This window comes from Bacteroides sp. AF34-31BH (genome assembly GCF_003602795.1).
Lineage (GTDB): Bacteria > Bacteroidota > Bacteroidia > Bacteroidales > Bacteroidaceae > Bacteroides > Bacteroides uniformis.
On record NZ_QTLV01000018.1, the window covers coordinates 1 to 57,671 of the forward strand.

Below are 57,671 nucleotides of genomic sequence, written 5' to 3' on the forward strand. Positions count from 1 at the left end.
TGGGGCACTTTTTAAATGTTGTTCCGGGTCCCTTTTCAAGTGTTAGCTACAGATTTGAACACACACGAACCCTCCACCCGATAAAGATCTTGAATTTCTCGGGTGATTTTCGGGCGTATAAGTTTTCCTCGTTCAGGCTTCTTACACCTCCGATACATAAATGTACTTCCTCGCCGTTCATCATTCTGCTCATGGAACGGATATGAAAACAGAAAGCCATACGTTGATAATAGATGGTCTCGTCCTCCGGTCTAAGCTCTTCTTTCCTTTTTGTCAATGCTCCCGGAACCCTGCCCAGGATTTTATGTGATACTCTGATTTCCGTGTTACCAAAGTTCTCTCCGGTAAAATATACTTTCGCGGCATCCTCTACCTGGTGGATAAATTTCTGGTGGCTGATTGTAAGCTGGTTATCCCCAAAACTAGGGACAATACAGTTCCTTTCAAGTTCTTCAAGTGTAATACCCGAAGTGTTACTCTCAATAAAATTAGGATGCTCTTTCTGTTCTTCTTCAGATACGATTACAGCATCTTCGATATTAACTGCATCCATCATTCTTGTTACCATTCCGATTGTTCTTGGAATGACAGTAAGTTCATTAGTCATTGTTTCCATACTCTTGTTATTTTTTAGTCGGTTAATAAAATGCGATGAAAAAACAAAAAGCCAAGAGGTGTCATTTCTTTGCTTTTATGAATATACCTCTTAGCTTCTTTATTCCTTTGAGTATTGAAGTTGCTACCTCCAATACGGTTATTATTACGTCCGCTTTCTTGTCATAATCCATTCATCAGACGTACTATCAGTTTTCAGTCGCAGCATCAACGGCCTTGACTTCACCCGTGGCAATCTTCTTTTTTCCGAATTTGCCACAATACTTTTCTGCAAGCTCGATTACTACGGAACCTGCCACGATAATCTCGGTCACATAAGCTGCGACCTTCAATCCTTTAATTAAATTTCCCATGTCTCTTAGTTTTAAATTGTTAGTAATTATGTTTCTATTCTCTATTTCTCTTATATACTTTTCTCATATATAAGGCTTTGAAGGGAAATCAAGGAAGGGGAGAAGAAAAAAATAGACCAATCTTTCGACTGGTTGTGATAGTTGAACCGTTGTAAATAGCTCCTCGCATTTACTTGGCCTATCATGCGGCATACATTCTTTCGTGGGGAACTTTATGTCTTGTCCACATACTGAAATTGCTACGCATCATCGAATCTACATGCTTATCCATCTTCTGAAAATAAGTGTGACCCGGTAATTGTTTTTATCATTAATGCTTGAAGCCGTACGCACTCTTCATTGCAGTGCTGAATAATGCTCCAAGCTATCTTATCATATATAAGAGTTTGAGGGGATTTGAAAAGGAAAACTGACTATAAAAATTACTCGATAGAAGGCACAGATTAATAATAAAAGTATTATTTTTGCAAATGAGAATTAGACATATAGGAATTAACTAATTAGCAATAATTCCAAATAAAGATTTAGTATTAACAAGCAGCATTATACTATAGGTAAACCATAGTGTAAACCGAAAGAGATGCAATAGAGTATATACAATTGATAATCAGCCGTTATCAGTTTATCTCTCGCGAAGTCTGGGGGGCGTGTGGTCGCAAGTTCGAATCTTGTCATCCCGACTGTTGAGCATTAAGGAGTTAAGTCTAAGACTTAACTCCTTAATTTTTATAGTATTTCTTAATGACAGACTTGCTGCCATAAATATGCTGAATATGTACAAAAAGAAGACGGTGCCTATTCGCTTCAGCGGGAATAGCTCATCAAATTACTGGAATTCTCGTAAGAAATCTCTATTTTTGCACTTTAAACAAGAAAAATTATGGGAGCAGCTAAATGGATAGGCGGCATCATCGGCTTCATGGCCGGAGGACCGCTGGGAGCCTTGGCAGGTTTTGTATTCGGTTCATTGTTCGACACCGATTCAAATGACGCAGGCAGTTATTATGGAGAAGCACCAACGCACGGCACTACCTATACCGGGCAACGGAACAGTTTCCTCTTCTCCATGCTCGTGATGGCTTCGTACATTATCCGTGCAGACGGGCGCATCATGCATAGTGAAATGGAATTCGTCCGCCGCTTTCTGAGAAGCACATTCGGTGAGGCTGCCGTGGGCGAGGGAGAACGGATATTACTCAACCTCTTCGAACAGCGCAAGCAGATGGACAGACAAAACCCACTGACATTTAAAAACACCATCCGTGACTGTGGAACGCAGATTGCCGCCAACCTGACATACGAGGAACGCTTGCAACTGCTGGTATTCTTGGTAGAAATTGCCAAAAGCGACGGACACGTCTGCAACGAGGAGATAGAAGCCTTGAAAGAAGTGGCCATGTACATGGGACTATCCGTCAAGGAAGTGGAATCCATGCTTAACCTAGGCGGTAGCTCACTGAACGAGGCCTACAAAGTACTTGAAATTGAACCCACTGCCACCAATGACGAAGTGCGTGCCGCTTACCGCCGCCTAGCCTTGAAACACCATCCCGACCGGGTGGCAACGCTGGGCGAAGACATCAAGAAAGCCGCAGAAGAGAAGTTCCAAAGCATCAACAATGCCAAAGAACAGATATACAAGGCACGAGGTATGAAATGACGTACCTCGCTCCTTGCCTTGTGGACAGCATCATGACGTTTATAAACATTCTATATTAACATCAACCCACACACTTATGAAGAAAACCCTTGCAATCCTTGCACTAGGCCTTACTGCCATTGCCGGACATGCCGCCACGCCGCTCTGGATGCGCGATGTGCAAATCTCTCCCGACGGTACGGAAATCGCATTCTGCTACAAAGGAGACATCTACAAGGTGCCGGCCAAAGGTGGAACCGCCACACAGCTTACTACCCAAGAGAGCTACGAATGTACCCCCATATGGTCGCCGGACGGCAAACAAATAGCCTTTGCCAGCGACAGATACGGCAACTTCGACGTATTCGTGATGCCGGCAGACGGCGGAACCGCCCAACGGCTCACTACCCACTCCACCGGTGAGATACCCTCCACATTCACTCCGGACGGAAAGTATATCTTGTTTTCCGCCTCCATCCAGGACCCGGCAAGCAGCGCTCTTTTCCCCACTTCGGCCATGACCGAGCTTTACAAAGTACCTGCAACGGGAGGGCGTACGGAGCAAGTGCTGGGCACCCCTGCCGAAGCGGTCTGCTTCGACAAGGCGGGCCATCAGTTCCTCTACCAAGACCGCAAGGGATTTGAAGATGAATGGAGAAAGCATCACATCTCCTCCATCACCCGCGACATCTGGCTGTATGATGCAAAGACGGGTACCCATACCAACCTCACCGACCGCGCGGGCGAAGACCGCAACCCGGTGTTGTCACCCGATGGAAGAACGGTTTACTTTCTGAGTGAGAGAAACGGCGGCTCATTCAACGTGTATGCCTTCCCGCTGGCACAGCCCCGAGAGGTGAAGCCCATCACCAGCTTCAAGACACATCCCGTGCGCTTCCTCTCCATGAGTGACGGCGGGACGTTGTGCTACAGTTACGACGGCGAAATCTATACCCAGCAGCCGGATGCCACCCCGAAGAAAGTCGCCATAGAACTGGTGCGCGATGACCGGCCGCAATTCGCCAACCTGCAGTCTTCCGACGGAGCCACCTCTGCCGTTGTGTCCCCGGACGGAAAACAGATTGCCTTCACGCTGCGCGGAGAAGTCTTTGTCACTTCGGCAGACTATGCCACTACCAAGCAGGTGACGCACACACCGGCACGCGAAGCGGGCCTCTCCTTTGCGACGGACAACCGCACCCTGGCCTACGCCAGCGAGCGAGGCGGCAACTGGCAGCTCTACCTTGCCAAGATAGCCCGCAAGGAAGACCCTAACTTCCCGAACGCCACGCTGATTGAAGAAGAAGTGCTGCTGCCCTCCACCACCGTGGAACGTGCCTATCCGCAATTCTCGCCCGACGGCAAGGAACTCGCCTTTATCGAAGACCGCATCCGGCTGATGGTGCTCAATCTGGAGACGAAGAAGGTGCGCCAGATTACGGACGGCTCCACCTGGTACAGCACCGGCGGAGGATTTGACTACGCATGGTCGCCGGACGGTAAATGGTTTACACTTGAGTTCACGGGTAACAAGCACGACCCCTACTCCGACATCGGCCTGGTCAGCGCAGAGGGAGGCAAAGACATCATCAACCTCACCAATAGCGGCTACATGAGCGGCTATCCCCACTTTGCGCTGGACGGCAACGCCATCCTTTTCACCACCGAACGCTACGGCATGCGTGCCCATGCCTCATGGGGCTCGCTGAACGACGCCATGCTCGTCTTCCTCAACCAAGACGCCTACGACAAATACTGCCTGAGCAAAGAAGACTACGAACTGCGCAAGGAGCTGGAGAAGGAACAAAAGAAGTCTGCCGGAAAAGACACCCCCCAAGACAAAAACAAGGATAAAAAGAAGAAAGACGACAAGAAAGACAGCAATGCTGACGAAAAAGATGACCAGCCGAAAGACATCGTCGTAGAGCTGAAAGGCATCGAAGACCGTGTGGTGCGCCTCACCCCGAATTCTTCCGACATGGGCAGCACCATCATCTCCAAGGATGGCGAGACACTCTACTACCTGGCAGCCTTCGAAGGCGGCTACGACCTCTGGAAGATGAATCTGCGCAAGAAAGAGACCCGCCTGCTGCACAAGATGGATGCCGGATGGGCGGACATGCAGCTGGACAAGGACGGCAAGAGCCTCTTCCTGCTGGGTAGCCACAAGATGCAGAAAATGGACACTTCATCCGACGCGCTGACCCCCATCACCTTCCAGGTAGATGCCAAGATGGACCTGGCTGCGGAGCGCGAATACATGTTCGACCACGTGTACCGCCAACAGCAGAAGCGATTCTACAATACCAATATGCACGGAGTGGACTGGGACAAGATGACCGCCGCCTATCGCCGCTTCCTGCCCCATATCGACAACAATTATGACTTTGCCGAACTGCTGAGCGAATGGCTGGGCGAGCTGAACGTATCTCACACCGGCGGCCGTTTCTATCCCAAAGGGCAATCCGAACCTACTGCCAGCCTGGGACTGTTCTTCGACTGGAACTACACGGGCAAGGGCATGCTCATTGCCGAAGTAGTGGAGAAAGGCCCCTTCGACACAGCCAACACCCGGGTGAAAGCCGGCACAGTCATCGAAAAGATAGACGGCGTGGAAATCACCCCCGATGCGGACTATTACACGCTGCTCAACAACAAGGCACGGAAGAAAACACTTGTTTCTCTCTTCGACCCGCAGACCAAGGAGCACTGGGAAGAGGTCATTATCCCCATTACGAACGGTGCGTTCAGCGATTTACTCTACAGCCGCTGGGTGAAACAGCGTGCGGCAGACGTTGACCGATGGTCGGGTGGCCGATTGGGTTACGTGCACATCGAGTCTATGGGAGACGACAGTTTCCGTTCCGTCTACTCGGACATCCTGGGAAAATACAACAACCGCGAAGGCATCGTCATCGACACCCGTTTCAATGGCGGTGGACGCTTGCACGAGGATATAGAAATACTTTTCAGTGGACAAAAATACTTCACCCAAGTGGTGCGCGGTCGCGAGACGTGCGACATGCCCAGCCGCCGCTGGAACAAACCCTCCATCATGGTGATGTGCGAGGCCAACTACTCCAATGCGCACGGCACGCCGTGGGTTTACAGCCACCGCGGACTGGGCAAGCTGGTAGGCATGCCCGTGCCGGGAACCATGACCAGCGTGTCGTGGGAACGCCTGCAAGACCCGTCATTGGTATTCGGCATCCCCGTCGTGGGCTACCGCCTGTCGGACGGCAGCTATCTGGAGAACTCGCAGCTGGAGCCGGACATCAAAGTAGCCAATTCACCCGAGACCATCGTGAAGGGAGAAGACACACAGCTGAAAGCTGCCGTAGAGGAACTGCTGAAGGAACTCGAAAAATAAGTACCGCCCTGCCCCACGCAGGAATACCGGTCATATAGGCCGATATATATATTAAGATGATGTGTCAAAACGGTTGATGGCACATCATCTTTTTTTATATGCCACAAGGAAGCAAGACTTTTTCTATCTCACTTTTTTGCACTATCTTTGTGACATAAATTCCTAACTCTTTAACTGATTATGTTTGCTGACTTGTTAAACTCCTCCTATTTCGCGCTCTTTCTCATTGTGGCTTTAGGCTTCATGTTGGGAAGAATCAAGATTAAAGGGCTTTCGCTCGACGTCTCCGCCGTCATCTTCATTGCCCTGCTGTTCGGACACTTCGGTGTCATCATCCCCAAAGAATTAGGAAACTTCGGACTGGTGCTCTTCATCTTCACCATCGGCATCCAGGCCGGTCCCGGATTTTTCGACTCCTTCCGGAGCAAGGGCAAGACGCTTATCATCATCACCCTGCTCATCATCTGCTCCGCCGCCCTGACGGCAGTAGGACTGAAATATGCCTTCGACATCGATACTCCCAGTGTCGTGGGACTGATAGCCGGTGCCCTGACCAGTACGCCGGGACTCGCCGTTGCCATTGACAGCACCCATTCCCCACTGGCATCCATCGCTTACGGTATTGCCTATCCTTTCGGCGTTATCGGCGTGATTCTCTTCGTTAAGCTGCTGCCCCGTATCATGCGCATCGACCTCGACAAGGAGGCGCGCCGGTTGGAGAAGGAACGCCGTAGCCAGTTCCCGGAACTGACAACCTGTCTGTTCCGCGTAACCAACCCCGCCGTCTTCGACCGGAGCCTGATGCAAATCAATGCGCGCGCCATGACCGGAGCCGTCATCTCACGCCACAAGCACAACGAGCAGATAGCCATCCCCACCGCCCAGACCATCCTGCACGAGGGAGACTACATACAAGCCGTGGGTAGCGAAGAGGCCTTAAACCAGCTCGCCGTCCTCGTGGGCGAACGCGAAGAAGGCGAACTGCCACTCGTAGACATGCAGGAGATTGAATCCCTGCTGCTCACCAAGAAGGATATGATAAACAAGCAGCTGGGCGACCTCAACCTGATGAAGAACTTCGGCTGCACCGTCACCCGCATCCGCCGAAGCGGCATCGACCTCTCCCCCTCGCCCGACCTCGCCCTGAAATTCGGCGACAAGCTGATGGTGGTGGGCGAGAAGGACGGCATCAAGGGAGTGGCACGCCTGCTGGGCAACGACACCAAGCAACTGTCCGACACCGACTTCTTCCCCATCGCCCTGGGCATCGTGCTGGGCGTGCTCTTCGGCAAGCTCAACATCTCCTTCTCGGACAGTCTGTCGTTCTCTCCGGGACTGACGGGAGGCATCCTGATGGTCGCCTTGTTCCTGAGCGCCATCGGAAAGACCGGCCCCATTCTGTGGTCCATGTCCGGCCCTGCCAACCAACTGCTGCGCCAGCTGGGACTGCTGCTCTTCCTTGCCGAAGTAGGGACATCGGCAGGACGGAATCTGATGGCCACGTTCCAGGAAAGCGGCTGGCTCTTGTTCGGCGTAGGCGCCGCCATCACGCTGGTGCCCATGCTGGTGGCAGTATGCGTAGGCCTGTTCGTGTTCAAGATAAACATTCTCGACCTGCTGGGCACCATCACCGGCGGCATGACCAGTACGCCCGGCCTTGCCGCCGCCGACTCCATGACGGACAGCAACATACCGAGCGTGGCCTATGCCACGGTATATCCCATTGCCATGGTGTTCCTCATTCTGATAATCCAGGTGATAGCCTCCGCAGTCTATTGACGCATGAAGACGTACAGCCGGACAGAAACCATCGCCCGCATGAACGCACTGGCCGGAGCCAATGTGCCCTTCCTCTTCATCGTAGACTACGCGCAAGAGCAGTCGCACATTGAGCCCCTCGACCGGATAGACCCCGCCACCTGCCTTTTCCAATTCCCGAAGGCAGGCAACACGGAGACGGCTGCAACAGCCCTTGCCAGAAGCACAGCCGCCCGATGCGCCGGCCCTATCCAGTGGGACATCACTCCCCCTTCCCCCGCCGCATACAGACATTCGTTCGACCTCGTGAAGCAAAACCTGCTGGCAGGCAACAGCTACCTGACGAACCTCACTTGCCGGGTACCCGTCACCACCAATCTGACACTGGAAGAAATATTCCTTCGCTCCGAAGCCCTCTACAAGCTGTGGCTGAAAGACCGTTTCGTCTGCTTCTCCCCCGAAATCTTTGTCCGCATAGCGGAGGGCAAGATAAAGTCCTTCCCCATGAAAGGCACCATCGACGCCACCCTGCCCGATGCGGAAAGCATACTGCTGAACGATGCCAAGGAAGCCGCCGAGCACGCCACCATCGTCGACCTAATACGCAACGACCTAAGCATGGTGTCGGCGCATGTAGAGGTCGCTTCCTACCGATACATAGACCGCCTGCAGACCAACAAAGGCCCCATCCTCCAGACCAGCTCCGAGATATGCGGCACCCTGCCCGGAGACTACACCGCACACCTGGGCGATATCATCTTCCGGCTGCTACCTGCCGGTTCCATCACCGGCGCACCGAAACCCAAAACCGTAGAAATCATCGCCCAGGCCGAGGACTACCGCCGGGGCTTCTACACCGGCATCATGGGGCATTATGCCGACGGACAGTTGGACAGCGCCGTCATGATACGCTTCATCGAGCAAGAAAACGGCCGGCTCCACTTCAAAGCAGGAGGCGGCATCACCGCCAAAAGCCGGTGGGAAAACGAATACAACGAAGTAATACAGAAAATATATGTACCTATTTATTGAAACCATACGCATCGACCACGGAAGAGTCTGCAACCTTTCCCGCCACAACCGGAGGCTGAACGATACCCGCGCCCACTTCTGGCCGGAAAGCACACCGCTGCAACTGTCCGATTATCTGTCATCCCCCGGCGATGCCTGCCCCACAGCCGGGGCGGATATCGTCAAGGCACGCGTAGTGTATGGTGAAAAAGGTATTGAAGACGTCAGCTACTCCCCCTACGCCGTGCGGCACGTGCATTCGCTGGCACTGATGCAGGCCGATACCATCGACTACACCTACAAAAGCGCCGGACGCGAACCGCTGAACCGCCTCTTTGCCCTGCGTGGCGCATGCGACGACATTCTGATTGTAAAACAAGGCCTGCTGACAGACACCTCCATCGCCAACATCGCCCTTTCCGACGGTATCCACTGGTACACGCCGGCACATCCCCTGCTGAAAGGGACCAAACGGGCAGCCTTGCTGGAAGAAGGAATCTTGCAGGAAAAAGACATCAGACCGGAAGACTTGCCTTCATTCTCTACCGTCAGACTGTTCAATGCCATGATTGACTGGGGAGAACTGGAACTCCCCGTACGGAACATCATCCCGTAGTGCCTCTACTCGTGCATATCGTTGAGATGTATCTCCAACGACTTCACCGATATATATATTTCGTACACCGATATAGCCAGCGAAACAATCAGCAATATCAGCGCCAAACCGAAGATATAGACCGAAAACAGATGGAGCCGGATATAGATAAAGAACATGCTGACCACACACAGCAGCAGGCTGCCGATGCCCGCCACCTGCATGGCACGCGTCAGGTAGAGCCGCTTCCTCAGGTTGGCAATCTGCGCCGCCTTCACCGAAGACGGGTTCTCCATGTACTGTTCCTTCAAGGTGCGCACCAGTTGGGCATAGGACAAGAAACGGTTGGTATAGGCCAGCATAATCAGCGATATGGCCGAAAACAGCAAGGCGGGGGTGGTTAAATCTATTTCCATAAGAATGATGCTTAATTATATCTATCCGTCCCGATAGCAGGACTTACCTCCGCAAAGATAAACGAAAGATTGAAACCACAGAAACAAGTTTCCTTTTTTCCATTTCCCAAAGATTTATCCTACTTTTGCAGTGACAATAAAAAACTCCTTACCACCGTAACTTAACAAATACGACCATGCGATATACCATTTCTGCCCCTATCGCCCTGCATGCCGCCATACAACTCCCGGCATCCAAAAGCATCAGCAACCGCGCCCTCATCCTCCACTCCCTTGCCCATGGCAATATCCTGCCCTGCAATCTGAGCGACTGTGACGACACCATGGTGATGACCCGTGCCCTCGACGGAAATCCCGGACATATAGATATCCTTGCCGCCGGCACCGCCATGCGTTTCCTCACCGCCTACCTCAGCGTAACTCCGGGCACCCGCATCATCACCGGTACACAACGCATGCAGCAACGCCCCATCCGCATACTGGTAGACGCCCTGCGGAAGCTCGGCGCCCAGATAGAATACGTCGGAAACGAAGGTTTCCCCCCCTTGCGCATCACCGGAACGGAACTGACCGGCAGCGACATATCCCTTGCCGGTAACGTCAGCTCACAATACATATCCGCCCTGCTGATGATTGGCGCCGTCCTTCCCCAAGGCCTGCGCCTGCACTTGACGGGCAGCATCATCTCCCGCCCCTACATCAACCTAACCCTGCAACTGATGCGCGACTTCGGTGCCCAAGCCGACTGGACCTCCGAAGATTGCATCACCGTCAGCCCCGGCGGATACACGGATACCCCTTTCACCGTGGAAAGCGATTGGAGCGCCGCTTCTTACTGGTATCAGATGATGGCAATAGAGGGAATTAAAAATTATAAATTAAAAATTGAAGGAATCGAACTGCTCGGTCTCTTCGCCCACAGCTATCAAGGCGACAGCCACGGCGCGGAAGTCTTTGCCCGCCTCGGCGTCCATACCGAATATACAGACCGGGGAGTAAAACTGACCCGTAAGGGTACTCCCGCCACCCGTCTCGACGAAGACATGGTGGACATCCCGGACCTGGCGCAGACCTTTGTCGTCACCTGCTGCCTGATGGACATCCCTTTCCGCTTCACCGGACTGCAAAGCCTCAAAATAAAGGAGACCGACCGTATCACCGCCCTCATTACGGAACTGCGTAAACTGGGGTACGTCGTGCGCTCCGAGCAAGACAGCATCTTGTTGTGGGACGGCGAACGCTGCCCGGCAGACGCTGCAGCCGTTATCGCCACCTACGAAGACCACCGCATGGCCATGGCATTTGCCCCCGCCTGCCTTGTACTGCCCCAAATACAGATAGATGAACCACAGGTCGTTACCAAATCTTACCCTGCTTACTGGGAAGACTTGCAAAAGGCGGGATTTAAAGTCCGCCAAGATGCAATGCAATCTTAGAATAAAGCTTTTATTCCAAGAAATACAGCCTTTATTCTTAAGAATATAACCTTTATTCTTAGGAATAAAGGATACATTCTAAGATTAGGATGCATCCAAAGTAGTTTTATACTGCGTTCCAAGCAAGTAATGCCTGCGTCGGGTAGAAGTAATCTACTACCTGCAATCTGAATCATTATTTTGTCGTACAAAAAACAATATGTATCTTTGTCCGTTCTATTAATGGAACATGTTTTCAAGAAAAGGAAGCCCATGTGGATATTGATTATTAGCCTGATTGCCCTTGCCCTCGTGGCAGCCACAGCCGGAATTATACGCAACCGGAAACTGCAGAAGAAGATAGACCGCGGCGAACTGGACGCCATGCCCGAAGTGCAGGAAGTGGATGCCGAGTGCTGCGGACAGCATGAAATCTGCGAACGTGACAGCCTGCTGGCAGCCGTCAGCAAGCAAATAGAATATTACGATGACGAAGAACTGGACAAATACATCGGCACCGCTCCCGATGCCTATACTCCCGAGCAGGAAGACGAGTTCCGCGACGTGTTCTACACCATGCAAGACACGGACGTAGCCGGATGGGTGCGCAGCCTGCAACTGCGTGGCATAGCCTTGCCGGACAACATCAAGGATGAAGTGTTCCTCATCATCGGCGAACGCCGTCTCACCCCCCATTCCTAACACTCCACATCCAACTTTTAATTTTTAATTCTTAATTTTTAATTGAATAAATGGAGCTACTGCAATACACTTTTTTCCAACATGCCCTCATCGGCAGTCTGCTGGCAAGCATTGCTTGCGGGCTGATAGGCACGTACATCGTTACCCGGAGACTAGTGTTCATCAGCGGCGGATTGACGCATGCATCTTTTGGCGGTATCGGTCTGGGATTGTATACCGGCATTTCCCCCATTCTGTCGGCAGCCTTGTTTGCAGTCTTGTCCGCTTTCGGTGTAGAGTGGCTCAGCAAACGGAAGGATATGCGGGAAGACTCTGCCATTGCCGTATTCTGGACATTGGGCATGGCACTGGGCATCATGTTCACTTTCCTCTCGCCGGGATTCGCCCCCGACTTGTCCGCCTATCTCTTCGGCAACATTCTCACGATTACCTGGAGCGACATCGCTCTATTGGGAGGGCTCGCCGTCCTGCTGATACTGTTTTTCGCGCTGTATCTCCATCCCATCATCTACGTGGCTTTCGACCGGGAGTTTGCTCGCTCGCAAGGTATTCCGGTGCAGGTATTCGAATATGTACTGATGATGTTCATTGCGCTGACCATCGTGGCATGCTTGCGCATGGTGGGCATCGTGCTGGTCATTTCACTGCTCACCGTTCCGCAGATGACCGCCAACTTGTTCTCGCACCGGTTCCACCGCATCATCTGGCTTTCCATCGGCATCGGTTACCTCAGTTGCCTGGGCGGGCTGATGATTTCTTTCTACTTGAATGTCCCCTCGGGTGCATCCATCATATTCTTTTCCATCATTATCTATGCCATTTGCAAGACGGGAAAAAGTTTTTGGCTATATTTGCAACGCTAAATCAAAAGACACAATGGAAATCAAAATTCAGTCATTAGACCAGATTCACGAAGCCGCCCGCCAGTTCATCGCTGAAATGGGTGACAATACCGTCTTCGCCCTCTATGGAAAAATGGGGGCGGGCAAGACGACTTTCATCAAAGCCGTTTGCGAGGAATTGGGCGTTTCCGACGTCATCACCTCCCCTACCTTCGCCATTGTCAACGAATACCGTTCCGACACTGCCGGCGAACTGATTTACCATTTTGACTTCTACCGCATCAAGAAGCTGGAAGAAGTGTATGACATGGGGTACGAAGATTACTTCTACAGCGGCGCCCTCTGCTTCATAGAATGGCCGGAGCTGGTAGAGGAACTCTTGCCGGGCAACACCATCAAGGTCACCATCGAAGAAGTGGAGAACGGAGAGCGGAAAGTCACGTTAGAGAGCTTTGAATAAGGCATGCTTTTCCCCCGCTTTAATTTTTAATTCTTAATTCTTATTTCTGATGAGCCAATACATCGTTCAAGGGATTTTTGCCGTCGCAGGCATCATCGCCTTGCTGGCAGCCATATTGGACTGGAACTGGTTCTTTACTGCCCGAAACACCCAGTTTATCGTACAAAATGTAGGGCGGCGACAAACTCGCCTGTTCTACGGTGTATTGGGTGTCATTCTCATCGGCACATCCATCTTCTTTTTTCTGAATACGCCACCGGTTACATAAAAACAAGAAATCGCGGATGAAGCCATGCTCATCCGCGATTTTACTATACTTTTGATACAGACTATTCTTCGTCCAAAGATTCCGTATATTCCATCTCACCTTGTACGATGAAAAGGATTTCTTCCGGATCATAGTCACCCATCTCATCCTTATGGGCTTCCTTGACAATATAGTCCACGATTTTCCCCAAATCAATCTCGATGTACCCATCCGCATCCGGCTGCGCATCAAGGATGCCGCTCTCGGAATAGTACTCGTCAATCAAATCGAGAAAATAATAGAACTCGTCGTCAGAGAACTTCTCTTTCAACTCCTGCGGCAAATAATTCTTGATGTACTCGATGGTCTTTTCATCATCGACATCATTCTGCAAAAAATCGTCTTCCATTCCCATACTTACTATTGCTTAAAGGGTTAATGTTATTGACTATTTGACGATTTACTATTTACTATTTGGCTGCGCTATGATGCCGAAAGGTAAATCGTAAATAGTAAATCGTCAAATAGTACCTTATAATATCGCTTCTATCTTGGCCACGTAAGCAGATTTCGGAGCAGAACCTACCTGCTTGTCCACCAGCTCTCCATTCTTGAAGAACAAGACTGTAGGGATGTTGCGTATACCATATTCGGCAGCCACGTCACCGTTCTCATCCACGTCACATTTGCCAATGATTACCTTTCCTTCATATTCAGTAGCCAATTCATCGATGATTGGTCCCACCATCTTACAAGGGCCGCACCAAGGCGCCCAGAAATCCATAACTACCGGTTTTCCCTCTGCCAAGATTTCTTGAAAATTGCTGTCTGTAATTTCTAAAGCCATTTCTTTTACTATTAAATGTCAACTATAATTATTAATTTACTGTCAATTGCGTTTTATCAACCTTCGCTTTCGAAGCAAAGATAGTGCAAACCGAATGCAAAACAAAATGAACTTGTTCATTTTTTATGCTGAGGTGCAGCCTATCTTCGTTTTCCAACAAAGATAACTAATTAATCCTGAACTCAAGATCCGGACGCTCTTTTAAATAAGTAATCAGTTCACGCCCCACGGAAAGCTTCACGGGACGGGAAATCAAATCGACCGTCATCTTGCTATCCTCATCTCTGACTTTGAAATAAAGCTCCGTACTGCCCGGACGTTCCTTGGTCAGTTCCGCCAGTTCAGTTATCAAAGCCTTGTTCAGCACACTCAGCGGAATGAGAATGGTGATCTTCTCAATCAGTTTCTCCTTGACGTCAGGCAACAGTTCCATGGAGGTTATCTTCAGCTCCAACTCATCCTGCCGCCATTGCTTGGGCTGGCAACGGGCTTTGATGAACAAGAAGGTACGTTCACCCAGATACCCCTGATAGGTCACCCAATCATTTCCGAAGAAAGGAAGCTCTGCCGAACCGGAATAGTCTTCAATCTTGGCTATGCCGTAAGGATTTCCATTTTTACTGATACCGCGACGCACGGCGGTCACGATGCCACCCATTGTTATTTCGCGTCCCACAAGTGCCGTCTTATCTTCCAGCTCTGCCATGTGAGTGTTGCAAACATGCTCCAGAACTACGGAATACTCATCCAACGGGTGTGCGGACAGATAGATACCTACCAAATCGCGCTCCCGGTTCAAACGGTCGAGGTCGCTCCAACGTTCCGCTACCGGTATTTCCGGAGTGGCGATATCCACCACATTCTCACCGCCGAACAAGGAGTTTGCAGCCGCAGCCTGGTCGGCCTGGTAACGGTTACCATACCGCACCAAGGTTTCGAGGAAGACCTCGTTCTTGGAATTTACGGCAAAATACTGCTCTCGCTTCAGCTCCGGGAAGCTGTCGAACCCGCCCGCCAAAGCAAGACATTCCAGATTCTTCTTGTTGCAGGCTGTCAGATTGACACGCTGCACAAAATCAAATATACCCTTGAAAGGACCATTCTTCTCGCGTTCCTCCATGATGCTCTGCACAGCACCCTCGCCTACCCCTTTCACCGCGCCAAGACCAAAACGGATATTGCCTTCCTTGTTCACGGTGAACTTCAGGTTACTTTCATTCACATCCGGCCCCAATGTATTGATGCCCATTGCCTTGCATTCATCCATCAGTTTGGTTATATCGGTAATATTCGCCAAACTTCGGCTCATGACCGCCGCCATGTATTCGGCCGGATAGTTGGCCTTGAGGAAAGCCGTCTGATAGGCCACCCACGAATAGCAAGTGGCATGTGACTTGTTGAAGGCATAGGACGCAAACTTTTCCCAGTCGGCCCAGATTTTCTCAAGCACTTTCGGGTCGTGGCCGTTCTTTTGTCCACCCGAAATGAATTTCGGCTTCATGTGGTCCAGCTTGTCACGCAGTTTCTTACCCATCGCCTTACGTAAGGCATCGGACTCACCACGGGTGAAGTCTGCCAGCAAACGCGACAGAAGCATGACCTGCTCCTGGTAGACCGTAATGCCGTAGGTATCCTTCAGATACTTCTCCATGATGGGGATGTCATACTCGATGGGCTTGCGTCCCCACTTACGGTCGATGAAGTCGGGGATATAATCCATAGGTCCCGGACGGTAGAGGGCGTTCATGGCAATCAAGTCCTCGAAAGTGCTCGGTTGCAACTCACGCAGATATTTCTGCATACCGGCCGATTCAAACTGGAACGTACCGATGGTGCGGCCGTCGCAATAGAGTTTATAGGTAGCAGGGTCGGAAATGGATATCTTGTCGATGTCGAGTTCCAAGCCGCGGTGCAGACGTACATTGGCAACGGCTTCCTTAATGATGGACAAGGTTTTCAGTCCGAGGAAGTCCATCTTGATAAGTCCCGTATCTTCGATGACGGAACCTTCGTATTGGGTAACGAGCATCTTCTCGCCTGTCTCCTTATCATCCGCCGTGCTGACGGGTACCCAATCCGTGATGTCGTCACGGCAAATAATAGTACCGCAGGCATGCACACCCGTACCGCGTACATTACCTTCCAGCATCTTGGCATATTTCATCGTATCGCGCACCAGGGGATCGGGCGAAGCCTCCGCAGCCTGCAATTCGGGCACGTAGGCAATGGCATTGGGCAGGTTGAGTTTCTTGTCGGGAATCTTATCCGGCACGAGCTTGCACAGACGGTCCGATTCGCTCAAAGGCAGTTTCTGCACGCGCGCCACGTCCTTGATGGCCATCTTGGTCGCCATCGTGCCATATGTAATGATGTGCGCCACCTTCTCTTGCCCGTACTTCTCCGTCACCCAGCGGAGCACTTCTCCACGCCCGTCATCATCGAAGTCCACATCGATATCAGGCAAAGAGATACGGTCGGGATTCAAGAAACGCTCGAACAGAAGGTCGTATTGAATCGGGTCTATTTTCGTGATGCCCAAGCAATAGGCCACCGCCGAGCCGGCAGCCGAACCACGTCCCGGTCCTACCGAAACGCCCAGCTGTGTGCGGGCGGCATTGATAAAGTCCTGCACAATCAAGAAGTATCCCGGGAAACCCATCGTCTTCATGATGTACAGCTCAAAGACCAGACGTTCCTTCACCTCGTCGGACAAGGGATCACCGTACAGTTTTTTAGCACCGTCGAATGCCAATTTTGCCAGATAGTCGGCTTCCAGCTTGATACGGTACAGCTTGTCGTAGCCCCCCAGACGCTTTATCTTGGCATTGGCGGCATCCTCATCCAGCACCACCTTGCCGTTTTCATCCTGGGTAAACTCATCAAATAAGTCCTTTTCGGTATATTTCTGCCGATAGCCCTCTTCCGTTCCGAAATCTTCCGGAATAGCAAACGTAGGCATAATAGGAGCGTGGTCGATGGAATAATATTCCACCTTGTCCAAAATCTCCAAGGTATTGGACAAGGCTTCGGGAACATCCTCAAACAAGGCGTTCATCTCAGCCTTTGTCTTCATCCATTCCTGCTTGGTATAAAGCATTCGGGTAGGGTCATCCAGGTCTTTACCCGTGCTCAGACAAATCAGGCGGTCGTGCGCTTCTGCATTCTCTTCATCCACAAAGTGGACGTCATTGGAGCAGATAACCTTAATGTCATATTTCCGGGCAAGCTCCAGCAACTTGGCATTCGCCTTCTGCTGAAGCGGATAGGCTTCGTGGTTGGCACGGGGAACAGTGGCTTTATGGCGCTGAAGCTCCAGATAGTAATCATCGCCAAACAGATTCTTATACCAGCGTACAGCTTCTTCTGCCTCTTCCAGCTGGTCATTGATAATCTTCTTAGGAACCTCGCCACCGATACAAGCCGAGCAGACAATCAGCCCCTCATGGTACTTTTCCAGTTCACTGCGGTCTGTACGCGGACGCATATAGTATCCCCTTGTCCAGGCATGCGATACAAGTTTTATCAGATTGTGATACCCCTTCTCATTCTTTGCCAGCACAATCAGGTGATAGCCACTCTGGTCCGGCTTCCCCTCCTTCTTATCCATGGTTCGGCGGGCCACATACATTTCACAGCCTACAATCGGCTTGAACAGCTTGCTTTCCGCTTCTGCCATCTTGGCACGACAATCGGCAATCTCCGCTTCCTTGTCTTCACACTCTATCTCACCGCTTTCAATACCGGCAATCCTTTTCTTGAGGTCCTTTATCTCCCCCTTTGGCCCGCTGTTCTTCTTGTTGACATAGTTGGTGAACTCCTTGATACCGAACATATTTCCATGGTCGGTCACGGCAATGCCTTTCATACCATCCTTCATGGCCTTGTCAACCAGCCTGCTGACACTTGCCTGACCATCCAGAAGAGAGTATTGGGTATGGACATGTAAATGAACAAAATCTTGCATATATATCCTTTCTATTGAGAGCCTAAAATTACAACCTCTATCACAGCTAACAAAAATATTTCCCAAAAAGTTATCAACATGCACATTTCTCTCTCCAAATCCTTGTTAGATTTTCAAAATAAGCCTATTTTTGCAGATAATTTCTATCTAAATTAGCAAATACGATATACATGGGTCGATTAAAAAGATTAAAAAAGATACGCATACACCGTGAAGGAACACATACATTGGCAGGCAGCCTGGTTCTGATTCTGGCTGTCAACACTGCCCTTTACTTCGGATTGGAATGCAAAGTTCCTTTTTACGTAGTAGCGGTCATCAGCCTCATAGTATATGGCATACTCGTGAACTTCTTCCGCTGCCCCATCCGTTTGTTCGGACAAGAAACGGAGAAAGTCGTGGTAGCTCCTGCCGACGGTAAAATCGTAGTGGTGGAAGAAGTGGAGGAAAACGAATACTTCCACGACCGCCGTATCATGGTATCTATATTCATGAGTCTGGTTAATGTACACGCCAACTGGTATCCGGTAGATGGTACGGTAAAGAAGGTATGGCACAAAAACGGGAAGTTCATGAAAGCCTGGCTGCCCAAAGCCAGCACCGACAACGAGCGTTCCACCGTAGTAATAGAAACTCCGGAAGGCGTGGAGATTATGGCACGACAGATAGCCGGAGCCATGGCGCGCCGCATCGTGACCTATGCCGAACCGGGCGAGGAATGCTATATTGACGAACATATGGGTTTCATCAAATTCGGCTCCCGCGTGGATGTCTTTCTACCGTTGGGCACCGAAGTATTCGTTAAACTAGGACAACTGACTACCGGCAATCAGACTGTGATAGCCAAACTTAAATAATAAAAGAACAACAATGGCAAACTGCATTACCCGCCATATTCCAAATACTCTGACCTGCCTGAACCTATTCTCCGGGTGTATTGCTTGTGTCATGGCATTCGAAGCCAGATATGAATGGGCACTCGCTTTCATTATCTTCAGTGCCGTATTCGATTTCTTCGATGGCATGATGGCACGTGCACTGGACGCACACTCCATTATCGGCAAGGATTTGGATTCTCTGGCAGATGATGTCAGTTTCGGAGTGGCCCCTTCCCTGATTGTATTTTCCTTGTTCAAGGAAATGGACTATTCGGGCGCAATGGAAAGCTTGGCCGGCGTTTTCCCCTATCTCGCATTTCTTTTGTCCGTATTCTCTGCACTGCGGCTTGCCAAGTTCAACAACGATACCCGCCAGACGAGCTCTTTCGTAGGACTTCCCGTCCCGGCAAACGCCTTGTTCTGGGCTTCATTGGTGACGGGCGCTCACGACTGGCTGGTGAGCAGCAATTTCCATCCGGTTTATCTGTTGCTGCTGGTCTGCCTTTTCTCATGGCTGCTTGTATCGGAGATTCCAATGTTCTCACTCAAATTCAAGAATCTGTCATGGAAAGACAATAAAACAAGCTTCATTTTCCTGCTTGTCTGCATTCCGTTCCTCATCTTCTTGGGAATCTGCAGCTTTTCTGCAATTATCGTGTGGTATATACTACTTTCGCTTATTACAAGGAAAAGTAAATAAACAAATCTTTGGCACGGTTGTTGTATTGAAGTTCGCAGAAAACGAACACATAAAAAGACATTAGCCCATGTTTCATATTTTAGGATTTTTATTCATCATCATAATTGCCATTCTGCTCATTGGCCTCAGCATTATCGGTACTGTCATCCGGAACATATTCGGATTGGGCGGACGCCGTACTTCCTCCAACTCCGGTCCCTACCAAAAAGGAAATGGTAATTACCAGCCGGGAGGGTATTCCTACAATGATAATAGACAATCGTCTGAGGAGGCACAAACTGAAGAAGGTGAAATACGTCCCCGCCACAAGAAACTGTTCTCCAAAGACGAGGGAGAGTATGTGGATTTTGAAGAAATCAAGGAGTAGGGATTAGGGATAAAGGATTAGAGATTATTTGCGCTTGGCGGCAAAGAACTCTTTCATCAGGGCGGCACATTCATCTGCCAGAATTCCTTTTACTACTTGTGTTTTGGGATGCAATGCCTGCGAGGCATAGCGCTGATACCCTCTTTTCTCATCTTCGGCGCCAAACACCAGACGCCCCATCTGTGCCCAGGCAATGGCACCGGCACACATCACGCAGGGTTCCACTGTGACATAGAGAGTACATTCATTCAGATATTTGCCGCCAAGAGTTGCAGCGGCAGCGGTAATGGCTTGCATCTCGGCATGGGCGGTGACATCCGTCAAAGTCTCCGTCAGATTATGGGCACGAGCTATGATACGGTCCTTGCACACCACAACTGCACCTACGGGAACTTCTCCCCGTTCACCGGCCTTATGAGCTTCCAAAAGCGCCTGCTTCATATAATAGCTATCGTCCAACGCCACCCCCTTTAATTTTTAATTTTCACCTCCTCATGTCGTGCTCACCGAACAAAGTAGGATAATCCTCTTCCATATTCTTATGGATAAACATGAGAATAGTCTCCCGCAGCCAACGCGACTTGTTCGTTATCTTGTATTTCTCCAGATAACGGTCCACAATCCGCTGCTCTTCCTCGCTCATCAGGCATACCATGCGCTGCTCGCGTTTCGGTTCTTCGGGCGTTGCTTTCGCACACGTTTTATCTCTCTTTCTCATATTTCCTGCAAAATTACTTTTACTTCTGTAAAAACAAAACGAACCTACGTAATTTTTATATCGGAAACACTTAAATAGCACTGAAATATTTTTTTGACCGGTAAACTTAAAGTATTTCTTAAAAACATTTTAATTTAGTAATTAAAAACGTATTTTTGGAGAGTTCTAAATTTAAAAGGTATGAAACATGTAAATTATCTTAGTTTCTTTCTACTCACATTGTTCAGTATAAGTTTTATCTCATGTAGTGACGATGACGATAATAAACTTAATACCGGCATAACCAATCAGAGTTGGACAGAGGGAAAATCCCTGGAGATCAGCCAGGATAATGAGTTGTCTGTAAGCTTCAATGCTGCAGCCAAATGGGTAGCTTCCGTCACCTCAGGAGCGGATTGGTGCAAACTGAATACGACCTCGGGTACAAAAGGACAAAGCACCTTGAAATTATCTGTAAGTACAAGTTCCACCACCGACCGGACAGCCAGAATTTCCATTAATATAGACGGCTATTCTCCTGCAAGTTTTGAAGTTACACAAAAGGGGACCAGTGTTCCCCAAACCACTGAAGATATGGAGATTAACGCAAAAGTTGATGAATATCTGAGGGAAATGTATCTCTGGAACGATGAATACAAGACATTAAAACCTGACTTCACAAAAAATTATGAAGCTTTCTTTTATGACGCCTTGGGTAGTCTGACTACAAATACATTGGATAAGAAAACATATGTCGGTAGCGACGGCAAGACATATTATAATCTTTTCTCTTATATCCAGCTATTGCCCAATATTAGTTCAACCCGTACCACCAAAATTGTAAACAAGGAACTGGCATATAGTTTCGGTATCACCGGTATAACCCCCATAAGCATTGGCACACAAGCAGAAAATACCATTTATTTCTGTCTCCAAGGCGTATATCCCGATTCACCGGCCTCCGAAGCTGGACTCAAACGAGGAGCAATGATAAGCCTGATAAATGGAAAGAAGATAAATAATAACAATATTAATAACTTCTATTACGACATATTGTTACCGGATGCAACTATCAACTATACTTTGACAGAAGATGTCGTAGAAGGAGGCACCATTACCGGGCAAAAGGAATACACCATAACTTCCAAAGCCACATACAACAACCCCGTCATCTTCAGTAATGTCAAGGAAGACATAGAAGGACATAGAATCGGTTACCTCGTTTATTCTGGGTTCGAGGCAAGCTTTGACCAAGAATTATTCAATGTTTTCAAAGATTTTAAGAACAAGAACGTCACAGATTTGATTCTGGACTTGCGGTACAATGGTGGTGGGCATACCATGTCAGCTAATCTGATAGCGACTTGTATTGCCGGTACTGCTTCTCAAGGTAAAGTATTCAGCAGTTTACGATACAATGATGAAAGAATGGCAAAACTCAATAACAAACGGGAAGATGAATTATTTGCATACTCCAGTTACCCCAACTTGGGTACTTCCTTATCAGCCGGAAGCCTCAATCTTCCCCGCGTCTACTGCCTTGTCGGAAATGGAACGGCCTCTGCCAGTGAACTCGTCATTAATTCCTTAGAAGGAATAGATTTGGACGTAATACTTATAGGTGAAAAGACCACTGGTAAGAACGTAGGTATGGAATATGAGGAGTACACTGTCCGAAATAACACATATCGTGTTGTTCCTATCACCTTCCAAAGCTATAACGCCAAAGGATTCGGGGAGTATGAAAAAGGATTTGAACCCGATATATTGATGGACGAAACCAATCCTTATAACGAACAAGGTGTATTCTATATTCATAAAGATTATGGAAACAATGAAGAACCTCTGTATGCCAAGGCCATTGAACTGATTACCGGTACAAATCCAGCCCCCCAAACGCGCAGTGCAGTGGTCAATACATTGGATGGTAAAACTTATAAGTTGCCCGCTATCTTCCGTCCTGGACACGACGGCATGCTGATGCCTGCCAGACACGCAGAATAATGAGTGCACACAATATTCTTGGAAAAGCCGGTGAAGACGCCGCTGCCAAATACTTGGAACAGAACGGTTACACCATACGTGACCGTAACTGGCGAAAGAATCACCTTGAGCTGGATATTGTAGCCGACAAAGATAAGGAACTGATTATTGTGGAAGTGAAAACCCGTAGCAATACGGACTACATTGAGCCGCAGGATGCCGTGAACTGGCAGAAAATACGACGTATTGTCGTAGCGGCCGATGCCTATATCAAGCACTTCTGCTTGGATGCACCCGTCCGCTTCGACATCATAACGGCTGTAGGCGAACCGGGTGCATTCAGGATAGAGCATCTCAAAGAAGCCTTCTATCCGCCGATGTTCTGAGAGTTGAAAATTGACAAGCAAGAGTTATTTCAATCGTAAATTGTAAACCGTAAAACCGTAAATACCATCATGAACATAGAAACCGCCCGCGAATATTGCCTCAGCAAAAAGGCCGTCACGGAATGCCTTCCGTTCGACGAATACTCGCTTGTGATGAAAGTCATGGATAAAATGTTTGCACTTATCGACCTGGAAAGCGCCAACAAGATTTGTCTGAAATGCGACCCCGAATATGCACTCGAACTGCGGGAGCACTATGCTGCCATCGAAGGTGCCTATCACTTCAACAAAAAGTACTGGAACCAGGTGTTCCTTGACGGTGACGTCGACGACAAACTGTTGAAGCAACTGATAGACCACTCTATGGAAGAAGTATTGAAGAAGTTCACCAAAAAAATGCGTACCGAATATGAAGCCCTCCCCTGACACATTCCCGTTCCCGCTGGTGGCATTGGACGAGACGGCATCGACCAACCAATACCTCAGCCAGCTTTGCAACCAGTTGCAAGAATCCGTTGCCGAACTAACAACCGTGACTGCCGAGTTCCAAACTGCCGGTAAAGGCCAGCGCGGCAATACCTGGGAAGCTGAAGAAGGCAAGAACCTGCTTTTCAGCTTTGTACTCTACCCTTCTTTTCTGGAAGCCCGCCGGCAGTTCATCCTTTCACAAATCGTTTCCCTCGCCATTAAGGAAGAGCTGAGCAGATGGTCTGATGAAATCACCATCAAATGGCCGAACGACATTTATTGGAAAGACAAGAAAATCTGCGGCATACTGATAGAGAACGACCTTTCCGGACATCATATCAGGCGCAGCATTGCCGGAATCGGTATCAACATCAACCAGGAAGTCTTCAACAGTGATGCTCCCAACCCCGTCTCACTGAAACAAATCACCGGAAAGGAGCACGACCGTTATGAAATCCTTGCCCATATCCTAAGACGTGTACAAATCTACTACAACAGCCTCCAAATGGAGGACTTCGCCGTCTACTCCGACGAGATATCCACACGGTATGCCCGCTCCCTTTTCCGTCGCCGGGGATTGCACCCTTATGAAGATGCCAACGGCAAGTTCCTTGCCCGGTTGCTGCGTGTAGAGCAAGACGGACGGTTCGTGCTGGAGGATGAAGGAGGAAGTGAACGGGAATATCTGTTCAAGGAAGTGCAATACATTCTGTAAGAAATGCACAACCCGTGCCATCGCATTGGCAAAGTTGTGCCACCATACTGGCACAGCCTTGCCATCGTACTGGCACGACTGTGCCAATACGATGGCACAAACATAAGTCCATAGTAGTGTACTACTGCCCTACTTCAAACTTTACTTCAGTTCCTTTCAGAAGGGGGGAAGCAAACTTTACTTTAACCGGTCCCTCTCCTCCGGTAGTCTGTATATAGGCCAGCAAACGCCCGTGGTATACGCGGTGACGGTTATCGGTATAATCACTCATGTCACTGTTGTCAGAGCCTTCGAGCCCAAGCAGGCGCGCCGCTCCTTCAACTGTACACGTAATTTCATTGTCGCCAAGTTTCACAACAGTACCTTCTTCGTCAACCACCTCTACGGTTATGTGCGCAGTGGCGCGGTCGCCGGACAAAATAGTGCGATCCGCCGTGGCACGGATGGCATAAGGACGTCCGGATGTCCGGATGGAATAGCTCGACAAGGCATTTCCTTCCTTATCGCAGCCCTCAGCACGAAGCTCACCAGCCCGGAAAGGAATATCCCAGTAGATGATGCCGGTCTTTTCATCATAAGGTTTCATCTCGCCTACCACCCTGCCGTTGAGCAACAAACGCGCCTGCGGAGCATTGGTATAACACACCACACGTATGTTCTGCCCCTCGTCATAGTTCCAGATGTCCCATGCATCAGGCGAAAGGAATACATGCTCGGGATGCTTGGGATGGACATATACCGGATATGTTCCTGCATACGTGACCGGATTCTCGCACCACAACGAAGCCCGGAAATGTCCGCGTGGCTTGGGGAAACTTCCGAAATCGAGCAAACCCGTGTACAAACCGCGGGACGGCCATCTGCCCGATTCACCCAGATAATCCGTACCGGTCCAGATAAACTGCCCGAAGATGAAATCCTTGTCGCGGACGGCATACCAGGCATCAAGCCCCGAACCCGTCTCGCTTCCATAGATAATGCGGTCCGGATAAGTGGCATGGTCTTGGTCGTAGCGGTTTTCCGTATAGTTATACCCCACCACATCCACAGCATCGGGATACTCCGTCTCGTTCGACATCACGACACCCGCCAAAGCTCCGGTCACGGGACGGGAAGTGTCCACGGCACGTACACAGGCAGCCAGACGCTTTGCTATGGTTCCGATGCGCATGGCATCGGGAGCATCCGGCTTATAGCCCCCGAACATAGGCTGGTTGATTTTAGCTCCATCAAGAACGGGATGCGAATAAGGGTCGTTCGGATAATCCACTTCATTGCCGATACTCCACAAGAAAATACAGGTATGATTGCGGTCACGACGTACCATATCGGTTACGTCCCGTTCTATCCACTCCTCGAAGAAGTCGAAAGTACCGTCATAACTCGGAGTACCCACATTCCAGCCTTGTACCCATTTGCGTTTCGGAAACTCCCATTCGTCAGAGACTTCATCCATTACAAGAAATCCCAGGCGGTCACACAGTTCATAAAGAACGGGGGCTTGTGGGTTATGGCTCATGCGGATGGCATTTACGCCAATCCCTTTCAAGTTATTCAGGCGGCGTTCCCATACCTCCGGCGGCACTACTGCACCCAGCACTCCTGCATCATGATGCAGGCATACACCTTTTACCTTCATCCAGTTGCCGTTGAGGGCAAAACCTTTGTTGGCATCAAATTCCAGCGTACGCAGTCCCACTTTGGTCTCACTGCCGTCAATGCGTTTGCCATTGGCAAGCAATTCGGTTTTCAATGTATACAGATACGGATTATCCAGATTCCAACGATGGGGTTTGGACACTTTCAAGTCAAGACTTTGCTTGGCAATGCCCTCTTTTCCATCGGCAACACGCACACGGCGTTGTGCCACCTGCTTTCCGGCAGTATCGTACAGTGAAGCCTTCAGTTCCAGTTTGTCGGAAGTTGCCTTGTGCTTCTCCACCTCTACATCGACCGCAACGACGGCTTGCTTGTCTGTCAGCGAAGCGGCATGCCAGCCCACACCCCATTGCGCAATATGTGTATCGGGAGCAGCCACCAGCCATACATCGCGATAGATGCCCGACCCCGTATACCAACGTGAATCGGCATAACGGCTATGGTCTACACGGACAGCCAGCACATTGTCGCCTTCCTTCAGGTAAGGGGTCATGTCGTAAAGAAACGATACATAGCCGTTGGGGCGCCTGCCAAGCAGATGCCCGTTCAGGTAAACCTCGCTCCGGTTATATACCCCTTCGAAATAGATATAATGACGTGTTGCGTTGTCTTCAACCCTGAAGTGTTTGCGATACCAGCCTATCCCACCCGGCAGGTACCCGGTGCAACTGGCCAGTGTGGGCGACAATTGCCCCTCTATGGACCAATCGTGTGGCAAAGAAAGCTTCCGCCATTCGCTGTCGTCATAGTCAGTCCGGACAATAGCCGAGTCGTCCGTCAGCCGGAACAGCCATCCGTCATTGAATTTTGCGGCATCGCCAAATGCCACCTGCGCCTTTATCGGAGCAACGGCCAGCATTGCCAGCAAGAAGACAAGAGCAGTCCTGTTATTCTTAAAATACATTTTCATATAGATTTTCTTTGAAGTTAAACTAATTCCTTACTTCAGGCTATACACCACGGTTGTCACACTCTTGGCTTCCAGAATCACCTGCTTGCCTGCCGCCACCGTTCCTTCCACCAGATTCTTGCTACCGGTAGTTGTATAAGTAGCTATTGACTTCGCTTCATTGCTCCATCCCACATGCGTTTCACCTAAGCGAACCGCCTTATCAGACATGTTTGTATAGACGGCCACTACCTTATCCCCCTCGGGAGAAAGCCAGGCGGAACCGAAAAAAGTACGCGATTCGTTCAAGTCGAGGGCAATACGGCGGTATCCCGGACGGATAAAGCGACTGTAATTGCCCAGTACCCAAAGAGTGGCAGTAGCCTGATAGCTTCCCTCCTGCTCTATATCACCATACTCGCCACCGGCAGGTACCAGCGAAATCAAGAGAAAACGGTTCTTATGCCCCCAACGGGAAACATCCATCGATGTCCAGTAACTCCAGGAAGACACTCCAGCCACAGTGAGGTCATTGTGGATGACCTTCGACATGTAGAAAGCGATATCCATCTCAGAAGCCTGCTCGTAGCCCACAAATTCGGAACTGCTGTAATTATCGCCCAGCATACTCCATTCACTCTGCCAAACATCCAGATTATACTGACCGGCAGCCTGGGCCACTTGCTTGCGCACGTTGCGCATACCGTCCCATGTGCCGTCAGTCCAATAGCTGTGTCCGCAAATGAGATTCTTCACGTGTGCCAAGTCACCCACGTAGGCGGAAGAGCCGGGTGTAAAGAAAGCTGAGAATATATTACTGCGGTTGGCATCGCCTTTCACTTTATACAGATACTCCCAATCACCGGATTCGCCCAAGAGAATGTCTGTGGAAAGCCCCCGGTCATCCAACGACATATCCAACTCGCGTGCCAGTGCAGCCACTTCGTCATTGGTCCAGCCACTGCCCTCCTGACCGCTGTCCCAGTTGTACTGCGGCTCGTTGACGGGCGAAATATGGCTTATGTGATAGCCTTCACCGGTATAACGGGCCGCTACATCGGCCATATATCCTGCAAAGTCACCATAATGTTCCGGTTTCAGATTGGAAAGTCCCCCTCTGGCGGAAAATCCTTTTCCATTATAGGTGTACTGCACGGGAGGTGTATTGCTGAAAAGAACGAAATTGTTACATCCCAGCTCCTTGGCACGGTCCATGAAGTAACGTTGTCCCTCGCAACGGGTCCAGTCGTACGTCAAGTCATCCGTAAGATAGGATTCCGCACGACGGGATTTATCCTCGATGCCGCTGGCTTCACCTTGCGCGGCACTGCCGCCACCAAGATTCACCCGCCATTGGGAAAGGCCGATTCCTTTCGGCTTGCCGCCCACAATCTCTGAAGAAAAAAGCAGTTCCGTAATCCCCGCACGGTGCGAAGTCCATGACTTGCCCACAAAGGCAGGCGACCAACAGTCCGAAGCGCCGAAGCCGGCTATTGTCTGGAAAGTCTGTCCGGCATCGATGCTCACCAGTTTCTCTACGCTGTTCGTAATGTCCGGCCCCTCAGGAGTGTCTGGAGTATCCGGCGTAACGGGAGAATCGTCGCTGCAAGCCATTGCGGCAAGCAGTGCCGGAAGAATAAAAATGTGTCTCAAATTCATGATATTGTTTCGGATTAAAAAAACTGCCGCGGATAATCCATTGCAAACTATCCGCGACAGAATATAAAGACCTATTGAATAATCAGTTCCTGCAACAATCTGTTTTCATCAGAATGTGTTTAATTCCAACCCGGGTTCTGGGTAATGGAACCGTTGGACATCGTGATTTCGTACAAAGGAATGGGGAACACCATGTCGCGGTTTTCATTGAAAGTGATGCCTTTGTCACTTGCTTCACCTTGATTTTCCCACTCAAGAGCGTCACGGGTAGCCTCTTCAGTGTTCCACTTCACAAAGGAACCGTTCGGTCCCAGGATATTGCTAATCATCTTTTTACCATTTGTATCAGTCCAGCGGCGGATATCATACAGACGGTTCTGCTCGAAAGCCAATTCCAAACGGCGCTCCAGGCGAATGGCACTTTGCAATGCCTTTCCACTTGCCGTAACGTCATCCAACTTGGCACGTCTGCGCACCTGATTGAGAGCATCGCGGGCAGAAGCGTCATCACCCAGTTCATTGCAAGCCTCAGCATACATTAAAAGGACATCGGCATAACGCAGAATGCGGTGATTCAAAGGACTCTTGTCCGTGGCGTAAGCCGTTGCATCGCCTTGTGCACGATATTTCATCGGCAGGAAATACTTGCGGATGATACGCGCAGACTTATGGTCAGCGGGATTGATAATATAGCAATTGGGGTCCCAACCATATTTATCAAGATATTCCTGATACTTATTCAACGCTTTGCTTGCGTCAATGAAATCTTCAAATTGGTCTTCGCCGGCAATTTCTGTACAGCCCGACTTGATTATTGTCCATTTCAAACGTTCCGTATCACCGGCCTCAATATAAGCTTGCTCCAAATTTGCCGTAGGCTGACACCAGCTCCAACCATCACCAGGACCATTACGGGCACCGGTTACCGTAGCAAGCGCCCCTCCTAAGCCCAAAGTGGGATGATATTCATACTGGATTTCCAGAAGGCTCTCCGCACTGTTGTCATAGTCGACATTCCATACCTGCCCGAAATCGGGAAGCAATTGGTATTCGCCTTCATCTATCACAGTCTTCAACACATCATGGGCAGCCTGCCATTTCTCCTGATAGAGGTACACTTTACCCAATAATCCTAAAGCGGCGCCACGGGTAGCATGCCCTACTTGCGCAGTACTGCGTTGCGGCAGTATTTCGACAGCTGCCATCAGGTCATCCTCTATGAATTTGTACACGGCTTCTGCCGTAGCACGTTCTGTTCCCTCCACTTCTTCCGGCATTTGGAAACTGGTCATCAAGGGCACCCCACCAAAATTTCTCACCAGTTCGAAGTAATAGTAGCCACGCAGGAAACGGGCTTCTGCCACCAGACGGTCTCTGGTTTCTGTCTCTTGGGTTTCGAGAGCCGCAATGCGATCTATGGCTATGTTACAACGTAAAATACCTTTGTAACGGTACTGCCAAAAATTGGAGATAGGACCATTGCTAGCACCGTTTCCCTGATAATGTGCCAATGAGATATAATCACTCTGAGACTGCGAAGTATTCCCCATCCAGGCATCATCCCCACACATTTCGGAAAGTAACCACACGGTGTTGATTTGCCACCATCCTCCATACGTCATAGCCTGATAACAGCTCGTGACTGAGGATTCACACTCTTCTATGGACTTATAATAAGTGTCCACGTTCAATTGCCCGCGTACGTCTTCGGTCAGGAAGTCCTCGCAAGAGGTAAACACCAGCGAAGCAATCAGAACTACTATTGTAAATATTCGTTTCATGGATAATCAAGAATTAAAATTTGAAGTCAATGCCAAACAAGAATGTTCTCGGATTAGGATAAGCCACGTTGTCAATACCGGTATTGATGGCACTGCCAGAGCTGTCGGTAGTACCGTCAACCATCGGGCGTTCGGGGTCCATTCCCGAATAACCGGTAATGGTAAACGGATTCTGTGCAGAGAAGGAAAGACGCAAGTCAGCACCTCCAACCCATTTCTTAGGAAGCGTATAGCCTATCTGCAACAGCTTGCAACGCAAGTAGGAACCATCTTCCACATAGAAACTGGAAACGCGGCTATAGTTCAGGTTCAAGTCATTGCTCGACAAACGGGGAATATCATTGCCGGTACCCTCTCCATGCCATGCTTTCTCCAGTGTACCTGCCCAAACATTCTGTCCGCCTGAACCGGAGTACCTTCCTTTGGTAACATTGTAAATATCATTACCGAACGTACCATAGAAATTGGCTGCAAAATCAATGTTCTTATAACGCATACCAATATTCAGACCCATCATTAAATCAGGATAAGGATTGCCGATATAATCTTTGTCATTGGCATCGAGCACTCCGTTATGGTCCCGGTCCTTGAAGCGGATGTCTCCCGGTTTTGCATTGGGCTGAATCAGCGTTCCGTGTTCGTCAGTGTGCGCATACACCTCTTCCCAATTCTGGAACAAGCCATCGGCCACGTAACCGTAGAAACGGGAGATAAAACCACCATCTTCGTTACGGATAATCTGGTCGCTATTGAATCCACCGACATTGATAGGACCGTCGCCCGAGAACTTGATGGCCTTGTTGCGCACGGCAGAAAGGTTCAGACCAAGATCGTAAGAGAAATCCTTGCCGATTTCATCGCGCCAGGTAAGTCCCACTTCCCAACCGCGGGCCTGCATACTACCGATGTTCATCCAAATCTGGCTGTTCCAGTTATCATATCCCAAAGAGAGGATGTTCTGTTTCTGGTAGAGCATGTCAATGGACTTTTTCTGGAAATATTCGAATGTTACACCCAAACGTGAATCAAGGAATGACATATCCACGCCTACGTTCCAATCTTCCACAGTCTCCCACTTCAACTGGTTGTTACCTACTGTAGACACGAAGTAACCATTTGCCAACGTATTGCCATAATAGTATTGGGTTTCGCTCAACAAAGTAAGGGTAGCATTATTGTTGATATTCTGATTACCTACACGGCCCCAGCCTCCACGAAGCTTCAGGTCACTGAAGATGTCCTGGTCCTGCATAAATGCCTCACTGATGACACGCCAGGAAGCGGAAACAGACGGGAAGAGGGCATACTTGCTGCCCTTCGGGAAACGGGAGGAACCGTCGGCACGGAGAGATGCCGAAATGTAGTAACGGTTATCGTAGTTGTACATGACACGGCCCAGGAAAGAAACCAGTGTATTGTAAGTGGTTTCACCGTTGGCCTCGTCCGTACCCTGCTGTCCGGCATTCACTTCCTGCATCTGGTCCAGATTATTGGGAACATTATCACGCCGTGCCTGAGTATTGTACCATGCAAAACGTTCGGCAGTAAAGCCAGCCATTACATTCAAGTTGTGCTTTTCAGCGAAAGTGTCCATGTAAGTGGCTGTATTCGTCCAGTTCCAGTCAAACCACTCCTGATTGCGGCGGGTGATTTCGTTCAAGTCTTGTTTCTCCAACGGATCCATATTGAACTTCGGAACGAATGAATCAGAACGGCGATAGTGTGCATTGGCACCGAACTGGGTGCGCAACGTCAGCTTTTCTATCGGGTTTACCTGCAGATAGGTATTCAGAATGGCACCCAACTCGCGAGAATGAGCATTGCTACGGGCAATTGAACCGGCGGGATTCCACTCCTGGTTGTTGTAAGAGCGTTGATAGTTGTTGTACTCATTATCCTCCCATTGGTCCTGCGGACGGAATACCGGAGTTGTCGGGTCCATAGCCATGGCTGCCGAGAACTGGTTTGGGGTATCATCCCATGATTCGACACGTGGAGCAATATCAACTCCCAATTTTACATACTTATTAAATGTATATTCAGTATTCAGACGGATATTTATCTTATCCCAATAACCTACATCAAACTGTGAGTTGTTACGATAATAGCCCACGCTAAAGTTATAAACAAACTGTTCTGAGCCACCGGCAACACTAAGTGAATGGTTCTGCACCAAAGCTGTTTTATTGACTACAGTATCCCACCAGTCTGTACCACCGGGATTGGTCGTAGCACCCGTATCGTTCCAGATAGAAGAAAGGCCATCATTCGTATAACGGGTATTGAACACTTCTTTATATTCAGCCGCACCGGCAATATTAGGTTTGGCCACGGTCTGGAAACCAACAGAAGAATTCCAATTGATGCGGGCTTTACCAGTCTTACCTTTCTTTGTAGTAATCAGGATGACACCGTTTGATGCACGTGTACCATAGATAGCGGCAGCCGAAGCATCTTTCAATACTTCCATGGAAGCAATATCGTTACTATTCAGAAAGTTGATATTGTCACCTACCGGCATACCATCCACTACATACAACGGATTCGTACCGTTTACGGTAGTTACACCACGAATCAGCACCTTCGGAGTAGCTCCAGGGCCACCACCACTGGTGACTTGTACACCATTTACCTTACCCTGCAAAGCATCCATAGCATTACCGGTCACGGTTTCAGTGATTTCATCGCCTTTTACTGTAGCAATAGAACTGGTCAAATCGCTCTTTTTCACAGCACCATAACCGATAACCACCACTTCATCCAGTAATTCCGCAGCCTCCTTCAGTACCACGTTAATCGTAGTACGTCCACCTACAGCTATTTCCTGAGACTCAAAACCAATAGAAGAGAATACCAACACTGCATTCTTGTCTACATTGGGTAATGTATAATCACCGTCGATACCGGTAATTGTACCCGTACCGGTACCTTTCACTTGAACTGTAGTTCCAATCAACGGCTGCTGGTCGGTGGCCGAAGTCACCACACCCTTAACCGTTATCTGCTGCGCATAACCGCAAAGGCTTATCAGCGCAAGACATAATAATAGAATTTGCTTTTTCATATCTTAAATCTAATGTTACTTTTTAATTAGCAGGCACAATCTTGCCGCGACCCAAATGCGCGTCAAACTCAAAGCGGTAGTTGCCGGTCACCGTAACCGTAGGCTTCATCCAGTTGTCACCTACCATCGAGCCGTCTTCCCAACGCTGATTGGTGCCTTCCCAATTAGGATTCACATCCCCTTTCTTACTGAAGTAACCAAACTTCTCTACATTCTGAGAGTCGTCACACCGCCATTCCACATGATCCCACCATCCGTCGGGATGATAATTGGATATGATGAAGTTCATTTCTTCACCGGCTTCCAGCGTCCAAGTTCCATTTTCCGGATAATAGAAAAGATGAGGATTATTTTTATCCTGGGCAAACAACTGATTTCCCGCATCCTGAGGAGAACCTCCCCAACCGATATAGAAATCAATGAACGATTCCCCATTCTCCCAACGGTCAAAACAAGGCTTTCCATATTCATATTTCATCGGATTTGTAGCCTCTGTCACCGAGTACGTGCGCATACTATAAGTAGACTCTTTCACATTGATGTCTATTTCATAATAAACACCAGCCTCATCCAAGACAATAGGTTTAGCCGTTTCCGGGTCATCCGTCAGTTTTGTATTATCCTCCGGATCAAGGCCAAAACAGATAGGAGTAAAGTCTGTCTTTTGCGGTAAGAAGAAAATTTCCGTACCGGCAGCTTTATTATAATAACGTGCACGATATTGGTACTCGCCCGTATGGTTAATCACCATCGGTACACCGAAAATATCACTGTTCAATTCCTCTACGGTTGCCACATCGGCCAGATACATTTTGGGGAAGTCAGGCATTTCAGATACACTGATGGTACTATTGGTCACTGTCTGATTGCCTCTGGCATCCACAGCCGTCAAAGTCACATCGTAACTTTTCACCTCATTAGGCAGAATAATCTTCTCCGTAAAGCTCAAAGTAGATTGCCCGCCAGCCTCTATACGGCGGCTTTCAAAACCTTCTACCCCAGGAATCTCAATGAGTACATAATCCAGTATGCGGTCATCTTTCACCGTGAAATTCAGGTTGAACTTTGTTTCATCCTTTATCAGTACGGTAACCTCCTTACTAGGGGCAATTGTAAATGTAGGATTCTCAAAGTCCCCATCCATCGTTATCAACACATCCTGCGACACTTCACGCCCGCCCGCATCTGTTACGGTCACTTTCACGGTGAAGCGTTCACCGATTTCATCACGCTTGAGGTCATAAGAATAGCTCAACTCATACTCCGTTTGGGGAGCTCCATAGATTTCGACCAAATCAATGGTCTTGTTCAGATAAAGATCGGCACATTGCAGATTGACGGATACAATTCCATCCTGGTCAGCCAACGAACCTTCAATGGTAAAACGATGGCCGGCACCGGATTCAATATGATCCGTCACCAATGTCATTGTCGGAATCTGCCCGTCTACATCAGAGTATCCGTCATCGTCACTACATCCAGTAGTCCATAAAGCCAGCGATAATAACGCCCAGAAAGTGGCGTTAAAGAAATGCTTCTTCATAAATATTATTATTAAAGTTAAACAAAAAAGTACATTTTGTTCCGATTTATAATAATCGGCAATGCAAACATATGCCAATTTTCGATTCAACAGCTGTATAAATCTTGCAGAGAAGGCATATAAATCTGTCAATGCACGATTTGTGCACATCATCTAAAGATTTTATTTGTACTTTTGACTCATGCAATGAAAAACGACCCGTTATGAAGAAGATTCTACTTTCCATTTTCCTATGCCTGCCATTCCTGCTATCCGCGCAGCCATATACCATAAAACATCTGAGTATCCGTGAAGGGCTGTCCAACAACCATGTGGTAAGCATAGCCCAAGACAAACGGGGCTCTCTATGGTTTGCCACAGAAGAGGGTTTAAATAAATTCGACGGAATACGCTTCCTTACCTATTATAAAGAAGAAACAACCGGCAAGCAAAGCATCACCGGCAACGAACTGAACTGTCTGCTGGACGATCCCGTCGACTCCATCTTATGGATAGGAACCCAGCGTGCCGGAATCAATGCATACAATTATGCCAACGATTCATTCATCACTTACAGACACAACGAAAACAACCCTAAAAGCCTGGTTACGGACGACATTACCAAAATCATTGCCGCCTCCGACGGTAACCTATGGATTTGCACCTATTGGAAAGGCGTGGACTATTTTGACAAGCAAACCGGGCAATTCACCCATTACAATACCGAAACCGTACCGGGTTTTGCAAGCAACCATATCTGGTCTGCCATAGACGGTGGTAACGGACTACTCTATATCGGGCATGTGGACCGGGGATTCAGTATACTTTCCATAAAAGACAAGACAGTCAAGAACTTCACACACGAGCCGCAAAACCCCAACAGCCTGCCCGGCAACGAAGTGACATGTGTCTACAAAGACAAAAGCGGAAACATATGGATAGGAACCGATAGAGGAGTAGTACTGTTTAACCCGGAAGCGGAAAGTTTCATCCCCTTCGACGACAAAACCAACTGCATATCGCACCGTGTATATGATATACACCAACTGGATGACAACAGACTTTGGATAGCCATGGAATTCGGCGGCATTGCCGTAGTGGATTTGTCCCAACAGCTTTTCCGTTCGTCGGACCAGATTCATGCGCTTTCTATCCGGGAGGGAGACGATGAATACGGCTTGTCCAACTCCAGTATCCGTTGCCTGCTCCAAGATTCCTTCGGTAATGTATGGGCAGGTTCCTGGGGAGGCGGCATCAACTTCATAAAACGCGAGCCGTCACTCTTCAGCACTTATAAATATTCTCCTTTTCCATCCACCAACAACAGCCTGAACAGTAAAATAGCCTCCGGTGTCTGTATGGACAAAGCCGGTAACCTCTGGATAGGAACCGATGGAGGAGGAATCAACGTATTCAACAAGGGAAGACGAATAGCCATATACAATGCTGACAACAAGAAATTCAGAAGCAATACGGTGCAGGCAGCCTTGTGCGACTCAAAGGGAGGATTATGGTTCGGGCTTTTTTATGGAGGAATAGCCTACTACAACCCCAAGAGCCAAAGCTTCCGGCAGATTTTCTCCGAAGACAAGTCACGCACTGACGTACGTTCCTTTCATGAAGACAAGCAGGGAAACATTTGGGTCGGAACCAGCGAAGGCGTCTATCTTATAGATTGTGACAGCAAGACAATCAAGGCACACTACAATCTGGAGAACAATCTGGCCCGCTGTGTGCTGAAGGATTCCGAAGACCAAGTATGGGTAGGATTCTTCGGAGGAGGCCTGGGCCTCTATGACCCTCAACTCCAAAGCATCCAGCTCTTCAACGTCCTGGCCAAATTCCCCTCCAATACCATCAATGCTCTCTACGAAGACAGCAGAAAGCGGTTGTGGGTGGCCACGGGTGAAGGTTTGGTATGCTTCCCCTCCCTGACAGACAGAAACTACAAAGTATACCAACGTGAAAGCGGACTGGCTAACACCCACATACAAGCCATCGGTGAGGACAAGGCAGGAAATATTTGGGTGAGCACCAACAAAGGTATCAGCTGTCTTGTGGACAGTAAAGACATTTTCTATAACTACGACTATCACGACAACCTCCCCATGGGAAGCTTCAGTCGGGGCAGTGTAGCCTACGGACAAGACGGTAACTTTTACTTCGGCTCTATAAACGGTCTGTGCTACTTCAACCCGGAAGTTGTATTGCAGGAACGCAAATCACCACCCGCATTCATCACCAACATTGAAATTACCGACCCGCTGAACAAACCGGAAAACGGACAGAGCACCATTGCCTTAAACGGACAGAAGAACGTGCAACTGAAATATACACAGAATAGTTTCAGTATCCGGTTCAACATCCAGAACTATGCCCTGGTCAACCAAGTGGAATATGCCTATATGCTGAAAGGACTCGAGAACTCCTGGTATACGCTTACAGACCCCAATAATGTCACCTTTCGTAATCTTCCTCCCGGGAAATACCAGTTCCAAGTGAAAACGCGCATGCGCAACCAAGCATGGTCGGACGCAACCACCTCATTGAACATCCGCATCGCCCCACCCCTTTGGCTTACTTGGTGGGCAAAGTCATTCTATATCCTGCTGTCCCTTATCATCCTTTTCTCTATACTCTATGCCTACAAGAAAAGACTGGATGCTGAAGCACTGTACCAACTGGAGAAGCAGAGCCACGAACACGAGCAGGAACTGAACAACGAACGCCTGCGCTTCTACACCAACATCACCCATGAACTGCGCACCCCGCTTACGCTGATACTGGGTCCGCTGGAAGACATACAGAAAAGTGATACACTATCCACCAAAGACGCACAGAAGATATCCGTCATTCACCAAAGTGCCATCCGGCTACTGAACCTCATCAACCAGATATTGGAGTTCAGAAAGACCGAGACCCAGAACAAGAAACTCTGCGTGAGCCGGGACAACCTCGTACCCCTTATCCGCGAGATAGGCCTGAAGTACAAGGAACTGAACCGGAAGCCAGCCGTCGATATCCGGCTGGTGGTGGAGAAAGAGCATATACCTATATACTTCGACAAGGAAATTATCCAGACCATCCTGGACAATCTGATATCCAATGCCCTAAAGTACACGGAAAAGGGTAGCATCAGCATCGGTATCCGACAGGTGGAACGTGCCGAAGTGAACTATACGGAAATCCGGGTCAGCGACACGGGATACGGTATCAAGCCGGAGGCACTACCCCACATATTCGACCGTTATTACCAGGAAGGCGGCAAACACCAGGCTTCGGGTACCGGTATCGGACTTTCTCTGGTGAAAAACCTCGTAGCCCTACACGAAGGGGAAATCCGCGTAGAGAGTGCTCCCAATCAAGGTAGTACCTTCTACGTCAGCCTGCTTACCGACAACAGTTACCCGCAGGCACTGCATGCCGATTCGCAGGAAAAGGAAAGCAACGTCCAGCATATAGAAGAGGCACAAGTAAATCAAGTTTCATCCAGCGACAAACCCATATTGCTGGTAGTGGAAGACAATCCGGACATCTGCGACTATATAGCCGAATCCTTCTCCGACCACTTTGAAGTAAAGACTGCCGCCAACGGAAAGCTGGGCAAGGAAAGCGCCCTGAAAGAAATACCTGACATCATCGTCAGTGACATTATGATGCCGGTAATGGACGGAAACGAGATGTGCCGTGAGCTGAAAAAAGACGTGCGCACCAGCCACATACCCATTATACTGCTGACAGCCAAAGACTCGCTGCGCGACAAAGAGGAAGGCTACCAGGTAGGTGCCGACTCCTACCTCACCAAACCGTTCAGCGCCAGCCTGCTGCATAGCCGTATAGAAAACCTGCTCCAGTCGCGGCGCAACCTGGCAAACCATTTCAGCGCCAATGCCGCCATAAGCAATAAAGCGGCTGTCATTACAGAATCGCTCAACAAGCTGGACAACGAGTTTATCCACAAGATAAACCAGCTGATAGAGGAACGGCTTTCTTCAGACAAAATAGACATCAGCTATCTTTCGGATAAAATGTGCATGAGCAATTCCACCCTCTACCGCAAGATGAAAGCGCTTACCGGACTTTCCACCAACGAATATGTCCGCAAGATAAGGATGAAACACGCCGAGCAATACCTGCTGGAAGGCAAATACAACATTTCGGAAATAGCATTCAAGGTAGGTATAAACAATCTGTTCTACTTCCGGCAATGCTTCAAGGAAGAATTCGGCTGCATACCTTCGGAATATCTGAAGAGATTAAAAGAGACCGGAGAGAAATAAGAGACAAACAGCCCCTTCCTATTAGTCGGAATGCGGACAGCTATTTCAGCTCCAGCTCCATCTTCTTTATCTTTTCCAGCGTATTGCCTGCTTCCATGGAGGGGAATACCTGAAGCACGCGTTGCAGGTATGCCTTAGCCTTGCCGTAGCTATTGGTGAACACGTCTGACAATCCGTTGCGATAGCGTGCATACTGCATCCTTGTGGGGGAAGTTATCTTTTTATAGTCTTCTTCGAGCTTCTTCTTATCCTTCTCGGCTTGGAGATAATAATAATTCCCCAAGAAGATATTGGCTTGGAGATTGTCGGCATCCAGCATCAATACCTTTTCATAGGTTTTTAAGGCATCTTTCTCCTTTCCCCGCATCATCTCCATTTCGGCACAAGAGACAAGTGCAGGTACGTCTTCGGGATGACGCTGCAAGAACTCCTTATAGAAGAGGTAGGCTTTATCGTAATTCCGCATTTCCTTGTAGTGCACAGCCAGCACATCCGCAAGACGAGGAGCCACCTCACTGCTCTTGTCCACATTGGTCCAGTAGAACATTTCCGTCCTATCCTCACCGGCATTTGCCGCCTGGCGAAACAAACTCACCGCATAGTCATCTTTACCCTCGGAAAGTGCATCGGACACTTTCGAAAGCAACTCATCTGCCGACTGTCCCCAGACAGACAGCGGACACATCAAGAACAAGGAGAAAAGCAACGTTAAGGTTTTCATTTTTAGTGTATATATATAGTTTAACAGCCCAATCAGTCTCATAGAAATCTACCTACAAAACTACGCATTTTTACGGCAACCATCAATAGTTGAAAGTAGAAAAATAGTTAACTTTGCCGACCTTAATGAATTAAATAATATAAATGAAGCCCAGAGACAGACAAATACTGCAAATAGCCTTACCTTCCATCGTATCGAACATCACCGTGCCGCTGCTCGGCCTGATTGATGTAGCCATCGTCGGCCATCTGGGTTCGCCCGCCTACATAGGCGCCATTGCCGTGGGTGGCATGCTGTTCAATATCATCTACTGGATATTCGGCTTTCTGAGGATGGGTACCAGCGGAATGACCTCGCAAGCATTCGGCAAGCGGGATTTGCCGGAGGTAGTCCACCTGCTGTTGCGTTCTGTGGGCATAGGCGTGGCAGTCGCATTCTGCCTCATCCTGCTGCAAACGCCTATCAAGCAGGGAGCCTTCCTTCTCATCCATCCCACGGACGAAGTCAGAGAGATGGCAACGCTCTATTTCCATATCTGCATCTGGGGTGCCCCTGCCATGCTGGGGCTATACGGACTGACGGGATGGTTCATCGGCATGCAGAATTCGCGTATCCCCATGTATATAGCCATCACACAGAATGTGGTCAATATCATTGCCAGCCTCGGACTGGTTTATCTGTGTGGGATGAAAGTAGAAGGAGTAGCTTTGGGGACGTTGATTGCCCAGTATGCTGGCTTCCTGATGGGCATTGTCCTTTGGATGCACAACTACGGCAGGCTGAAAAGATTCTGGGAAATTAAAAATTATAAATTAAAGATTAAAGGGAGAGAAGGGGCAGGTATCTGGGAGAAAGAGGCGATGTTCCGGTTTTTCCAAGTGAATAGGGATATTTTTCTGCGTACCCTTTGCCTGGTGGCAGTCACGTTGTTCTTCACTTCGGCGGGAGCTTCGCAGGGAGAGATTATTCTGGCGGTCAACACGCTGCTGATGCAGCTCTTCACCTTATTCTCGTATGTAATGGACGGCTTTGCCTACGCTGGCGAAGCCTTAAGCGGCAGATACATAGGCGCACGCAACCGGGAAGCCTTTACAGACACCGTCCGGCACCTCTTCGGATGGGGAGCGGTGATGGCGGTTCTCTTTACATTGGTTTATGCGCTGGGAGGCAATGCCTTCCTCGGACTATTGACGGATGACAAAGAAGTGATAGCTGTTGCCGACACCTATTTTTATTGGGCGCTTGCCGTGCCCGCCGTCGGGATAGCCGCCTTCATCTGGGACGGCATCTTCATCGGTGCCACCGCCACGCGAGGAATGCTCCTCTCCATGGCAGCGGCAGCTGTCAGCTTTTTTATCTTATATTATGGGCTGCATCCCGTCCTGGCAAACCATGCTCTATGGCTTGCCTTCCTCACTTACCTGCTGATGCGGGGAGTGGTGCAGACAGGCTTGAGCCGGGAAGTCATCCGACGGGCATTTCCCAGCAAGAAGGAACCTGCTTGGCGTTAGGGGTAGGCTATGAACAATTTCAAGGGAAAAAGCATTATCTTTGTATCGCTATGACTGATATAAAATATGGATTCCACCCTCCAGAACAAGGCGTCAGGTAGCCAGTATACGGTGCCAAACAAGTTTCAACTTTTGGCACCATCGGTTTCAATGCGAGAAACCGACGGTTTCAAGTAGTGAAACCAACGGTATCTCGGAATAAGACTGACGGTATTTGCATTTGGAACCAAGTCACTCATAGCAAGAGTAATGACTTATACAAAATTGTTATGGCAGAAAAGAATATAGTTCAAGAGACATTTCCCGTATTGGGAATGAGTTGCGCCTCATGCTCCGCACGGGTAGAAAAGACGCTGAACCATCAGTCAGGTGTCAAGAAAGCGGTCGTAAACTACGCTTCGGCAACGGCAACCGTGGAATATGACCCTACGAGCTGTTCTTCCGAGACTTTGCAGCAGGCTGTGCAGGCGGCCGGATATGACTTGTTGATAAACCAGGACGGCAACACGCTCGAAGAGGCGGAAGAGGCCCACAACAAGAAATTCAGCGCATTGAAATTCCGCACAACCTGGGCCATCATCTTGTCTATGCCCGTTGTCATCATAGGCATGTTCTTCATGGATATGCCCCATGCCAATCCCATCATGTGGGCGTTGTCCACTCCCGTCGTATTCTGGCTGGGGCGGGGATTCTTCACCAGCGCCTGGAAACAATTGCAGCATGGCAGCGCCAATATGGACACACTGGTAGCCATCAGTACGGGGACCGCCTATCTGTTCAGCCTGTTCAACATGCTATTTCCGGACTTCTGGCTATCCAGAGGCATCCATCCGCATGTATATTTTGAGGCGGCAAGTGTCATCATAGCCTTTATCCTGCTGGGCCGCCTGCTGGAAGAAAAAGCGAAAGGAAACACCTCAACCGCCATCAAGAAACTGATGGGGCTCCAACCCAAGACTGTGACCATCATTGTGGATGAAGGACACGCTGTCCCTCACTCTTCCTTTGAGCGCGTTATCCCTATCGAGCAGATTCGCCCCGGAGACATCGTCCTGGTGAAGCCCGGAGAACGGATTGCCGTGGATGGCATCGTGACGGAAGGTAGCTCCTACGTAGACGAAAGTATGCTGAGCGGCGAACCGGTAGCAGTATCCAAGCACAAAGACGCCAAGGTCTTTGCAGGTACCATCAACCAGAAGGGAAGTTTCCGCTTCCGGGCAGAGAAAATCGGCACGGATACACTGCTGGCGAAGATTATACACATGGTGCAGGACGCGCAAGGAAGCAAGGCACCGGTGCAGCAGCTGGTGGACAAGATAGCCTGGATATTCGTGCCTACCATTATAGGCATCGCAGTGCTTGCCTTCATCGCATGGATGCTACTGGACGGAACCGGCGGATTCACCCACGGATTGCTGGCATTTGTCACGGTGGTCATCATCGCCTGCCCGTGTGCACTGGGACTGGCTACTCCTACCGCCATCATGGTAGGCATCGGCAAGGGCGCCGAAAGGGGCATTCTGATAAAAGATGCCGAAAGCCTGGAGATTGCCAAGAAGATAGACACCGTGGTACTCGACAAGACCGGAACGGTGACCGAAGGAAAACCGGTAGTCAGCAAGCTGATATGGAATACGCAGGCAATGACGCCCGGTACTGGCGCCACTGCAGGCAATGCGCTGTCGGACATTTTCTATAGTCTGGAGAAGCTCTCGGAACATCCGTTGGCAGAAGCCGTGGTGAACCACCTCAAGGAGTCGGCCTCCATAGACATTCAAGACTTTGAAAGCATCACCGGAAAAGGCGTGAAAGGACGGGCACAAGGCCGGACCTACCTCACCGGGAACCGGAAACTGCTGGAAGAAAACCATATCGCCATCCCCCCCTCCCTGCAGGAAGAGGCAACCCGACTGACATCGGAAGCACAGACCGTCATCTGGTTTGCCGATGAAGAAAACGTGCTGGCAATAGCCGGAATTACAGACCGGATAAAAGAAACTTCCATCCGTGCCGTCAGCGAGCTGCACGCCGCCGGCATCGAAGTCCACATGCTGACCGGAGACAATGAGGCCACCGCCCGTGAGATTGCCCGCAAAGCAGGCATCGCCCACTACCAGGCCAGTGTATTGCCGCAGGACAAGGCTGCCTTCGTCAGCCGGTTGCAGGCAGAAGGCCGGAAGGTTGCCATGGTGGGCGACGGCATCAACGACAGCGCCGCCCTTGCCCAAGCCGACTTAAGCATCGCCATGGGTGGAGGCAGCGACATCGCCATGGATGTAGCCAAAATGACCATCATCTCTTCCGACCTGGCTAAGATACCGGAAGCTCTCTGTCTGTCGCGTCTCACCGTCCGGACCATCCGGCAGAATCTCTTCTGGGCATTTATATATAATATAATAGGTGTACCCATTGCGGCCGGAATACTCTATCCCATCAACGGCTTCCTGCTGAACCCGATGATAGCCGGTGCGGCCATGGCATTCAGCAGTGTCAGTGTGGTGAGCAACAGCCTGCTGCTGAAACGGAAAAGAATACATGAAGGAGAAGAAAACAAAGAAGTTGAACCGCCAACAGAAACAATCATGAAGAAAGAATTCAAAGTAGAAGGCATGATGTGCAACCATTGCCGCATGCATGTAGAGAAAGCATTGAACAGTATGGAAGGCATACACGCCACCGTAACCCTGAACCCTCCGGTAGCCACCGTAGAGTTTTCGGACGGTGAAAAGACGCTCGAAGAACTGCAGAAAGTAGTGACGAAAGAAGCCGGCGACTACACACTGAAGGCATAAGTGTAGAATTCATACGGTTTTCATACAGAAAAGAAGGAGGAAATCAAAGTAAATATCTACCTTTGCGCGCTAATTTACAGATAAAGATATGAACGCAAAAGCCAAAGGATATATTTTAGGTTCCATCGCCGCAGCCTCCTACGGCATGAATCCACTGTTTGCCCTCCCGTTGTACAAGGCCGGCATGGACCCGGACTCGGTACTTTTTTTCAGATACCTCTTCGCCATCCCGTTGCTGGGCATTATGATAAAGGCGAGAGGGCGGTCATTCAAGATACAGCGGAAAGAAACATTTCCGCTCATCATCATGGGATTGCTCGTGGCCCTCTCCTCACTGACGCTTTTCCTGAGCTATAACTACATGGCCGCCGGCATAGCGTCTACACTGCTGTTCGTCTATCCCATCATGGTGGCGCTTATTATGGCCATGGTTTTCAAAGAGAAGCTGGCACTGCAAACCATCGTCTGCATGCTGCTTGCACTGGGAGGTATCGGACTGCTCTACAAGAGCGAGGACGGCAGCACACTGAGCCTGATAGGGACACTGCTGGTTTTCGCGTCTTCCCTTTCCTATGCCATATACATCGTGGGCATCAACCAGACATCGTTGAAAAATGTGGCTACGCTTAAAGTCACCTTCTATGTCCTTCTCTTCGGCCTATCGCTTTTTGTGGCACGCCTGCTCTATTCCGGCGTACTGAACACACCGGACCAGTGGTATCTGTGGGCCAATCTGCTTGCATTGGCTGTCTTCCCCACCGCCATATCCTTCCTCTGCACTACCGGTGCCATCCAATATATCGGCTCCACCCCGACCGCCATTCTCGGCGCATTGGAGCCCGTGACAGCCATCTTCTTCGGAATAGCCGTCTTTGGAGAAAGCCTGACAGTCAGAGAAAGCTTCGGACTGGTGATGATTATCGTAGCCGTAACGTTCGTCATCGCAGGAGGCAATATTACAAGCCAACTGGTCCGTTTCAGGAAACTGTTCCCAAGACTCCCGATAAGAAGCAAGAAAAGAAACTAATCCTATAAAACCATCACCAACCATGAAGAAAAGTCTCTACCTGCTTTTACTGCTGTTGTTTCCTATCGGGCTGCAGGCTCAGTCCGAGGTTATAGTACTCCACCCGGATGAAGGCAAAGCCGAAGTGAACGAAGCCGAATACACCAGAATTTTCCTGGCAGGCACCATCGACATGGGCAAAAGCATAGACTGGCAAAAGGCAACCTGCGACTGGTTCCGCGCACGCCCCCAAGGTAAATACATCCTATACAATCCCCGAAGGGACAAGGGACTCAGCGGCGAAATGTCCGACTTTGAACATCAAGTGAACTGGGAACTGGAACATCTGGAAAAAGCCGACCTGATAATCATGAATATCCTGGCAAGCAGCAAGTCCCCCATCACCCTGCTGGAGATGGGACTGCACATGCGTTCGGGCAAACTGCACGTTATCTGTGAACCCGGTTTCTACCGCTACGACAATGTGCGGATTACTTGCAACCGCTATGGCGTTCCGTTATATCACAGCATGGACGAGTTCCTAAAGACTGTGCGTTAGGCAACTATCCTACCACATTCTGCTGCACTTTTCAGTTTAATTCTTTATCTTTGCTGCAAAGCAATGTAACAAAACTATATATTATGGCAACCTATAAAAGAATCTTATTGAAACTCAGCGGCGAGAGCCTGATGGGTGAAAAGCAATACGGCATCGACGAGAAACGCCTTGCCGAGTACGCAGCTCAAATCAAAGAAATCCACGAATTGGGAGTACAAATAGGCATCGTGATAGGCGGTGGAAACATTTTCCGCGGATTGAGCGGTGCCAACAAAGGGTTCGACCGTGTGAAAGGCGACCAGATGGGAATGCTGGCAACCGTCATCAACAGCCTTGCACTCAGTTCGGCTCTGGTAGCTGCCGGCGTGAAGGCCCGCGTGCTGACTGCCGTACGTATGGAACCCATCGGTGAATTCTACAATAAATGGCGTGCCATCGAATGTATGGAAGCAGGCGAAGTAGTCATCATGTCCGCCGGTACAGGCAATCCGTTCTTCACTACCGATACCGGTTCCAGTCTGCGCGGCATCGAGATTGAGGCGGATGTCATGCTGAAAGGTACCCGTGTGGACGGCATCTACACCGCCGACCCGGAGAAGGACCCGACAGCCACGAAGTTCCACGACATCACCTACGACGAAGTGCTGAAGCGCGGTCTGAAAGTGATGGACCTCACTGCCACCTGCATGTGCAAAGAGAATAACCTGCCCATCATCGTTTTTGACATGGACACAGTGGGTAATCTGAAAAAAGTGATGCAAGGAGAAGAAATCGGTACACTGGTGCACAATTGAATGGAAAATGGAGAATAAAAAATGAATGTTATTTAATTCTTAATTCTCAATTTTCAATTTAATAATTATATTTGCAAAGTTTCAAATCAAAGCTATTTCAAAACGAAAATAATATGAGAGACGTAAAAGACATCTTAGACGAAGCGCAAGAAAGTATGGACATGGCCATCATGTATCTGGACGAGGCACTGGCTCATATCCGCGCCGGAAAAGCCGATATCCGTTTGCTGGACGGTATCCGTGTGGATTCTTATGGAAGTATGGTTCCTATCAACAATGTGGCAGCAGTAACCACTCCGGACGCACGCAGCATTGCCATCAAGCCATGGGATAAGAGCATGTTCCGCGTCATTGAAAAGGCCATCATTGACTCCAGTCTCGGCATCATGCCCGAAAACAATGGTGAGATTATCCGTATCGGCATCCCGCCACTGACGGAAGAACGCCGTAAACAACTTGCCAAACAGTGTAAGGGAGAAGGAGAAACTGCCAAGGTAAGTGTACGTAATGCACGCCGTGATGCCATCGACGCCTTGAAGAAATCCGTAAAGGACGGACTGGCCGAAGACGCCCAGAAAGGCGGTGAAGAAAAGCTGCAGAAGATTCACGACAAGTTCATCAAGCAGATTGATGACATGCTGGCTGCAAAGGATAAAGAAATCATGACCGTTTAATTAAGTTGAAAACGGAAAATGGAAAGTTGAAAATAAACCGATATACCAAGTATAGAAGCCTTTCAACCTTCCATTTTCAACTTTCAACTTTCAACTTTCAATTATTTTGAGGGGACTCGTTATAAAAAACACCGGAAGTTGGTACTTGGTACGGACTGACGACGGAAGGGAGATTGAATGTAAAATCAAAGGGAACTTCCGGCTGAAAGGCATACGAAGCACTAATCCCGTGGCTGTAGGCGATTATGTGAACATCATACTGAACCAAGAAGGTACGGCCTTTATCAGCGAGATAGAGGACCGGAAGAATTACATCATCCGCCGCGCCTCCAACCTTTCCAAGCAATCGCACATTCTTGCTGCCAACCTCGACCAGTGCATGCTCATAGTGACGGTGAACTATCCCGAGACCTCCACTACCTTTATAGACCGTTTTCTCGCCTCTGCCGAGGCATACCGTGTTCCCGTCAAGATTATATTCAACAAAGTGGATGCCTACAATGAAGAGGAACTGCACTATCTGGACAGTCTCATCAACCTTTACACCACCATCGGCTATCCTTGTTTCAAGGTTTCTGCCAGAAAAGGGGAAGGCATCGACACTATCGAGAAAGAACTCAAAGGACGCATAACCCTCTTTTCCGGACATTCCGGAGTAGGGAAATCAACACTCATCAAGGCAATACTGCCCGATATAGAGATTAAAACCGGAGAGATATCCACCTATCATAATAAAGGTATGCACACCACTACCTTCTCAGAAATGTTCCCGGTTCCGGGCAACGGATATATCATTGACACTCCGGGCATCAAAGGTTTCGGAACATTCGATATGGAAGAAGAAGAGATAGGCCACTACTTCCCGGAAATATTCAAGGTATCTGCCGACTGCCGTTACGGCAACTGTACCCACCGCCACGAACCCGGATGCGCTGTACGCGAGGCTGTCGAGAAGCACTATATCAGCGAATCCCGTTACGCTTCTTATCTGAACATGCTGGAGGACAAGGAGGAGGGAAAATACCGGGCTGCTTACTGATTTGTCATTTTATCACCTTTCCAATCCATATTCTTACACTTTTTAACTCTTTATCTTTTAAACTATTCTCTTTTCCCGTAGTCTAATCTAAGGCTGATTTTATTACTACTAATACTACAACATGAATAAGAGAGTTAAATGGGGCATCATTATCGTGATTGGTGCCGGACTGATTGGAGGAGGAATCTACTCCCAATTACCTAAAGAGAATGAAGAATTAGCCGCTGCAGACAAGGTGATGACCGGTCAACGTAGCGGTAAGAAAATTCTAAACGTAAACGCAAAAATAATCAAACCGCAACTGCTGAAGGATGAAATACAAATCAGCGGCAGCCTGCTGCCGGATGAGGAAGTGGACCTTTCTTTCGAGACATCCGGCAAAATCATAGAGATAAATTTTGAAGAAGGCAGCTTCGTCAAGAAAGGACAATTACTTGCCAAAGTTAATGACCGGCCGCTGCAAGCACAATTGCAACGCCTCGTCTCCCAATTAAAGTTGGCAGAAGACCGCGTGTTTCGCCAGAACGCCCTGCTGGAAAGGGATGCGGTCAGTAAAGAAGCCTACGAACAAGTAAAGACCGAGCTGGCCACCCTGAATGCCGACATTGACCTGATAGAATCGAACATCGCACAAACTGAGCTGCGTGCTCCTTTCGACGGTGTCATCGGTCTGCGCCAAGTCAGTGTGGGTACTTACGCTTCCCCTACAACCATTGTAGCCAAACTCACCAAGATTTCGCCGTTGAAGGTGGAATTTGCCGTACCCGAGCGGTATGCCAATGACGTAAAGACCGGCGCCGGACTGGACTTCACTCTCGAAGGAAAGCTAAATACCTTCCACGCCACGGTTTATGCACGCGAATCAAAGATAGACCCTACTACCCATACCCTGACAATCCGTGCACTTTATCCCAATGCCAACGGAGCTGTGCTTCCGGGCCGCTATGCCAGCATCAAGCTGAACAAGGATGAAATTCAGGACGCCCTTGCCGTACCGTCCGAAGCCATTGTACCGGAAATGGGAAAAGACAAGATATTCCTCTATAAGTCGGGAAAAGCCCAGCCGGTAGAGATTACTACGGGAATCCGTACGGAAGCGGAAGTACAAGTATTGCAAGGCTTGCAGGCAGGAGATACCATCATCACCTCGGGAACCCTGCAACTCCGTACCGGACTACCGGTAACACTGGACAATATCAATTGACAACTGTCAATTATCAACCGTTAATTATCAATTGTAAAGAATGAATATATCCGAATTAAGTATACGGCGACCGGTACTCTCGACAGTACTTACCCTGATAATCCTGCTGTTTGGCTTCATCGGCTACAATTATCTGGGTGTACGCGAGTACCCGTCTGTAGACAATCCTATCATATCAGTATCCTGCTCCTATCCGGGTGCCAACGCCGATGTCATCGAGAACCAGATAACGGAGCCTCTGGAGCAGAACATCAACGGTATTCCCGGCATACGCTCCCTCTCCAGTGTCAGCCAGCAAGGCTCATCACGCATTACAGTAGAGTTTGAGCTTTCCGTTGACCTGGAAACCGCCGCCAACGACGTACGTGATAAAGTGTCGCGTGCACAGCGCTATCTGCCTCGTGACTGTGACCCTCCTACCGTATCAAAAGCCGATGCGGACGCCACCCCTATCCTGATGGTTGCCCTCCAAAGTGACAAACGTTCCCTACTGGAGCTCAGTGAAATAGCCGACCTGACTGTCAAGGAGCAGCTTCAGACTATTTCAGATGTAAGTAGTGTAAGTATCTGGGGAGAAAAGCGCTATTCCATGCGGCTTTGGCTGGACCCCATCAAGATGTCCGGCTATGGAATCACTCCTCTGGATGTAAAGAATGCGGTGGACAACGAAAACGTAGAGCTCCCTTCCGGAAGTATCGAAGGAAACACTACCGAGCTCACCATCCGTACGTTGGGTCTGATGCATACAGCCGAAGAGTTCAACAATCTTATCCTGAAGGAAGACGGTAACCGTATTGTCCGCTTCAGCGACATTGGACGTGCCGAACTGGGACCAGCCGACATCAAAAGTTATATGAAGATGAACGGTGTGCCCATGGTAGGTGTCGTAGTAATTCCGCAGCCGGGTGCCAACCACATTGAAATAGCCAACGCCGTATATGACCGCATGGAGAAGATGAAGAAAGACCTTCCCGAAGATGTTCATTACAACTACGGTTTTGACAATACCAAGTTTATCCGCGCTTCTATCGACGAGGTGAAGCAGACGGTGTATGAGGCCTTTGTACTGGTTATCATCATCATTTTCCTCTTCTTGCGCGATTGGCGTGTGACGCTTGTGCCATGTATTGTAATCCCCGTTTCGCTGATTGGAGCTTTCTTCGTCATGTATCTGGCCGGTTTCTCCATCAATGTGCTCTCCATGCTTGCCGTGGTGCTTGCCGTGGGCTTGGTGGTGGACGACGCCATCGTGATGACGGAGAACATTTATGTCCGCATCGAGAAAGGGATGCCACCGAAAGAAGCCGGCATAGAAGGAGCCAAGGAGATTTTCTTTGCCGTCATCTCCACTACCATTACGCTGGTGGCGGTATTCTTCCCTATTGTATTCATGGACGGTACGACAGGACGACTGTTCCGCGAATTCAGTATCGTGGTCTCCGGTTCGGTGATTATCTCCTCCTTCGCCGCATTGACTTTTACGCCGATGCTTGCCACCAAACTTTTAATCAAAAGGGAACAGCAGAGCTGGTTCTATCGCAAGACCGAACCTTTCTTCGAAGGGATGAACCGGGTATACAGCCAGTCACTGGCCGCCTTCCTGAAACGGCGCTGGATTGCCCTGCCCTTCACCATCGTCACCATCCTGCTTATCGGAGTCCTTTGGAATACTATCCCGGCTGAAATGGCGCCATTGGAGGACCGTTCGCAAATCAGTATCAATACAATGGGTGCCGAAGGAGTGACTTACGAATATATCCGCGACTATACCGAAGACATCAATCATCTGGTGGACTCCATTATCCCGGATGCAGAAGCGGTAACAGCGCGTGTGTCCAGTGGTAGCGGTAACGTACGTATCACACTGAAAGACATGAAAGACCGTGACTATACCCAGATGGAAGTTGCCGAAAAGTTGTCGAAGGCAGTGCAGAAAAAGACCATGGCACGCTCTTTCGTACAGCAGTCCTCCTCATTCGGAGGACGGCGCGGCGGTATGCCCGTGCAGTATGTATTGCAGGCAACTAATATCGAGAAATTGCAGGAGGTGCTCCCCAAGTTCATGACGAAGGTCTACGAAAATCCGGTATTCCAGATGGCAGACGTAAACCTGAAGTTCAGCAAGCCTGAAGCGCGCATCAACATCAACCGTGACAAGGCGAGTATCATGGGCGTAAGCACCAAGAACATTGCCCAAACTCTGCAATACGGCTTGAGCGGACAGCGTATGGGCTACTTCTACATGAACGGAAAGCAATACGAGATATTGGGCGAAATCAACCGCCAGCAACGCAACAAGCCCGCCGACCTGAAAGGTATCTATATCCGAAGCGACAACGGGAACATGGTGCAGCTGGACAACCTGATAGAGCTGACCGGCGGTATCGCCCCTCCGAAACTGTACCGTTACAACCGTTTCGTGTCCGCCACCATCTCCGCGGGGCTTGCCGACGGGAAGACCATCGGGCAAGGACTGGACGAAATGGACAAGATTGCCAAGGAGACACTGGACGAGACCTTCCGTACCGCACTGACCGGAGACTCCAAGGAGTATCGCGAAAGCTCCTCCAGTCTGATGTTCGCCTTCATCCTTGCCATCGTGCTGATTTACCTGATTCTGGCCGCCCAGTTCGAGAGCTTCAAAGACCCGCTGATTATCATGCTGACGGTGCCTCTCGCCATTGCCGGCGCGCTGGTATTCATGTATTTCGGAGACATCACGATGAATATATTCAGCCAGATTGGCATCATCATGCTGATTGGTCTGGTAGCAAAGAACGGTATCCTGATTGTGGAATTTGCCAATCAGAAGCAGGAAGCGGGTGAAGACAAGATGCGAGCCATCAAGGACGCCTCCCTGCAACGTCTGCGCCCCATCCTGATGACGAGTGCCTCCACCATCCTGGGATTGATACCGCTTGCCTACGCCACCGGCGAAGGCTGCAACCAGCGCATCGCCATGGGTACTGCCGTCGTAGGCGGCATGCTCATCTCCACACTGCTGACGATGTACATCGTGCCTGCCATATATAGTTATGTATCAACGAACCGAAGTAAACTGAAGACCGAATGAAACGCATTGTTTTAATTTTCATAGCCACTGCCTGCACAGCGCTGGGCCTTTATGCACAGCCTGCGCCTACCTACACCTTGAAGTCCTGCCTGGAGCAGGGATTGCTGAACAACTATTCCCTGCGCATTGTCCGCAATGAAGAGCAGGTCAGCAAGAACAACGCCACACTGGGCAATGCGGGCTACCTGCCCACACTGGGCCTCTCCGCCGGCTACAAGGGAACCATAGACAATACCGAGACCAAAGCCCGAGCCACCGGAGAGACAACCAAGGACAACGGAGTGTTTGACCAAACTCTCGATGCAGGCATCAACCTGAACTGGACCATCTTCGACGGTTTCAACATTACCGCCAACTACCAACGGCTCAAGGAGCTGGAACGCCAAGGCGAGACCAATACGCGCATCGCCATCGAGGACCTGATAGCCAACATAGCCGCCGAATACTATAACTATGTGCAGCAAAAAATCCGCTTGAAGAACTTCCGTTATGCCGTATCGCTATCCAAAGAGCGCCTGCGCATTGTGGAAGAGCGTTACCACATCGGTAACTTCTCGCGCCTGGACTACCAGCAGGCCAAAGTGGACTTCAATGCCGACAGTGCCCAATACATGAAACAGCAGGAACTGCTGCACACCTCACGTATCCAGCTGAACGAACTCATGGCAAACAAAGATGTAGACCAGCCGTTTATCATACAAGACAGCCTCATCAACGTGACCGCCTCCCTGAACTTCGAGGAGCTGTGGAACGCCACCCTCACCATCAACGCCTCACTGCTACGTGCCGAACAGAACAATACCCTGGCCCGTCTGGACTACAAGAAAGTCTGCTCGCGCGACTACCCATACGTGAAGATGAACGGCGGATACGGCTACACCCTCAACAAGTATGACATCTCTGCCAACAGCCGCCGCAGCAACCTCGGTCTGAACTTCGGCGTCACGGTCGGCTTCAATCTGTTCGACGGCAACCGGCGCCGCGAACGCAAGAATGCCCGCATTGCCGTGCAGAACGCTCGCCTGGAACGGGAGCAACTGGAGCAAGCCCTGCGCGCCGACCTCAGCAACCTATGGCAGGCCTACCAAAACAACCTGCAAATGCTGAACCTGGAACGCCAGAACCTTGTGGCTGCCAAGGAGAACCACGAGATTGCCATGGAACGATATATGCTGGGCAACCTCTCGGGAATCGAGATGCGCGAAGCCCAAAAGAGTCTGCTGGATGCAGAAGAACGTATTCTCTCCGCGGAATATGATACCAAATTATGTGAAATCTCCCTACTGCAAATCAGTGGAAAAGTAGCGCGCTATATGGAATAAGCAATATAATCCGTACCTTTACGCCCGATTTATCAGAATTAAAGCACAATGGGATTATTCATCAGAAAGCCATTCGAGGCACTGCAAGCGGAGGCGAATGCCTCCGGAAAGAAAACATTGAAACGTGTACTTGGTCCGTGGAGCCTTGTTGCCCTGGGCGTGGGAGTCATCATCGGAGCGGGTCTATTCTCCATCACCGGAACGGTGGCGGCAGGCTATACGGGACCGGCCATCACACTGTCCTTTGCCATTGCCGCACTGGGATGCTGCTTCGCCGGACTATGTTATGCGGAATTTGCATCCATGATACCCGTAGCCGGCAGCGCATACACCTACTCGTATGCCACGATGGGCGAACTCATCGCCTGGATTATCGGGTGGGACCTGGTATTGGAATACACCGTAGCCGCAACCACGGTAAGCATCAGTTGGAGCCGCTATCTGGTCGTCTTTCTCGAGGGACTGGACATACATCTACCGCAAGTCCTCACCGCCTGTCCCTGGGATGGTGGAGTCGTAAATATCCCCGCCTTCCTTATCGTCGTGCTGATGAGCCTCTTCCTGATACGGGGTACGGAAGGCAGCTCCATCTTCAACGGCTTCATTGTATTCCTGAAGGTTTCCGTCATACTGATTTTTGTCATACTCGGCTGGAAATACATCAATACCGACAACTATACACCTTACATCCCTGCCAATACGGGCGTGCTGGGCGAATATGGCTTCTCCGGCATCCTGCGAGGGGCAGCCATCGTATTCTTCGCTTTCCTCGGGTTCGACGCCGTAAGCACAGCTGCCCAAGAGACGAAGAACCCGAAGCGGAACATGCCTATCGGCATTCTGGTCTCCCTGCTGGTATGCACCGTGCTCTATATGGTTTTTGCCCACGTCATGACGGGAGTGGCACACTACACCGCCTTCAGCGGACAGCAAGGCATTGCTCCCGTTGCCATAGCCATAGAGCACATGGGGCAGGCTGATGCTGCAGGTATCATCCAGCCGGACTATCCCTGGCTGAACCGTGCCATCGTGCTGTCCATTCTGTTCGGATATTGCTCCGTCATCATGGTGACGCTGCTGGGACAGAGCCGCGTATTCCTGAGCATGAGCCACGACGGGCTGCTGCCTCCTTTCTTCTCGCATATCAACGAAAAGTTCCGTACTCCGGCACGCAGCAACCTGCTCTTCATGGTACTTGTGGGCCTGCTGGCAGCTTTTGTACCCGCACGGCTGGCCGGGGAGATGACAAGCATCGGCACGCTGATGGCCTTCACGCTGGTCTGTGCCGCTGTACTGGTAGTACGCAGAACCATGCCTGACGTGCCCCGTTCCTTTAAAACCCCACTTGTTCCACTTATCCCCATACTGGGTATTCTTACTTGCCTTTGCATGATGTTGTTCCTTCCTGCCGATACATGGATACGCCTGGTGCTGTGGATGCTCATCGGTCTGGACATCTACGTGGGCTACGGCATGAAGCACAGTAAGCTGGAGCATGGAGGCGACACCCGCCACGGGCAGGTGACCTTGAACATGATTGGACTTATCCTTGCCGTTCTTTGTGTCATCACCGGACTGTGGCACCAACAGACTGTGGGATGGGGAGAAAGCAAAGTGCTGCTGATTATCTCGTTTGTTTTCGCATTCACGCACTGCGCTTACTATATGTGGAGAATCTGGAGGAGATAATAAGCCCTAAATCTCCTCCTTTAAAGATAAACAATCTTTCATCCAAACTACCCCAGCACCCACTTGGTCCGTTTCCCGAAACAACGGTATGCCATTGCCACCAGAAACCAGGAAGTACAGAAAGCGACGACTGCGGCACAAGGTATCTGAAGATAGATAGGAACATGGATAGCACGCATCAGGACTACGCTCGGTCCGGTAAAGAAATAGTGTATCATATAGACTCCAAAACCACAGAGCGTCAAGTTTGCCAATGCTTTCTTGATGCGCTCCGAACGGAAATTGGCCCGCTTGCAAAGCATAAACACGGGGATGGTCATCATTACTACATTCAGCGAACAGTAGGTGAAGAAGAGTTCGAGCATCTCATCCGTAAAATCCGGCAAGGAGGTCATACGACGGAAACCAAGGAATGTTACGGCATAGCCAATGGCAAACATGGGAATGCCGATGCCACAGAGTTGCCGGCCCGTCCAGTTATGGTTCCTCAGATAATGGCCCAACAATAGGTAGCCGTTAAAACCGGCAAAGTAATACAGCATACCGAACGAGTTCCACGAGCAAGTCCCCCAAAGGTACGGAGCGGCAAACTCGGTATAATAAGGCAGCAGCAGTGTCACTCCCCATGCTGCAAGAAACCATAGTTTGGCACGTTCCGAGGCCTTCTCCACCCATGCCGAGAATATCGGAAGATAGAGATAAAGCCCTATCAGCAGATAGATATACCACATGTGTACATCCAATAGAGAGAAATTAAAAGGCATTTCTGCAATATATCCCAGGCTCACTGCCAGAGACTGGCGCATCACTTCCTCACCCGAATAAGGGAAGAAATCCAGAATCACTTTCGGCTCCACTCCCAGCAGTCCCGTTATCCAGGGGAACAGATTGTAAATCACAGACCAGATGAGGAAAGGAAAGAATACGCGGGGGATACGTTTCTTGTAGAATGCCGAGGCGTCACCCCGTACCGGCAACAGCAATGCACCGGTAATCATTACAAAAAGCGGTACGCAAGGACGGAGCGCCGCACCGTAGACAGCTCCCCAGAACTTGATGTCAACAATGTCGGGCGATGTGCCCGGATAGAAGTTAAAAGGGTCTGTGCAATGGCAGCAAACTACTGTAAACATTGCAACAAGGCGTACCACATCCAGCCATACGATGTGTTGTGCCGGAGTTTGTCGTGTAAGAGTTGGTTCCATGTTTTATTAAATTGGTTGTTTGGAGGGCTAAAGATAAAGAAGTTAACCGAGAAATGAAAAGGAGAATATAACAAAAATACGACAACAAACGAGTTTCAGTTTTATTCTCCTATAGAGAACAATCTGTTTTATCAAGGCAGAACAGAGTGTTCCAATAGGGAAGAACACTTTGTTCCAACATGAAAGAACAGTTTGTTTCTTCCTATTGAAACAATTTGTTTCAACATAAAGGAACAGTTTGTTTTGCTTGATGAAACAGAGTGTTCTATGCCGCGAAACACTTTGTTTTCCTCTACAAAACAAAAAAGCCGTAACAAGATTTTCTCCGTTACGGCTTTCCTTATATTATGCCTTTCTAAAAGGCTTCTGTTTTACTTGCTGCAATTCCAGGGCTTCAGTTGCTTGAAGAAGTCGTTGCCCTTATCGTCCACCAAGATGAATGCAGGGAAGTTCTCCACCTCAATCTTCCAGATAGCTTCCATACCGAGTTCGGGATATTCCACGCACTCAATGCTCTTGATGTTGTTCTGTGCCAAGATAGCGGCAGGACCACCGATAGAGCCCAAGTAGAAACCGCCATACTTTTGGCAGGCATCTGTCACTTGCTGGCTGCGGTTACCTTTGGCAAGCATAATCATGCTGCCGCCGTGGCTTTGGAAGAGGTCTACATACGGGTCCATACGTCCGGCAGTAGTCGGGCCCATGGAGCCGCAAGCCATGCCTTGAGGAGTCTTGGCAGGACCGGCGTAGTAGATGGGATGGTCTTTGATGTACTGCGGCAGGTCTTCGCCACGGTCCAG

Annotated in this window: 44 protein-coding genes and 1 pseudogene (1 of these 45 running past the window's edge); 29 read left to right on the forward strand and 16 right to left on the reverse strand. The window is 49.5% G+C overall.

Going from position 1 to position 57,671, the window contains the following annotated elements; all coding sequences use genetic code 11:
* Window positions 1-49: 49 nt before the first annotated feature.
* Together DWZ67_RS19005 and DWZ67_RS20200 are read right to left on the reverse strand one after the other, a co-directional pair.
* A pseudogene (locus DWZ67_RS19005) lies at window positions 50-616 on the reverse strand (DUF3871 family protein); the annotation flags it as partial.
* A gap of 187 nt (window positions 617-803) precedes the next feature.
* Window positions 804-968 carry a hypothetical protein gene (locus tag DWZ67_RS20200; RefSeq protein ID WP_165852493.1) on the reverse strand — a complete coding sequence of 55 codons (165 nt, stop codon included), beginning with the start codon at window positions 966-968 and terminating at the stop codon, window positions 804-806.
* A gap of 880 nt (window positions 969-1,848) precedes the next feature.
* On the opposite strand from DWZ67_RS20200, the gene DWZ67_RS19010 reads away from it, so the two are divergent.
* The 5 genes from DWZ67_RS19010 (at window position 1,849) to DWZ67_RS19030 (ending at window position 9,362) form a co-directional block, all read left to right on the forward strand.
* On the forward strand, window positions 1,849-2,628 hold the full coding sequence (locus DWZ67_RS19010) for a DnaJ domain-containing protein (RefSeq protein WP_120139502.1): 780 nt from the start codon (window positions 1,849-1,851) through the stop codon (window positions 2,626-2,628).
* 76 nt (window positions 2,629-2,704) lie between these two features.
* Window positions 2,705-5,977, forward strand: a complete 3,273-nt coding sequence (locus DWZ67_RS19015) for a S41 family peptidase (RefSeq protein WP_117681230.1) — start codon at window positions 2,705-2,707, stop codon at window positions 5,975-5,977.
* Between the two features lie 180 nt (window positions 5,978-6,157).
* Complete coding sequence (locus tag DWZ67_RS19020) at window positions 6,158-7,756, forward strand: aspartate:alanine exchanger family transporter (RefSeq protein WP_005824164.1); 1,599 nt, start codon at window positions 6,158-6,160, stop codon at window positions 7,754-7,756.
* Window positions 7,757-7,759: 3 nt separating this feature from the next.
* A complete protein-coding gene (locus DWZ67_RS19025; protein ID WP_120139503.1) occupies window positions 7,760-8,767 on the forward strand; it encodes an aminodeoxychorismate synthase component I in 1,008 nt (335 codons plus the stop codon).
* Window positions 8,751-9,362, forward strand: coding sequence for an aminotransferase class IV family protein (locus tag DWZ67_RS19030; protein ID WP_120139504.1), 612 nt, complete (start codon window positions 8,751-8,753; stop codon window positions 9,360-9,362). The genes DWZ67_RS19025 and DWZ67_RS19030 overlap by 17 nt, the downstream gene beginning before the upstream one ends.
* A gap of 5 nt (window positions 9,363-9,367) precedes the next feature.
* On the opposite strand, the gene DWZ67_RS19035 is transcribed toward DWZ67_RS19030, so the two are convergent.
* Window positions 9,368-9,757, reverse strand: coding sequence for a DUF2721 domain-containing protein (locus DWZ67_RS19035; RefSeq protein ID WP_117749395.1), 390 nt, complete (start codon window positions 9,755-9,757; stop codon window positions 9,368-9,370).
* Window positions 9,758-9,933: 176 nt separating this feature from the next.
* On the opposite strand from DWZ67_RS19035, the gene DWZ67_RS19040 reads away from it, so the two are divergent.
* The 5 genes from DWZ67_RS19040 to DWZ67_RS19065 all read left to right on the forward strand — a co-directional run bounded on the left by DWZ67_RS19040 (window position 9,934) and on the right by DWZ67_RS19065 (window position 13,444).
* Window positions 9,934-11,193: a 3-phosphoshikimate 1-carboxyvinyltransferase gene (locus tag DWZ67_RS19040; RefSeq protein ID WP_120139505.1), complete on the forward strand. Its 1,260-nt coding sequence runs from the start codon at window positions 9,934-9,936 to the stop codon at window positions 11,191-11,193.
* A gap of 252 nt (window positions 11,194-11,445) precedes the next feature.
* On the forward strand, window positions 11,446-11,874 hold the full coding sequence (locus tag DWZ67_RS19050) for a hypothetical protein (protein WP_035450311.1): 429 nt from the start codon (window positions 11,446-11,448) through the stop codon (window positions 11,872-11,874).
* Window positions 11,875-11,924: 50 nt separating this feature from the next.
* Complete coding sequence (locus DWZ67_RS19055; RefSeq protein WP_005824182.1) at window positions 11,925-12,737, forward strand: metal ABC transporter permease; 813 nt, start codon at window positions 11,925-11,927, stop codon at window positions 12,735-12,737.
* 13 nt (window positions 12,738-12,750) lie between these two features.
* Window positions 12,751-13,176 carry a tRNA (adenosine(37)-N6)-threonylcarbamoyltransferase complex ATPase subunit type 1 TsaE gene (tsaE, locus tag DWZ67_RS19060; RefSeq protein WP_117703512.1) on the forward strand — a complete coding sequence of 142 codons (426 nt, stop codon included), beginning with the start codon at window positions 12,751-12,753 and terminating at the stop codon, window positions 13,174-13,176.
* A gap of 49 nt (window positions 13,177-13,225) precedes the next feature.
* Complete coding sequence (locus DWZ67_RS19065; RefSeq protein ID WP_120139506.1) at window positions 13,226-13,444, forward strand: immunity 17 family protein; 219 nt, start codon at window positions 13,226-13,228, stop codon at window positions 13,442-13,444.
* A 61-nt stretch (window positions 13,445-13,505) separates the two neighbouring features.
* Here DWZ67_RS19065 and DWZ67_RS19070 read toward each other — a convergent pair whose 3' ends face one another.
* From DWZ67_RS19070 to dnaE, 3 genes are all read right to left on the reverse strand, one after another.
* Entirely contained in the window at window positions 13,506-13,838 is a 333-nt protein-coding gene (locus tag DWZ67_RS19070; RefSeq protein ID WP_005824189.1) for a hypothetical protein, read from the reverse strand.
* A gap of 117 nt (window positions 13,839-13,955) precedes the next feature.
* The gene (gene trxA, locus DWZ67_RS19075; protein WP_005824191.1) at window positions 13,956-14,270 is read right to left on the reverse strand and encodes a thioredoxin; all 315 of its coding nucleotides are present in this window, start codon (window positions 14,268-14,270) and stop codon (window positions 13,956-13,958) included.
* 166 nt (window positions 14,271-14,436) lie between these two features.
* On the reverse strand, window positions 14,437-18,234 hold the full coding sequence (dnaE, locus tag DWZ67_RS19080) for a DNA polymerase III subunit alpha (RefSeq protein WP_057089757.1): 3,798 nt from the start codon (window positions 18,232-18,234) through the stop codon (window positions 14,437-14,439).
* 170 nt (window positions 18,235-18,404) lie between these two features.
* On the opposite strand from dnaE, the gene DWZ67_RS19085 reads away from it, so the two are divergent.
* From DWZ67_RS19085 to DWZ67_RS19095, 3 genes are all read left to right on the forward strand, one after another.
* Complete coding sequence (locus DWZ67_RS19085) at window positions 18,405-19,091, forward strand: phosphatidylserine decarboxylase family protein (protein WP_005824199.1); 687 nt, start codon at window positions 18,405-18,407, stop codon at window positions 19,089-19,091.
* A gap of 13 nt (window positions 19,092-19,104) precedes the next feature.
* Window positions 19,105-19,812, forward strand: coding sequence for a CDP-diacylglycerol--serine O-phosphatidyltransferase (gene pssA, locus DWZ67_RS19090; protein ID WP_005835110.1), 708 nt, complete (start codon window positions 19,105-19,107; stop codon window positions 19,810-19,812).
* Between the two features lie 67 nt (window positions 19,813-19,879).
* Window positions 19,880-20,179 (forward strand): DUF4834 family protein, encoded by a 300-nt coding sequence (locus tag DWZ67_RS19095; protein WP_005824202.1) that lies wholly within the window; start codon window positions 19,880-19,882, stop codon window positions 20,177-20,179.
* 24 nt (window positions 20,180-20,203) lie between these two features.
* On the opposite strand, the gene DWZ67_RS19100 is transcribed toward DWZ67_RS19095, so the two are convergent.
* Together DWZ67_RS19100 and DWZ67_RS19105 are read right to left on the reverse strand one after the other, a co-directional pair.
* Window positions 20,204-20,638 carry a nucleoside deaminase gene (locus tag DWZ67_RS19100; protein WP_009037193.1) on the reverse strand — a complete coding sequence of 145 codons (435 nt, stop codon included), beginning with the start codon at window positions 20,636-20,638 and terminating at the stop codon, window positions 20,204-20,206.
* Window positions 20,639-20,663: 25 nt separating this feature from the next.
* Entirely contained in the window at window positions 20,664-20,897 is a 234-nt protein-coding gene (locus DWZ67_RS19105) for a hypothetical protein (RefSeq protein WP_005824205.1), read from the reverse strand.
* A gap of 180 nt (window positions 20,898-21,077) precedes the next feature.
* On the opposite strand from DWZ67_RS19105, the gene DWZ67_RS19110 reads away from it, so the two are divergent.
* The 4 genes from DWZ67_RS19110 (at window position 21,078) to DWZ67_RS19125 (ending at window position 24,428) form a co-directional block, all read left to right on the forward strand.
* Complete coding sequence (locus DWZ67_RS19110; protein WP_117958603.1) at window positions 21,078-22,880, forward strand: S41 family peptidase; 1,803 nt, start codon at window positions 21,078-21,080, stop codon at window positions 22,878-22,880.
* Window positions 22,880-23,245 (forward strand): YraN family protein, encoded by a 366-nt coding sequence (locus DWZ67_RS19115; RefSeq protein ID WP_005824208.1) that lies wholly within the window; start codon window positions 22,880-22,882, stop codon window positions 23,243-23,245. The genes DWZ67_RS19110 and DWZ67_RS19115 overlap by 1 nt, the downstream gene beginning before the upstream one ends.
* A 69-nt stretch (window positions 23,246-23,314) precedes the next feature.
* Window positions 23,315-23,671, forward strand: coding sequence for an MmcQ/YjbR family DNA-binding protein (locus tag DWZ67_RS19120; RefSeq protein WP_120139507.1), 357 nt, complete (start codon window positions 23,315-23,317; stop codon window positions 23,669-23,671).
* The gene (locus DWZ67_RS19125) at window positions 23,655-24,428 is read left to right on the forward strand and encodes a biotin--[acetyl-CoA-carboxylase] ligase (RefSeq protein ID WP_120139508.1); all 774 of its coding nucleotides are present in this window, start codon (window positions 23,655-23,657) and stop codon (window positions 24,426-24,428) included. The genes DWZ67_RS19120 and DWZ67_RS19125 overlap by 17 nt, the downstream gene beginning before the upstream one ends.
* A 121-nt stretch (window positions 24,429-24,549) precedes the next feature.
* Here DWZ67_RS19125 and DWZ67_RS19130 read toward each other — a convergent pair whose 3' ends face one another.
* The 5 genes from DWZ67_RS19130 to DWZ67_RS19150 all read right to left on the reverse strand — a co-directional run bounded on the left by DWZ67_RS19130 (window position 24,550) and on the right by DWZ67_RS19150 (window position 35,023).
* Window positions 24,550-26,991, reverse strand: a complete 2,442-nt coding sequence (locus DWZ67_RS19130; RefSeq protein ID WP_016274167.1) for a sugar-binding domain-containing protein — start codon at window positions 26,989-26,991, stop codon at window positions 24,550-24,552.
* Between the two features lie 36 nt (window positions 26,992-27,027).
* Window positions 27,028-28,635 carry a glycoside hydrolase gene (locus DWZ67_RS19135; RefSeq protein WP_005824217.1) on the reverse strand — a complete coding sequence of 536 codons (1,608 nt, stop codon included), beginning with the start codon at window positions 28,633-28,635 and terminating at the stop codon, window positions 27,028-27,030.
* A gap of 119 nt (window positions 28,636-28,754) precedes the next feature.
* Complete coding sequence (locus DWZ67_RS19140; protein WP_061412951.1) at window positions 28,755-30,416, reverse strand: RagB/SusD family nutrient uptake outer membrane protein; 1,662 nt, start codon at window positions 30,414-30,416, stop codon at window positions 28,755-28,757.
* Between the two features lie 13 nt (window positions 30,417-30,429).
* Entirely contained in the window at window positions 30,430-33,480 is a 3,051-nt protein-coding gene (locus DWZ67_RS19145) for a SusC/RagA family TonB-linked outer membrane protein (protein WP_005838296.1), read from the reverse strand.
* Window positions 33,481-33,502: 22 nt separating this feature from the next.
* The gene (locus tag DWZ67_RS19150; protein WP_009037199.1) at window positions 33,503-35,023 is read right to left on the reverse strand and encodes a hypothetical protein; all 1,521 of its coding nucleotides are present in this window, start codon (window positions 35,021-35,023) and stop codon (window positions 33,503-33,505) included.
* Window positions 35,024-35,226: 203 nt separating this feature from the next.
* On the opposite strand from DWZ67_RS19150, the gene DWZ67_RS19155 reads away from it, so the two are divergent.
* Window positions 35,227-39,282, forward strand: coding sequence for a hybrid sensor histidine kinase/response regulator transcription factor (locus DWZ67_RS19155; RefSeq protein ID WP_120139509.1), 4,056 nt, complete (start codon window positions 35,227-35,229; stop codon window positions 39,280-39,282).
* A 40-nt stretch (window positions 39,283-39,322) separates the two neighbouring features.
* Here DWZ67_RS19155 and DWZ67_RS19160 read toward each other — a convergent pair whose 3' ends face one another.
* Window positions 39,323-40,003 carry a tetratricopeptide repeat protein gene (locus tag DWZ67_RS19160; protein WP_034523335.1) on the reverse strand — a complete coding sequence of 227 codons (681 nt, stop codon included), beginning with the start codon at window positions 40,001-40,003 and terminating at the stop codon, window positions 39,323-39,325.
* A gap of 143 nt (window positions 40,004-40,146) precedes the next feature.
* Between DWZ67_RS19160 and DWZ67_RS19165 the strand changes: the two genes are divergently transcribed.
* The 11 genes from DWZ67_RS19165 (at window position 40,147) to DWZ67_RS19215 (ending at window position 55,666) form a co-directional block, all read left to right on the forward strand.
* Complete coding sequence (locus DWZ67_RS19165) at window positions 40,147-41,514, forward strand: MATE family efflux transporter (protein ID WP_117652456.1); 1,368 nt, start codon at window positions 40,147-40,149, stop codon at window positions 41,512-41,514.
* A gap of 269 nt (window positions 41,515-41,783) precedes the next feature.
* On the forward strand, window positions 41,784-44,306 hold the full coding sequence (locus DWZ67_RS19170) for a heavy metal translocating P-type ATPase (protein ID WP_120139510.1): 2,523 nt from the start codon (window positions 41,784-41,786) through the stop codon (window positions 44,304-44,306).
* A gap of 88 nt (window positions 44,307-44,394) precedes the next feature.
* Window positions 44,395-45,333 carry a DMT family transporter gene (locus tag DWZ67_RS19175; protein ID WP_005824237.1) on the forward strand — a complete coding sequence of 313 codons (939 nt, stop codon included), beginning with the start codon at window positions 44,395-44,397 and terminating at the stop codon, window positions 45,331-45,333.
* Between the two features lie 22 nt (window positions 45,334-45,355).
* The gene (locus tag DWZ67_RS19180; protein ID WP_005824239.1) at window positions 45,356-45,871 is read left to right on the forward strand and encodes a nucleoside 2-deoxyribosyltransferase domain-containing protein; all 516 of its coding nucleotides are present in this window, start codon (window positions 45,356-45,358) and stop codon (window positions 45,869-45,871) included.
* An 83-nt stretch (window positions 45,872-45,954) separates the two neighbouring features.
* Complete coding sequence (gene pyrH / locus DWZ67_RS19185) at window positions 45,955-46,665, forward strand: UMP kinase (protein ID WP_005835090.1); 711 nt, start codon at window positions 45,955-45,957, stop codon at window positions 46,663-46,665.
* A gap of 113 nt (window positions 46,666-46,778) precedes the next feature.
* Complete coding sequence (frr, locus tag DWZ67_RS19190; protein WP_005824243.1) at window positions 46,779-47,339, forward strand: ribosome recycling factor; 561 nt, start codon at window positions 46,779-46,781, stop codon at window positions 47,337-47,339.
* A 106-nt stretch (window positions 47,340-47,445) separates the two neighbouring features.
* Window positions 47,446-48,378: a ribosome small subunit-dependent GTPase A gene (gene rsgA / locus DWZ67_RS19195; protein ID WP_005824247.1), complete on the forward strand. Its 933-nt coding sequence runs from the start codon at window positions 47,446-47,448 to the stop codon at window positions 48,376-48,378.
* A 121-nt stretch (window positions 48,379-48,499) separates the two neighbouring features.
* Complete coding sequence (locus DWZ67_RS19200) at window positions 48,500-49,582, forward strand: efflux RND transporter periplasmic adaptor subunit (RefSeq protein ID WP_005824248.1); 1,083 nt, start codon at window positions 48,500-48,502, stop codon at window positions 49,580-49,582.
* A 40-nt stretch (window positions 49,583-49,622) separates the two neighbouring features.
* Window positions 49,623-52,655 (forward strand): efflux RND transporter permease subunit, encoded by a 3,033-nt coding sequence (locus DWZ67_RS19205; RefSeq protein ID WP_016274175.1) that lies wholly within the window; start codon window positions 49,623-49,625, stop codon window positions 52,653-52,655.
* Window positions 52,652-53,977: a TolC family protein gene (locus tag DWZ67_RS19210; RefSeq protein WP_022402284.1), complete on the forward strand. Its 1,326-nt coding sequence runs from the start codon at window positions 52,652-52,654 to the stop codon at window positions 53,975-53,977. The genes DWZ67_RS19205 and DWZ67_RS19210 overlap by 4 nt, the downstream gene beginning before the upstream one ends.
* 48 nt (window positions 53,978-54,025) lie before the next feature.
* A complete protein-coding gene (locus DWZ67_RS19215) occupies window positions 54,026-55,666 on the forward strand; it encodes an amino acid permease (protein ID WP_044467866.1) in 1,641 nt (546 codons plus the stop codon).
* Between the two features lie 47 nt (window positions 55,667-55,713).
* Here the strand turns inward: DWZ67_RS19215 and DWZ67_RS19220 are convergent, their stop codons facing one another.
* Both DWZ67_RS19220 and DWZ67_RS19230 read right to left on the reverse strand, forming a co-directional pair.
* On the reverse strand, window positions 55,714-56,871 hold the full coding sequence (locus DWZ67_RS19220) for an acyltransferase (RefSeq protein ID WP_009037205.1): 1,158 nt from the start codon (window positions 56,869-56,871) through the stop codon (window positions 55,714-55,716).
* Window positions 56,872-57,242: 371 nt separating this feature from the next.
* A protein-coding gene (locus tag DWZ67_RS19230; RefSeq protein ID WP_005824254.1) for a fumarate hydratase crosses the window boundary here: on the reverse strand, window positions 57,243-57,671 show its final stretch. 1,212 nt of this gene lie beyond the right edge of the window; only the last 429 of its 1,641 coding nucleotides appear in the window; its start codon lies off the right edge, out of view; its stop codon occupies window positions 57,243-57,245.

Coding starts and splice junctions, on each gene's coding strand:
- tsaE (WP_117703512.1), top strand. CDS start 12,751: ATGGAAATCAAAATTCAGTCATTAGACCAGATTCACGAAGCCGCCCGC.
- DWZ67_RS19070 (WP_005824189.1), bottom strand. CDS start 13,838: ATGGGAATGGAAGACGATTTTTTGCAGAATGATGTCGATGATGAAAAG.
- dnaE (WP_057089757.1), bottom strand. CDS start 18,234: ATGCAAGATTTTGTTCATTTACATGTCCATACCCAATACTCTCTTCTG.
- DWZ67_RS19040 (WP_120139505.1), top strand. CDS start 9,934: ATGCGATATACCATTTCTGCCCCTATCGCCCTGCATGCCGCCATACAA.
- DWZ67_RS19030 (WP_120139504.1), top strand. CDS start 8,751: ATGTACCTATTTATTGAAACCATACGCATCGACCACGGAAGAGTCTGC.
- DWZ67_RS19205 (WP_016274175.1), top strand. CDS start 49,623: ATGAATATATCCGAATTAAGTATACGGCGACCGGTACTCTCGACAGTA.
- DWZ67_RS19125 (WP_120139508.1), top strand. CDS start 23,655: ATGAAGCCCTCCCCTGACACATTCCCGTTCCCGCTGGTGGCATTGGAC.
- DWZ67_RS19155 (WP_120139509.1), top strand. CDS start 35,227: ATGAAGAAGATTCTACTTTCCATTTTCCTATGCCTGCCATTCCTGCTA.
- DWZ67_RS19115 (WP_005824208.1), top strand. CDS start 22,880: ATGAGTGCACACAATATTCTTGGAAAAGCCGGTGAAGACGCCGCTGCC.
- DWZ67_RS19025 (WP_120139503.1), top strand. CDS start 7,760: ATGAAGACGTACAGCCGGACAGAAACCATCGCCCGCATGAACGCACTG.
- DWZ67_RS19140 (WP_061412951.1), bottom strand. CDS start 30,416: ATGAAACGAATATTTACAATAGTAGTTCTGATTGCTTCGCTGGTGTTT.
- frr (WP_005824243.1), top strand. CDS start 46,779: ATGAGAGACGTAAAAGACATCTTAGACGAAGCGCAAGAAAGTATGGAC.
- DWZ67_RS19015 (WP_117681230.1), top strand. CDS start 2,705: ATGAAGAAAACCCTTGCAATCCTTGCACTAGGCCTTACTGCCATTGCC.
- DWZ67_RS19170 (WP_120139510.1), top strand. CDS start 41,784: ATGGCAGAAAAGAATATAGTTCAAGAGACATTTCCCGTATTGGGAATG.
- DWZ67_RS19220 (WP_009037205.1), bottom strand. CDS start 56,871: ATGGAACCAACTCTTACACGACAAACTCCGGCACAACACATCGTATGG.
- DWZ67_RS20200 (WP_165852493.1), bottom strand. CDS start 968: ATGGGAAATTTAATTAAAGGATTGAAGGTCGCAGCTTATGTGACCGAG.
- DWZ67_RS19055 (WP_005824182.1), top strand. CDS start 11,925: ATGGAGCTACTGCAATACACTTTTTTCCAACATGCCCTCATCGGCAGT.
- DWZ67_RS19010 (WP_120139502.1), top strand. CDS start 1,849: ATGGGAGCAGCTAAATGGATAGGCGGCATCATCGGCTTCATGGCCGGA.
- pssA (WP_005835110.1), top strand. CDS start 19,105: ATGGCAAACTGCATTACCCGCCATATTCCAAATACTCTGACCTGCCTG.
- DWZ67_RS19215 (WP_044467866.1), top strand. CDS start 54,026: ATGGGATTATTCATCAGAAAGCCATTCGAGGCACTGCAAGCGGAGGCG.
- DWZ67_RS19200 (WP_005824248.1), top strand. CDS start 48,500: ATGAATAAGAGAGTTAAATGGGGCATCATTATCGTGATTGGTGCCGGA.
- DWZ67_RS19130 (WP_016274167.1), bottom strand. CDS start 26,991: ATGTATTTTAAGAATAACAGGACTGCTCTTGTCTTCTTGCTGGCAATG.
- DWZ67_RS19180 (WP_005824239.1), top strand. CDS start 45,356: ATGAAGAAAAGTCTCTACCTGCTTTTACTGCTGTTGTTTCCTATCGGG.
- DWZ67_RS19110 (WP_117958603.1), top strand. CDS start 21,078: ATGAAACATGTAAATTATCTTAGTTTCTTTCTACTCACATTGTTCAGT.
- DWZ67_RS19160 (WP_034523335.1), bottom strand. CDS start 40,003: ATGAAAACCTTAACGTTGCTTTTCTCCTTGTTCTTGATGTGTCCGCTG.
- DWZ67_RS19035 (WP_117749395.1), bottom strand. CDS start 9,757: ATGGAAATAGATTTAACCACCCCCGCCTTGCTGTTTTCGGCCATATCG.
- DWZ67_RS19105 (WP_005824205.1), bottom strand. CDS start 20,897: ATGAGAAAGAGAGATAAAACGTGTGCGAAAGCAACGCCCGAAGAACCG.
- DWZ67_RS19020 (WP_005824164.1), top strand. CDS start 6,158: ATGTTTGCTGACTTGTTAAACTCCTCCTATTTCGCGCTCTTTCTCATT.
- DWZ67_RS19145 (WP_005838296.1), bottom strand. CDS start 33,480: ATGAAAAAGCAAATTCTATTATTATGTCTTGCGCTGATAAGCCTTTGC.
- pyrH (WP_005835090.1), top strand. CDS start 45,955: ATGGCAACCTATAAAAGAATCTTATTGAAACTCAGCGGCGAGAGCCTG.
- DWZ67_RS19175 (WP_005824237.1), top strand. CDS start 44,395: ATGAACGCAAAAGCCAAAGGATATATTTTAGGTTCCATCGCCGCAGCC.
- trxA (WP_005824191.1), bottom strand. CDS start 14,270: ATGGCTTTAGAAATTACAGACAGCAATTTTCAAGAAATCTTGGCAGAG.
- DWZ67_RS19095 (WP_005824202.1), top strand. CDS start 19,880: ATGTTTCATATTTTAGGATTTTTATTCATCATCATAATTGCCATTCTG.
- DWZ67_RS19150 (WP_009037199.1), bottom strand. CDS start 35,023: ATGAAGAAGCATTTCTTTAACGCCACTTTCTGGGCGTTATTATCGCTG.
- DWZ67_RS19120 (WP_120139507.1), top strand. CDS start 23,315: ATGAACATAGAAACCGCCCGCGAATATTGCCTCAGCAAAAAGGCCGTC.
- DWZ67_RS19065 (WP_120139506.1), top strand. CDS start 13,226: ATGAGCCAATACATCGTTCAAGGGATTTTTGCCGTCGCAGGCATCATC.
- DWZ67_RS19210 (WP_022402284.1), top strand. CDS start 52,652: ATGAAACGCATTGTTTTAATTTTCATAGCCACTGCCTGCACAGCGCTG.
- DWZ67_RS19165 (WP_117652456.1), top strand. CDS start 40,147: ATGAAGCCCAGAGACAGACAAATACTGCAAATAGCCTTACCTTCCATC.
- DWZ67_RS19085 (WP_005824199.1), top strand. CDS start 18,405: ATGGGTCGATTAAAAAGATTAAAAAAGATACGCATACACCGTGAAGGA.
- DWZ67_RS19050 (WP_035450311.1), top strand. CDS start 11,446: ATGTGGATATTGATTATTAGCCTGATTGCCCTTGCCCTCGTGGCAGCC.
- DWZ67_RS19135 (WP_005824217.1), bottom strand. CDS start 28,635: ATGAATTTGAGACACATTTTTATTCTTCCGGCACTGCTTGCCGCAATG.